We start from the raw sequence: 57671 nt of genomic DNA on the forward strand, positions 1-57671 counted from the left end.
GCTTTGGCAGCGTCACGCAGCTGGACCATGATCCGGCCGTCAGAAATGTAGCTGCCGTTGTCACCCAGGGTAATGCTGGTGGACAGAGCTTTTTCTTCAGGAGCAGGGGTGCCAACTTTAGCGTTGACTACTACTGCTGCTTCGTCTTGTTTCGGGAATACTTTGTAGTAATCATCATCACTTGTAGAGGTTTCTATGTCGAAGGCTTCATAAGTTTCAATTTCTATATAACCATTAGCATTAGCTGTGCCTAATTCAGCCTTAACCGCTACGTCATCGTTTACTTCGTTAATAGCGTCGCCACGGACTACTACTTCGATGTCTCCTTCAGGCACAGTGCGGTCGAGTACATACTCAATACCGCTGATTTCGATGGTGCTTGCTTCATTGCTGTCGTCTTTGATGGAAATTACGAGCAGGTTGTCTTCGTCATCAGTGTCGTCTTTTACATCATAATCGTCAATTTCCAGGTCCCCTTCAGTTACCTGAACATCAGGCACACCAACAAACCGTACGCCTCTCGGCAGGTCGATAATCAGGTCTTTACCGTCGATGACCAGACCAGCGTCAGCTTCAGTAATAGTGATGGTACCAGCAGCTTGCGCGCTACGACCAATTACCAAACCGTCTGCTACCTCAGCGGTCACCTTTACTGCGGGCACTACTTTAGCCACAGTCAATTCGCCGCTCAAACCAGCAGATCCGCTTACCTCGACTACCAGGTCGCCTTCAAAGCCAGGCTCAACCATTACTTCCATGTCTTTCAGTTCCAGTTCGGCCGCATCTGATGAAGAGCCACCAGTAAATTTAAACTTGGCCGTTTTGCCGTCTCTGCCAGGGAAGCCAACGGGTTCAATATAAAGACCATGATCGTTATCGTCATCTACTACGGCCCACTTAGCACCTTCAGGCAGAGTGAGCAGCAGGGTACGGTTAGCAATCATACTGCCAGCAATGGCTTCTTCAATCTTGATCTTAGCGATTTCCTGTTCTAATTGACCAGCGTAAATGGTCGGAGCATCGCCAGCGCTGATGGTTGCATCATAATCACCATATCTTGCTACAACCAGCTCGCTTACGGATGTTGTGCTTTCACCTTTAACTTTTACTACTACATCGCCATATTCAGCGTCAGTTTCGTCAACACACTCAATGTTCGCGGTTAATTCGATCAAAGTGGCATTGTTAGTTCCGTCGTAATTTGTTGTATCAATTTTCAGTTCGTCTTTTGCAGTATTAAATTTAATTTCTGCATTGTCGCCAGCTGCGTCGCCTACGCCGGCAAAGAGATCGTCACCCCAAATGATTTTATAGGTGGGAGTTCCAGTCCACTCAAAACCATCCGGCAGGACAAACTTGATAGCACTGCTTTCACCATCAGCAATTGCGCCGGCACGGTCTTCTTTAATCCTTATCTTGATCGGGTCGGATGTTGTATCATTATTGAAGTTAGGTGCATTGGTTACTTCAAGGTCTACTTCCCCGCCACTTACACGACCGACAAGAATTTTACCACTTGAAAATCCACTGCTAGTGGGTGCAGTAGCTGACAACTCAATATCTCCTTCAAATCCTTCGTCAACCCAGATGGAACCCAGATTGAATGTGAAGTAAGCATAGTTGCCAGATTCGCTTATATTATTAACAATAAGCTTAATTTCATCAGAGTCTAACTTCTCTACGGTAACATCAGTAGCTTTTAAAGCGTTAACTTCGCCAAGATAGCTACCAGGGAATTCAAAGTAGTTACCAGGCTTCTGGCCATATACGTTTCCAGAAACTGTCCAGTCACCGGCTACCATTTCATCACTTTCCTGGGTAGCATTGGCTTTTAGAAACTTAAAATCATTCGGCAGACGGAATGTTACACTGTCACCAGGCTGTAATTGTCCAGGGGCAAATACTGCTTCAAAACGCCCCAGCTCATAAGCACCATTGTCATCCACGGTGGGTGCTGCCAAAGTATCAAACCCTGTAGCCGCCCCCGCGATTCCCGCAAACGGGAACACCATGGTGAACGCAAATACGAGAGCCATCAATAATGAAAATCTCTTGTTACGTAACTTACGCAAAACTAATTTCCCTCCTTGAAATAAATATTTTGGCCTTTCGGCCTGGTTAAGTATGAAACCTTACTTTAGTTTCACATCCCCCCTTGAACAGGTATCAGTTAATTTATTAACTTGTTGCTATAGAGAAGCGGCCCGGCCGCTTGCTCACTTTGTGAACAGGCTATCTAACTGACTGACATGGATTATTATATCTCCGCTGCATGAATCGTGCAAGGGTGTTATGTATTTCTTCGTTTGCCATGTCTTTGGCCTGTCGCTCGTTTCTTTAGACACATGGTTTCAGCCAAAAGTTCCACCCGGCTGGATTTTTTCTTTTCATTTTATTATTTGCATTTGTTTGGTCATTTTGGCATCTTTGTTTGCACCCGTTTTTTTAGACACGCGGGTTACGCCAAAAGTTCCAGGTGAGGGAAAAAATTATTAAAAACTTTTTTTCTGCCATTCTTCCACAGTATAATTACATGGAAGATTAATATATGCAGGCGCAAACATGTGCCGCTCACCGCCTGTGGCTTTATAAACAAAGATGAAACCAGCGCCTTTAGGATGGTTTGAAGCAGATGCGCGAAGAAATATCAGGACGAGCAGGCAGCAGCAACCTTTGCTATATTATACGATATGCAGTAAATTATTTATGAGATTAACTATCTTATCTATTGTTTTTGTTGAAAATTTTTGGCCGGCTTCGGAACTTTTCCATATACATAGGTGTCTAAAAAGTGTCCGAAAGCTTACAGGCCCGAGGGGGATCGTCCCTTTGGACAACGTAAAGTTCCTGGTAAAAAGGTCCCAAAAAGGCGACACCGGGGCCTTTGAACAACTGGTGACCATGTACCAGGACAGGATTTACGCCTTAAGTTACCAACTCACCGGCAATTATGCCGACGCGCAGGATCTGGCGCAGAACGTGTTCATAAGAGCTTACCGGGCCCTGCCGGGTTTCCGCAACGAGGCGGATTTCGGCACCTGGCTGCACCGGATAGCGGTGAACCTTTCCATTAACGAAAAGCGCAGGAAAAAACCCGATGTTTCCCTCGACAACCCGGTGCAAACAGATGAGGGCGAGATGCCCCGCCTGGTGGCCTCGAACGGAGACAGCCCCGAGGAGGCCTACGAAAAGAAGGAATTCAGCAATATGGTGCGGGAGGCCCTATGGGAATTGTCCGAGGAACACAGGGCGGTGCTGGTATTGAGGGAGATGCAGGGCTATTCGTACGATGAAATCGCACAAATGTTGGACTGCACCCTGGGCACCGTAAAGTCCAGGATCAACCGGGCGCGCCAGGCGCTTAAAAAACAAATCGTCCGGATTGCCGCGAACAACGGAAGAAACCTTCCTTATTATAATGGGCACCGGGGAGGTGGAAAAAAGTGAATTGCAGCCAAGTTAAAAAATTAATACCGGAATGGTTGGACGGTGAGCTTGAGCATGTCCAATCAATGACCGTAAAAGATCACGTCGCCGCCTGCCGGGACTGCCGGGCGGAAGCCGATTTCTGGCGGGAACTGGGCGCCACTCTCCGGGGAGGTATGGAGGACATCAAGGCTCCGCCCGGGTTTGCCGCCGGGGTGATGGCCCAATTGCCCAAGCAGCACGGCAGTACCGCCCGGCACAGCCTGTTTGACCGGTGGAAGCGCAGCGTGGCCGTGGCAGCTACCTTTCTGCTGGTGGCGGTGGGTTCCGCCGGCGCATACATGAACTGGGGAGGCAACATCGTTACGCGGGTGGCCGACAATAACCCGAGACAGGTCATCAAACCCCCTGTCGAACAGCCCGGCGACATTAATATACCGAATACCGGCCCGCAGCAGAGCGGTGAAGCCGGCAGTCCGGTGGAACAGTCAGGCAGCGGCGGTACTGAGCAAGGCGCAGCTCCGGGCCCTGACGGTAATAACGCTCGTGGCACGGGCGGCAACTCTGAAAGCACACAGCATACTCCCTCCGGGAACGGCACAGCACAGCCCGCCGCGCCGGACGGAGCGGGCGGCAGTACGCCCGATGCGGCAGTTAACGCGGGGCAGTACGCGCTGCTGAACATTGAGAAGGACCGGGTTGTTGAACGCACCCTGCTGAAGATAAATGTCGGCGATTTGGATGCGGCCCACGGGCAAGCGCTGGCTCTTATCAACGAAACCGGTGCCGCTTATGAAGTGCTGGGCACGGAAAATGCTCCCACGGGCAGCCGGGAAACATTGAAGATAACCGTCAGCAGCAGCCTGTCCGGCAAGTTGATGGCCGGTCTCAAAACCCTGGGACAGGTGGTAACCGCCGATACCCAGCGGGAAGACATTAATGCCCGCTACAATGAAAAGGTGGAGCAGTACCTCTCCTTAAAGGCACAGCTACAGGGGGCAAGCGCGGTTGAAAGAGAGCAGTTGCAGGTGAAGATGGCTGGCATTGAAGCGCAGCTCCGGAGTTGGGACAGGGAAGCCGATACGGATACGATTATTTTGTGGTTGGAGGGTTAGGGTGTAAGATGGTGCCAGGTGTTGAAAGTTGAAAATCTGCGATTTTCAACTTTCAACACCTGGCACCAAAGGAAAAGGCTAAAAAAAGGGACAGGCAACTTTTTCAAAATACGAAAAAGTAGCCTGTCCCTTTTTATTTAGCTGTTACCTTTTTTGAGCAACTATTTCTTATTAATAAGTTCTTCAATACTCAAATCAGCCTGTCGCAGGATTGAAGTCAAAGTTCCAGGGGCCAATTCTTTATGAAATGGTACGATAACGATTCTTTTCTTTCCGTTACGTATACCTCTTAGTTTTACATGGCTACCTTTCTGAGCTGCTTTAATAAAACCTAAATGAGATAACAGTTGAATAACCTGGGCACCCGATAATACCGGTAGTTTAGCCATTGGAAAAATTGACCTCAAGCGGTGCAATAATAGGAGCTTGGATGTTTTCCGGGATTTCCTCATCTTCAAAATATAGTTCTAATGCTTCTTTTAGATTAGTTAAGGCTTCTTCTACTGTTTTCCCCTGGGAAGTTACCTCTACTTCAAGACTTCGGGCTACATACCATTCGCCTTCTTTGGCGATAGCAGCAGTGAAACGCTTGCTAACCATATACTAGCCTCCTAAAAAGTGGTTCTTCTTGGTTCAAATTATATCATATTATGGACTTACGGGCAGTAGTGTTATACCGTGAACGGGGTTAAAATAAAAAGGCTAAATAAAAGGGGACAGGCAACTTTTTCAAAAAGCGAAAAAGTAGCCTGTCCCCTTTTTTAGCTGGTTTTTTGGGTTAGGAGGTCGAGCAGGCGGTTGAGGGCGGCGGCGGTTTCGGCCCGGGTGATGTATGCACCGGGGGCGAACAGGTTGCCGGGTCTGCCTGACAGCAACCCGAGGGCGTGGGATTTGCTCACGTCTTCCCGCGCCCAGGCGGCAACGATTTGCCAATCTTTATAGTCCGGTTTTTCCGGGGGTTCTTCCGGCAAGCCCCTGAGCAGGCCCCAGGCCCGCACCAGCAGCGCCGCGGCCTCTTCCCGGGTTATGCGCTCCAGGGGACGGAAGGTGTTATCGTCATACCCCACGGCCAGGCCCCTGCCGTAAGCCAGGGCCACGGCGTTTTCAGCCCAGTGCGGGATGGTATCCGCGTCCTTATATGGCAGGTTGGCGGGTGCGCCGCCGGTGCCCAGCAGCCTGGCCAGCATTACGGTGAATTCCACCCGGGTAACGGCGCTGTCGGGCCGGAATGTGCCGTCCGGGTACCCGCTGAGCATGCCCCGGGATACCAGGTGCCGGATGTCGGTTTCCGCCCAGTGGCCGTCAATGTCGGAAAAACCCTTTTGCCGGCGGGGTAAACTGAGCTGCAAGGAGGCAACCCCGCCCGTTGCGCCGTCTACCGCCACCAATTGTATTGCCTCGGCCTCACCCACACTGACGGGATAGTAAAACTCCCCGTTGTCCGTAAGTTCCACCGCCTGTCCGTCGCCCCCCGGGAGCCGGGCATACAGGCGGGATGCGCCGGTTTTGCCGGTAACCAGGGAGAAGTCCTCGAAGGGTATAGTGGACCTGATCTCCAAAAGGGGCGGTTCCACTCCGTCACGGGTTTCGGCCTCCAGCGCAGCTACAATTTGCTCGCCGCCGGGCCCGTACAGGGCGGACACTGTGACCGGCTCTCCCGGCACCAGATCCCGAAACCTGACGGGCAACCCGTTTTTGGTGACCACAGCGACAGAACTGAGCCGGTATGTGCTTCCGTCAGACAGTTTTATCCCCTGGCCCGGGCTGTAGGATTCCAAAACACCTTTCACTTTACCGGCAGCCTCGGCGATATCCACCCGCCATACCTCACCGGAAACGGGGTCCGAAATGACCCGCACCCACTGTCCCGGGCTTAAGATGGATGTGCCGGCGGCCATTCCCCACCTGAATACCTGCGTTTGGGGGCTGAAACTCAAGTACCGAAAACCTTTACGGCTATCCATCATGTAAAAAGTATCCTTCTCCGCAAAAATCACGCGCCCGTAGCTTGCATCGGAATAAACCGTAATACCCAACGCTTCGGTGGAGTTGGGAATCAGGTTTAACATAACCAAATCCCCCGCCCGGATATTGCCCATCTCGACAGGCCGGCGGTCCCTGACAATCTTTATCCCGGCCATGACATGGTATCTGCCGCCGGATGAGAGGGTAATCGTATCAGTGCCGGTTTCCACACCGGTTACCTGCCCCACCACCATATCCCGCTTCACCGCCAGGTGATATATTTTTCCGTCCGAGCCCAGTATAATGTGCACGGGCATGCCGGGCAGCAGTTTTTCCAGGCCTGCGTCTGTGGAGGCGCCAAAGGGCAGGTCGGCCGGGTCACCGTCCAACAGGATGTCGGAAAAGGAAACGGAGGCTTCTTCGGCCAGATTATAAACCAACTGGTGATCCAGCAGTTTCAGTTGCCGGTTGGTCATATCAATATTGGTAAGTATTCCTTTTATTTCCACGCTGGCCAAATTAGCCTGCCAGATGGTCTGGGTATGCGGATTAATGTTGGCTGTCACATCGGCCCCCGGGGGGATTGCCTGCCCGTTGTCAACCGGTTTCCCGTTGATGGTCAGAGCGTTTTCAATGCTGCCCTCAATGGCGTAACCGCCCTCCCGGTAATCCCGGTTCATACGTACCAGCACCATACTTTCGCCCTCCGCCAGCGATTTGACGCCGCCGGCCCGCCAGGTTCGGCCCACCGCATAAGCCCGCCGGGGTTGGCCGGGCGGTCCCACCAGGTAAAGTTCAGCCCCCGCCGGGGGCAGGTCGCCGGCGGGCAGCAGCCGGTCATCCACGGCCAGCAGGGTATCCGGCGGCAGGGCCGGGCGCTCCCCCCCGGCCAGGGTAATTTTGCCGTCACTGCTGCTTTGCACCGGCTTTCGGGCCGGCATCTGGCCGAAGACCAGGGCAAAGTCCTGGGTCAAGCCCCTCTCCGGGGAGGCGTCCTCCGGTACGGACCGGCCGTGTACCACTATTGTATAGGTGCCGGGCTGCGGATCGGGTATGTACACCTGCTCCACATTGTTAAGAACGTCCCGCTCCCCCCGGCGGGCAAAGTCGTTGCCGAAATACTTGGCGCCATCCGGGGCGATCACTTCCAGGTCCAGGTTGTTTACCAGGGCCGGGGCCGCGCCCGGCGCAGCCGCCGGGTCCGACCAGGCCAGGGTGGCTTTGAAGGGCGCGCCGCTGTGTTCAACGTTCTTTTTTACTGTAAAACTTTCGCCGGTGGCCAGGCCCTTGGGTTCGTCCACCAGATCAAACAACCGGTTTTCCAGGGCCAGGATTGTGCTGCCAATATCCAGCAGGCCGAAACCGGCCGCTTCGGGCTCCGCGTCCAGTCGCCCGGCCCCGTTGATCAAGGCGGCTTTCAACAGGGCCGCCGAAGGTTCCTCAAAACCCGTGTTTTCCGTCATGTACTGGCGCAGCAATGCCGCCGCCCCGCCGGTCACCGCCGTGGCCATGCTGGTGCCCTGCATGACGGTGTATTCCGGCCGCCCCGGGAGGTCTCCCCCCAGCAGCCGGGAGGCGGTGGATATTATGGATGTGCCGGGGGCCACCAGCTCGGGCTTGATGCGCCCGTCCTGGGCCGGCCCCCGGCTCGAGAATGCGGCTATCTCTTCCGTACTGCCGGTATCGTTTTCAAAGGCTGGGCGGGGACTGAGCGAGGCCCCCACCACCAGGGCGTTTTTACTGTTGGCCTCGGCGGTTAGGGTGCCTCCCCGGGGCCCGGAATTGCCCGCCCCGAATATGGCCAGAAAATCGGGGTGTTCGCGCACAAAGGCATCTATTTGGGAGGCCGCTGAGTCGTATGTATTTTGCTTTTTGCCCCAGCCGTTAACGTGGATGCGGGCATCGGCGTTGTAGGCCGGCTCGAACAGTTCCCGCAGGTCCAGGGGCGGGGCGGGATTATCATCCTTGTCCACGATGCCCTGGAAATACAGGCTGGCCCCCGGGGCCAGGCCGGCGTACTTGCCGTCCGACGCCTTACCGCTCCCCACCAGGGTTCCGGCCATGTGAGTACCGTGGCCGACGGTGTCCGCCGGCGTTTCCACCCCGGCCCAAGATTTGATCATGATCACCCGGGGTTTCCTGCCCGGCGGGCTTTCCAGGTCCGGGTGCAGGTTGCCGGGGGAGCCGGTGTCCAGCCCGCTGTCCGCCAGGGCGATGGTCTGGCCCGCGCCGTTCAGCCCGTCCACTGTGACAAAGCCGGGGATGGCCAGCGGCCTGGCGCCCACAATATCCCTGGCCCGGTCATTTAAAAGCTCGGGCCGGGTGTATTCTTCCACGTACAGCACCCGGGGGGAACCGGCCAGTTCGTTTACCGCCGCGCCGGGCAATTCCACCCGCAGGTAGCGCCCTTCCCCGGCGGCGCCTTCCAGCACCCGGCCGCCCAGGCGTTTCACCAGCTGTATCACCGCGGGCTTGTCGCCGTCCCCCGCCAGGGTGATCGTCAGCACCACCGGTTCGGCTGTCTTTCCGCCCGTACTGCTCTGTTTTTCCAGTTCAGCCCGCCCGGTTTGCAGTTCTGCGGGCAGCTTTTGCTCGGGCCGGTATTCGGTGAGGCTTTTTACATAAGGTAAATCCACCAGCGCCTGTTTTTGTTGTTTCCCGGCCCGCACCAGCAGGGTTTCACCGTTAAGCCCCCCCATCCAGTCCACCTGTTCGGCCAGCTTCGCTTTTTCCGCGCTGCTGGGGGGCCTTTGCAGTTCCAGGGCGTAAACCGCCAGGTTTTGTTCATCCTGCGCCGCGCCGGAGTCGTTCGGGTTTCCGGCTTTGTCGTTTTTCCGGCTTTCGCCCCCGGTGGGGCTGTTCATGCCCAGCCAGGCCGCCAGGCCCAGCGCAAGCAAAACTATAGTCAAAACCAGTGCCCAACGCTTGCTGTTTATCGTGTTGCACACCTCCTTCCCGCAGCCAAAAGAAAACCTCCTTGCCATACGTTGTTTTTTTTGGCGCATGTGCAGGAGCTGTCTTGCACTGTTTTTTCCCATTAATGACTTTGTCTAGCATTTTTTTCGACAGCAGGCAGTTGATTTCCTTTTGGTTCAGGGAATAAATAGTTAACAATATTAACTATTAATGATTATTTTTGTTTTGTGGTTATTGACGTTTGGGAAGAATATTTGGTTCCCATGGGAAGGGTAAAAAGGGGGACTGGCTCCGATTGGTTTTGCGGCAAAAAAGGGGACAGGCAACTTTTTTAAAAGCCAAAAAAGTAGCCTGTCCCCTTTTTTGCCAGTCCCCTTTTACCCGGCGGTTATTTTGTGGCGCAGGGCCTTGCGGATCATGCGGCGCTTGGCTTGCGCGTTGAGCACGTTGAGCATGGTGAGGGCACGGCCGGTGCCCATGGCCACGCAGGAGAGGGGGTCTTCGGCCAGGAACACGTTGAGACCGGTTTCGCCAGCCAGCAGCTTGTCCAACCCGTGCAGCAACGCCCCGCCGCCCGTGAGCACGATGCCCTTGTCCACTATATCTGCGGCCAGTTCCGGGGGGGTTTCCTCCAGCACTTCCTTGACGGTGTCCACCACCAAAGTCAGGTTTTCCCTGATAGCTTCGTAAACGTGGTGACTGGTAACAGTTATTTGCTTGGGTAGCCCGTCCACCAGGTCCCGGCCCCGCACCTGCATTCCCATTGGCGCGCTGCCGTTGGGGCAGGCATTGGCGATTTCCATTTTAATTTCTTCACCTGTGCGCTCACCGATGGCCAGGTTGAATTCCCGGCGGATGTACTTGACGATGGCCTCATCGAATTTGTCGCCACCCAGTCGCAGGGACCGGCTGATCACGATACCGCCCAGGGAAAGCACGGCCACGTCGGTTGTGCCGCCGCCGATGTCGACCACCATGGTACCGCCGGGCTCGGAGATGTCCAGTCCTGCGCCCAGTGCGGCGGCCAGCGGTTCTTCAATAACATGGGCCTGCCGCGCGCCGGCCTGGATAGCGGCCTGTTTCACTGCCCTTTCCTCCACCCCGGTAACCCCCGAGGGGATGCAGACCATAACCCGCGGCTTGAAAAGAAACTTTCGGCCGTTAGCCTTTTCAATGAAATAACGCAACATTTTTTCCGTAACGTCGTAATCGGCGATGACGCCGTTACGCAGCGGGCGGATGGCCACAATATTGCCCGGGGTGCGCCCCAGCATCCGCCGCGCCTTTGCTCCCACCGCAATTACCTTGCCCGAGGTTTTATCTATGGCCACTACCGATGGCTCTCTTAACACGATGCCCTTGCCTTTAACAAATACTATAACATTGGCTGTGCCCAGGTCGATACCGATATCGGTGCTCATAACTTGTCCCCTTTCTTTCCGGACGGGTGCCTGTCCGTTTTGGTGGTCGGTCGTTAGTCGTCGGTCTTCGGCAATTGGAAAAAGTTAATTTATGCCAGATATTGGACAGGTTATTTGTATTCGGTATATTTTTCTACTTTCGGGGACAAATTCCTCCAGGTTCTACTAAATTTTATTGTTCCTGGCGGCGGTATTTATTTCTGGTGGCTTCCCCGCCCCGCAGGTGCCGTTCCGCTTTATTATAGTCCAGCACTTTTTTTACTTGTTGGGCCAGTTCTTTATTCAATGAAGGCAGCCTTTCCGTCATGTCTTTATGTACGGTGCTTTTACTGACACCAAATACCTGCGCGGCCTGGCGGACGGTGGCCTGGGTTTCCAGGATATAGGTGCAAATTTCGAGCACCCGCTTTTGGATGTACTCCTGCATTGCTTTACCTCCCCGGGCATTTGTAACATTATATGCAGGGGACAGGTAGAAATGCTTTTTTCCCATGTAACAAGATTACAAAAGGCCGGCTGGTAAAATAGGGCAGGTGCGGGACAAAAAGGGGGGGAAAAGGGGATAGGCACCGTAAAAGGGGACTGGCTCCGATTCGTTCTATGAATCGGTGCCAGTCCCCTTTTACGGAGGAGGCACGGGCCCCCAAAAGGCAAAAAAGGGGACAGGCACCATTTTCAAAAAGCGAAAATGGTGCCAGTCCCCTTTTTTGCTGTCCCTCTTTTACGGTGCACTTTTTGCAAGGACATCCGGTATTTGAACCAACCTTTACTTAGCCAGAAGAAGGTCTGGCCGGTGCTTTGACAGCCGCTTTTTTCAATTTGAACCCAACCTTTACTCAGCCAGAAGGCCGTTGAAAACCAGGTTTTCAATGTGGCTCTGTACCTGTACGGAACGGACCCGACCGTGCTTGTTGATGGAGCGGATGGCGGTGGCGGAAACCGCGCCGAATACGGCCGTGGCACAGGTATCCACGTCCTTTACCGTAAAAATGCCCTGCTCTTTACCCTCGGCCAGAATTTCCCCGATAATTTGAATTATTCTCTGCACCAGGCCGCTTAAAACATCCCGGCGAATGTTGTTGCCGTAAAGCTCGCGTAAAAAAATAAAGGCAATGTTTGAGTACAGGTCAAAAAAGTTTAACACTTCCCGGATCAATTCTTTTAACTTGAGCGCGGGGTCGGTTTGGTTTTGCAGGGCCTGCCTGACAGACCGTTCCAGGATATGCACGCCGTACTCGATAACGCTGTAGTATAGATCTTCCTTGTTCTTATAGTGGTAGTAAAGCGTGCCCTTGGCCACGCCCGTGGCCCGGGCGATTTCATCCATGGTGGCCGGGTGGTATCCCTTAACGGCAAATATTTCAATGATGTTTTTAAATTTTTCGGTATCCTTGAACAGCGAACTGACGGTCATCATTTCTTCACCCACTTTACACTGACTGGTCGGTATATATTTTCCCCTGACTGTATACGTTTTTACCCCCCCGGGTCAAGGGACATATTCAGGCAAACAGGGCCGTAATCAATGGTTCTTCAGTAATTTTTTACTGTTTTATCTGATTGCCCGGATTTGTGTTTTTTTCTATTATATCTAATTTATTGCACGAACCCTCTTTTCAAGTGCAGTTTTTGAGAGTACAATTACACTGACTGGTCAGTTCAATAAGGAGGTGGCATGTATTATATGACCAACAAAAAATATTTGCTGGTATTTACTTTAACCGTTACTTTTTTGCTGGCTTTTACCTTCATGGCCGGCGGGTGGAAAGATACCGTGCAAACCCGGCGGGAGCACAGCGGCACCATAGAAGCCACCGAAGTGGACGTGCGGGCGCAAATTCCGGGGCAGGTGCTCAAGGTGTCGGTGGAAGAGGGCCGGCAGGTTAAAAAGGGGCAATTGCTGGCTGAAATAGACGCCGCTGAAATACGGGCCCGCAAGCTCCAGGCCGAGGCCAAGCTGCTGCAGGCCCGGTCAGCCCTGGAAAAGGCGCTGGCCGGTGCCAGGGAAGAGGAAATTGCCGCGGCACAAGCCCGAGCAGACAAGGCCGAGGCGGCGCTGGACCTGGCCCGGGATACATACGATAAGATCAAGGCGCTTTACGAGGCCGGGGCCGTGGCGGAACAAAAGTTTATTGAAGCCGGGACTTCTCTGGCCGCGGCGGAGGCTGACTATAAAGCGGCGCAGCAGAACCTGGCGCTTTACCGGTCCGGCACCAGGCAAGAAGATATTGCCGCCGCCCGGGGACTGGTAAAGGAAGCGGAGGCGGCCGTAAAGGAAGCGGAAGCCTACCTGGACAAGGCCACCGTTGCTTCGCCCTTGAACGGTGCAGTCACCATGCGCACGGTCGACGCGGGGGACCTGGTTTCGCCCGGCTATGCCATGTTTACGGTTACCGATATGACTAAAATGTGGCTGACGGTATATGTGCCCGAAGATGAAATCGGCGGCATCGCCGCGGGAACGCCGGCCGCGATAACCTTCCCGGCTTTCCCCGACCGGCGTTTTAGCGGCGAGGTGGCCCGGGTTCAAAAAGCCCCCAGTTTCGCCACCCGGCGTTCCACCGATGAGCAGGGAGAAAAGGATATTGTTTCCTTCGAGGTGAAAATCAAGGTTGACAGCGGTGACACGCAGCTGCTGCCGGGCATGACGGGTTACGTAACCTTTAAGGCCGGTGATGCGTAATGTGGCAAGTTTTTCTCAATGAAATTGCCTGTATCTTTCGGGACCGGCGCACGCTGGCGTTGCTGTTCGGATTACCGCTGGTGGTGACGCTTTTTTTCGGTTACCTGTACATCAACCACAAGGTAACGGAAATACCCACCGTGGTGCTGGACCGGGACAACTCGCCCCTGAGCCGCGAAACAGTGACCGCTTTTGACCAATCCGAGAAATTTGCCGTTACAGGACACGTCTTCACCCGTGCTGAAGTTGACGAATATTTCCGGCGGGGGCGGGCGGCCGCAGCCATTGTGATCCCCCCGGATTTCGCCCGGGACATTAAAACCGGGCAGGGCACCGAGGTATTGATAGTTTCCGACGGTTCCAACATGATCATCAGTAACACCATTGCCACTGGGGCAGCAGAGGTGATCGGCACCATATCCGCCGGCATTGAACTGAAATCCCTGGAGGGCTTGGGGATATCGGGGGACCGGGCCGAAGATATTGTATCGGCGGTAAGTTTCCGGTCCCGCGTATGGTATAATCCCACATATAATTACCTCAAGTTTTTGCTGCCCGGCCTGATCGTGATGGGTATGCAGCAGGCATTGTTAATTGCGGCGGCTATAGCGTTGTACCGCCGGCGGCGTATGGCTGAGGGGAATGCCGGTACAGTGATAGCGGCCAAAATTTTGCCCTACTTCCTGATTGGCACGCCGGTGCTGCTTTCCTGTCTTACTGTGGCGCACCTGCTGTTCCAGGTGCCCCTGGGCGGCGACCGGCCCCTGCTTTTGTTGCTGACGGCGGCCTTTTGCCTGGGCACCGTCGAACTCGGGGTGCTGGCGGCGCTGTTGTCCAGCAGCCTGGATAAGGCCATTCAGGTGGCCATGGTGGTCGCTGCACCGGCTTTTTTGATATCGGGTTTTACCTGGCCCATGCTGGTAATCCCCCCGCCCGTCCGGGCGCTGGCATACATGCTGCCGTTGACCCATTACCTGGACGCACTGCGGGCCGTCGCTATGAAGGGTGCAGGTTTTGGGGACGTAACCACGCAATTGCTGTACATGGTCACCATCGCCTGCGCGCTGGTGCCGGTGTGTGCGGCGGTTTTATACTTCAAACGCAGGCGCCGGCAGGGGTTTGAGGACGGATGCGGCCAATTGCTCCCCGCCGGTGAAATGCCGGAACACCGGTAATAGGATTTGCTGCTAGCGAAAAACAGAACGGTCTTTAACCCCGTGGTAATGGTTAAAGACCGTTTATTTCTTAAACCCAATCCCTCGCGCCAACTGGTAATTGATAAACTGATTCAGGCTTACGTTTTCCTCTTTAGCCCGCCGCGCTAAGGCACTATGCAGCGATTTGGGCATTCTAACCACTAATTTACCCGAGTAATCAGTGTCTTTTGTTGGCTCAGGTATTTCCACTCCGTCTTCAAGTGCTGATTCTATCCAACACTTTTTTGCATCTTCTATATTACTTAACGCTTCTTCTATAGTCATTCCCTGTGATATACATCCGGGAAGTTCAGGAATACTTACTGCATACCCTCCATCTGGACTGGGATGTAGTTGTATATTGTAAAGCAGATTGAGATAATAACTTAACCCTTTTTTCATAACTTGCACCTCTTAAATCTCTTCAACCTCCAATAATTCTATGACTTTTTTAATATAGGTTTCCAAAACATATGGTTGCTTTCGGGGTATTGTGATTCTTTTGCCACCTTTCGTAAAAGTATAATGTGAAGATCCACCACGAGGCTGGCGGATTGAAAAACCGGCTCTAAGCAACAGTTTTTCTATTTCTTGAAATTTAACTGAGCCGGGATTATTCTTTATTTTGATATATAGTTTCTCTAATTTGCTCATTAGCTACAGCTAAAGTTATAGTATCATTTTTAGTACTAGTATTCAAATATTTTTTACAAAATTTTAGGGGCTGCTTTTGCGACAGCCCCCAGTAACCAGCGTTTCAGCCAGCGGCGGTATTTTTCCAGCGCGTCTTGATCCCTTAATCTTTTATCAAAGGGCCACATGCTATTCCCTCCCTTGTTGGTGCCGGGTGTTGAAATGTTGAAATTTGATAACCAGCTTATAAGTATTGTGAGCCTGTAAATTTTTTTTATGCAGTTGTTTTTTTGCATAAAAAAGCAAAAAGGGGACAGGCACCGGTAAAAGAGGGATAGGCACCGATTCATAAAACGAATCGGAGCCAGTCCCCTTTTACCGGTGCCTGTCCTATTACTTATGAAATAATAAGGAGCCGGAACTTACAACAGACTCGATATTCAACCTTTCAACAAATTTATCTTTCAACACCCGGCACCGTTTGGTGGATTTGCACACCCGTGTAATAGTGTTTCAATATGCGCCGGTAATCGTAACCGTATTCGGCCAGTCCCCGGGCGCCGTATTGGCACATGCCCACCCCGTGGCCGTAACCTACCGTTTTAAAGGTGATTTTATCGCCGGTCATTTGCCATGTGAAGTTTGTGGAGCGCAGGCCCAGCTTTTGGCGGATTTCCGAGGCCGACATGCGGCGATCACCCACCAGCAGCGTTTTGGGCCGCCCGGTGGAGGTGCTTTCCAGCACCTGCAGTATTTTGCCCCGGCCCGTGGATGCCGGCACAGCCTGCAGATCCACACCCAGGGCCTTTTCTACCCGGCTCAAGGACACAGCCACCTGGCGCACCGGTTCGGGGTCGGCGTCATACGGGCAGGCCACGCTGCGCAGATAGGGCACTTTAAACTTCCACACATCTTCGGAGTTTTCCGTTTTCCCGCCGCAGGATGCGTGAAATACAGGGTCTATGGGCTGTCCGTTATATGTTATGATTTCTCCCGCCGTATCGTCCACGGCCATCCGGATTTTATAGTAGTAGCGGTAATAATTGACCGTACCCCAGCGTTTTTTCATTTCCTCCCTGGACAACCAGGCCTGCGCATGGCTGGGGTCGTCGCAGGTATCGGCACCGGGATGACAGTTGTTGACCACGCCGCCGGCCACCATGCGTTTGACCACGTAGGTACGGGCCGCCACCGCCTGGGCTTTTAACGCCTCGGCCGGGAATTCCGCGGGCATTTCGGCGGCCACCACTCCGGTGACGTAGTCTTCCAGGGAAACCAGTTCCACTTTATCCGTTTCATGCCGGTACAGGCGCACAATGGTGCCCTCTTGACGCACCTGCGGCTGCAGTATCTTCTGCACCACCCAGGGTACCCCCAGCGCCAGCAGCAGCACCAGTATCAAGGTTATGATAAAAATTTTTCGCACGCGCAATCACCCTTTTGGCCTGCCTGTCCGCTTCGTCTTACAAGCAATATATGATGGAATTCAAGCAATTATTACCTATTATTGCCAAAAGGGGTCGGACTTAAACTACCTTTGAGCCTACTTTGGGACAAGCCCGAAAGGGAAAAAGGGGACAAGAACCGTAAAAGGGGATTGGCTCCGATTCGGCAAAAAGGGGACTGGCTCTTTTTTCACAATACGAAAAAAGTGCCAGTCCCCTTTTTGCCTGTCCCCCTTTTTCCATGTTACTTGATTCCGACCAGGCGTTTTAGGCGATATGTGTCTTCTTCCTGGCGCAATAGCCGTTCCGACAGGTAGTCGAACCGCTCGTTAAGTTGGGCAATATCATCTTTAGTCGCCATAGCCGCTTTAATTATTTCAATGTCTTTACCCTGATCAGCCACTTTGACCTTCAACTCGTTCACGTCTTCGCGAAGGCTTCTAACTTCAACCTTCAAGCCGTCCACATCTTCGCGAAGGCTTCTAACTTCAACCTTTAACTCGTCCACATCTTCGCGAAGGCTTCTAACTTCAACCTTTAACTCGTCCACATCTTCGCGAAGGCTTCTAACTTCAACCTTTAAGCCGTCCACATCTTCCTTAATTTCCTCCACTAAGCTGTTAGTGTTACCCACGATGCGGATCAAGTCGCCAATCATGGCTTCCATCCGCGCCATTCGCTCTTCGCTCATCCCCCGGATCACCCCGTTACGTGTTTTCGTATATTATACGGGTATTCTCTTGAGGCTTGCAACAAATTTTTGGTGCGACACAGGTGCGGCACAGGAACGGTTCTTGAATGTCGCACAAATTTGCAAATACGGAATTCACATTTAAGCACCGTCTCCGTGTGAATAGATGTCCACCCCCAGGTTGCGCAGTTTTTCCACCAGGTGTTCGTAGCCCCGCTCAATGTGATATACGTTGCTGATCTCAGTTTCTCCCTCGGCGCGCAGGCCGGCCAGCACCAGGGCGGCCCCGGCCCGCAGGTCGGTGGCATTGACCGGGGCGCCGCTCAAGTCGACGGGCCCCTGCACCACTGCGTTGCGGCCCACGGTCTTGATCCGCGCCCCCATGCGGCGCAATTCGTTGACATGCATAAACCGGTTTTCAAACACGGTTTCGGTAACTATGGCGGTGCCCCGGGCCACAGCCAGCAGCGCCATCATCTGGGCCTGCATGTCGGTGGGGAAACCGGGATAGGGCATCGTCTTAACATCTACGGCATGAAATTCCTCCCGGCCGGTAACCCGCACTCCGCCGTTTTCCTCGCAGACAGCAATACCCATTTCCTGCAGCTTGGCCATCACGGGTTTGACATGGTCCACTATTACATTATCCACTAAAATATCGCCGCCGGTAATGGACGCGGCCACCATGAAGGTACCCGCCTCGATGCGGTCCGGTATGACGGTGTGAGTAGCGCCCTGCAGTTCATTTACTCCGGTGATGCGAATGACCTTGGTCCCGGCGCCCTTGATCCTGGCACCCATGGCGTTTAAAAAGTTGGCCAGGTCCACCACCTCGGGTTCCTCGGCGGCGTTTTCAATAACGGTCTGTCCGTTGGCCAGGACGGCGGCCATAATAATGTTTTCCGTGGCGCCCACGCTGGGAAAATCCAGGTAGATGCGGTTGCCCCGCAGCCCGCCCCGGGCTGTTACGGCCTGGATGCACCCGTATCCGTGCTCAACGCGGGCCCCCAGCATGTGGAAACCTTTCAGGTGCAAATCTATGGGCCTGCTGCCGATGGCGCAACCGCCGGGCAGCGATATTGCCGCCCGGCCCGCCCGGGCCAGCAACGGCCCCATAACCAGAAAAGAAGCCCGCATCCGGCGGACAAGTTCATATGGCGCCTCGGTGGCAGGTTTTTCCGGCGGGTGTATCACCAGGGTGGAGCCGGAGCGCTTCACCCTGGCGCCCAGGTGTTCCAGTACCAGGCATATTGTATTCACATCAGCAAGGTCGGGTATATCCTCCAGGGTACACGGTGATGACGGCAGCAGGCAGGCGGCAATAATGGGTAGAACGGCGTTTTTGGCACCGCTTACCCGCACTTTGCCGCGCAGGGGCCTGCCGCCCCTGATAATCAACCTTTTCACCGTACCACCCCCGATTTTGACCTGGATATCGCTATTGCCTATTGTTACCAGTTTACTCACCTTGCATACAAAAAAAGGGGACAGGCTACTTTACCTGGAATTTTATACCTTGCAAAGTAAAAAGGGACAGGCATCTTTTTTCAAAAAGCGAAAAAAGCAGCCTGTCCCTTTTTACCATGGATTTAATTTACTTATTATTTTTCAGTTTCTATTCAACAGATTCTTCATCATCTGTTAATTCGCCATCACTGCCTGTTGCACTTGTATCGGCAGTTCCGTCGTCACTGGACGTTTCATTTTCAATAGAATTTTCATCAGAATTTTCATCTTCGGTGTTTTGCTCTTCTTCACCGGCTTGCCCCGCAATAATCCGCTCCATAATTACCGCCATCTCGGCCCGGGTAATGGCGCTGTTGGGGTTGAACCTGCCGTCCGTCGACCCTTTGATTATTCCCTCCTGCTGCAAGGCCAGGATGTAGCCCATGTCCTCCGGAGAAAGCAATATTCCGTCGCTGAAAGACTCTTCGCCTGTATCCACCGGTTCCAGTCCCATGGTTTTGGCTATCCAAACGGCTGCTTCCGCCCGGCTGGCCTGAACATGGGAATGAAAACGATTCATGTTTATAATGCCTTCCATGGCGGCTTCCCGGGTTGCTTCTCTGGCCCACTCGGGCACATCCGTGAGCTCTTCTTCCATGTTTTCTTCAGCATTGTCCGGGGCAGACTCTTCCTCCGCATTTTCGACCGCATTGCCGGAGTCAGTCTCCTCCTCCGGATTTTCCTCCGCAGTTTCGAGCGTACTGTCGGATTCCGTAGTAACATCTTCTTCACCCAATAGCCTGTTGATTAAAACGATGGTTTCCGCCTGGGTTATAGTTTCTTCGGGCTGGAACGTCCCATCCTCGTAGCCGCTAAACAGACCGATGGCTGACATTTTTTTGATTGAGGCTTCCGCCCAATGACGTGCGATGTCAGAGAATTCACTGGTTACTTTTTCGCCATGCCCGGCTAAACTCTTATAAGCCGCAACTTTTTGTTTCAACCCCCGGTTGACTTTGCCTTTGGCTTCATTTTCGACGGGCTTGTTTTTAGCAGCTTTCAGGTACGCTTGTCCCATTTTTGCGGTGTCTGTATCATTTGCGCCCCCGTTAACATCGCCGCTGTTGCCCCTGCCATGGTTGTTGGATCTGTCATTTTTACCCGGGCCATGGCTGGCGGAAGATTTGCCGCCTGAAGAATTGCCGTGCCCGCTGCCCGGCTTGGCCAGAGCAACCCCTGTTGTAAGCGCTGCAACCATTGCCAGGGCCAAAATAATGGATAATAGCCTTTTCATTGTTGGACCTCCTTATGTTTTTTCTACTTTATGTTACGTTAAATTACTTTCTTTTGGCAGGAGGTATTTGGTACTGTTTTATTGGGACAAAAGTCCCATAATTTAAGCAGGCAGGGGAAAAGGGGACAGACGCCCATGCCGCCAGCGCGGCACCATCAGAGGATGAAAATTGTGCTGGGCGGGTTGTTCCCCACTGCGTTCAAAATCTCCGCATCTACGGGACTAAGGTGCGGCTCTGGGCCGAATTTGGCGGTCCTGCATAATGCGCAGACGGGTAGTTATACTTGGTTATTTATTAACAGTACATCACTTGCGGGGAACAACCCGCCCTGCGTCGGATATGCTTTTTTCAGGACAGGCACCGTAAAAGGGGACTGGCTCCGATTCGTTTTGTGAATCGGTGCCTGTCCCCCTTTTACCGGAGCCAGTCCCTGTTTTACCTGCCTGCCTACTTTTCCCCGGGCGCAAAAAAGCCGCGGGTTTTGCTCCGCGGCTTTTTTCTTTCAAGTTATTACAGTTGTTCAGGGCCTGACCCCTAGCTGACGGTTTTGATACGGTTTATGGCACGTTTGAGGGCGGCTTCCGCCCGGGCCGTGTCAATGTCGGAACCGCCGGAGGCCAGGCGCTGCTCGGCCCGCTCCTTGGCAGCCTGGGCACGTTCCAGGTTGATCTGGTCCTCCCGCTCGGCCGCGTTGGCCAGAACGGTAACCCTGTTGTTGCGTACTTCGGCAAAACCGCCGCTGACAGCGATTTTCAGGGTTTTGCCTTCGTGCTGCACGCGCACCTGACCAATTTTCAGGGCGCTCACCAGCGGGGCGTGCTCGGGCAAAATACCCAGTTCACCCTCGCTGCCGGGCAGCACTACAAATCTTATATCTTCACTGTACACTTTGCGCTCGGGGGTAACAACTTCCAGGCGTTGCAGTTTTTCTTCTGCCATAGTTTATGCACTTCCTTCTGACAGACGTTTCGCCTTGGCCACTGCCTCCTCGATAGTACCCACCATGTAGAAAGCGTCCTCAGGCAGGTCGTCGTGCTTGCCGTCCAGGATTTCCTGGAAGCCGCGGATACTGTCCTTCAGTGAAACATACGCACCGGGATAACCTGTGAACGTTTCCGCTACGTGGAAGGGCTGGGAGAGGAAGCGCTGCAGTTTCCGGGCCCGGGCCACGATCAGTTTGTCTTCGTCTGATAGTTCTTCCATACCCAGAATGGCGATGATGTCCTGCAGTTCTTTGTAACGCTGCAGAACTGTCTGCACTCCCCGGGCTGTTTCATAGTGTTCCTGCCCGATTACGTTGGGGTCCAAAATCCGGGATGTGGAGTCCAGCGGGTCCACAGCCGGGTAAATGCCCAATTCCGCGATCTGACGGGACAGAACGACGGTGGCGTCCAAGTGGGCGAATGTGGTCGCCGGGGCGGGGTCGGTCAAGTCGTCAGCGGGCACGTAAACGGCCTGCACGGATGTAACCGAACCTTGCTTGGTGGATGTAATCCGCTCCTGCATCTGGCCCATCTCAGTGGCCAGGGTGGGCTGGTAACCCACGGCGGAGGGCATCCGGCCCAGCAGAGCCGAAACCTCGGAACCGGCCTGGGTGAAACGGAAGATGTTATCGATGAACAGCAGAGTATCGGCGCCCTGCTCATCCCTGAAGAACTCGGCCATGCACAGACCTGTCAGGGCCACGCGCAGACGCACTCCGGGCGGTTCGTTCATTTGGCCGAACACCATGGTGGTTTTATCCAAAACACCGGATTCAGTCATTTCATGATACAGGTCGTTACCTTCACGGGTACGTTCGCCCACGCCGGCGAACACGGATATACCGCCGTGCTGCTTGGCGATGTTGTTGATGAGCTCCATAACGATAACGGTTTTACCCACACCGGCGCCGCCGAACATACCGACCTTACCACCCTTGAGGAAAGGCACCATCAGGTCGATAACCTTGATGCCGGTTTCCAGCTGCTCCGCCTGGGTGGACTGGTCCACCAGTTTCGGAGCGGGCCGGTGAATGGGGTATTCATTGTCACTCACAATGGGGCCTTTGCCGTCAATGGGCTGGCCCAGCACGTCCACCATGCGACCGAGCACCGGTTTGCCCACGGGCACGCTGATGGGCTTGCCCAGGTCGACTGCTTTCATGCCCCGCACCAGACCGTCCGTTGTGGACATGGCCACGGTACGTACTATATTATTGCCCAAGTGCTGGGCAACTTCCAGGGTGAGGTCGATTTTTTTGCCGAAAACGTCCTCTTTTTCACTGGTAATTTTGACAGCGTTATAAATATCAGGTACCTGGCCCGGTGGGAAACGGATGTCCACCACCACGCCAATGACCTGTACTACTTCACCTACGTTAGCCATTAGCTTTTCCGTACCTCCTTTGCCTCTAATCGGGGACATTATGCGTTGGGGACATTTATTCGTTGGGGACATTCCCCGAAGGGGTGTGTCCCCTTTCCAAATTTGGTATGTCCCCTTTCCGCATTAGGTGTGTCCCCTTTCCGCATTAGGTGTGTCCCCTTTCCGTATTCCTGGCTAACCGTACGGAACCCCCGCCCCTTTACTCAAGGGCGGCAGCGCCGCCGACAATTTCGGAGATTTCCTTGGTGATGGCGGCCTGACGGGCACGGTTCATGGACAGCGTCAGCCTGTCGATCATGTCCGCAGCGTTGCTTGTGGCGTTATCCATGGCTGTCATGCGGGCGCTGTGCTCCCCGGCCTTGGATTCCAACAATGCCTGGAACAAAGCATTTTCCACATACATAGGCAATAATTTGCCCATAATCTGTTCCGCATCCGGCTCGAAAATGTAATCCACCTTCTTGCCGTCACTGTCTCCTTCCGGGGGTTCGACGGGCAGCAGTTTCTGCACTGCGGGTTTTTGCACCAGCACGTTAACAAACTGGCTGTACACAAGGTATACTTCGTCATATTCTTCCGCCGCGTACTTATCCATTACATACTTGGCTATTTCACCGGTCAGCCCCATATCGGCGTTTTCACCGATGCCGACATATTGCTGGGCTATGTTGTAGCCCCGGCGGCGGAAATAGTCCCGGCCTTTACGGCCGATGTTTATAATCTCCACGTTCGGGCGATCCTTGATCTCCTGAACGGCTCTTTTGATAACGTTGGCGTTAAAGCCTCCGCACAGGCCGCGGTCCGCGGTCACTATAATATAAGCCACCTTCTGCGGCTCGCGTACGGCAAGCAATGGGTGCTTCAGTCCCACGGAAGCGGACCCAACCCTGCCCAGTACGTCCCGCACCCGTCGTGCGAAGGGCCTGGCAGCCAGCACATTTTCCTGCGCGCGCCGCATTTTGGCCGCAGAAACCGCCTTCATGGCCTTGGTGATCTGCTGAGTGCTCTTAATACTTTTAATACGGCGCCGGAGGTCGCGCAAACTTGCCATCTGTTATTTCACCACCTCGCTGTATACTTTGCCGGGTGCATTACTTAACAAAGCTGTCCTTGAATTCCTTGATGGCAGCCTTGAATTTATCCTTCAGGTCATCGGTAAGCTCTTTCTTCTCGCTCAATTCCTTGCGCAATTCAGGCTTGTTGCTCTTGATGAACTTGAGCAGCCCTTCCTCAAAAGGCAGCACCTTTTCCACCGGCAGGTCATCAAGGAATCCGGCGGTTGCTGAGAAGATGGAGATAACCTGATCTTCCACGTCCATGGGCACATACTGGCCCTGCTTGAGCAGTTCCACCATGCGCTCACCCCTGGTCAGACGGGCCTGGGTGGCTTTATCCAGGTCGGAACCGAACTGGGCGAAGGCGGCCAGTTCACGGTACTGGGCCAGGTCCAGACGCAGGGTACCGGCAACCTGTTTCATAGCCTTGATCTGGGCCGCGCCACCCACGCGGGATACCGAAATACCCACGTTAACAGCGGGACGTACGCCGGCATAGAACAGGTCGGGCTCCAGGTAAATCTGACCGTCGGTAATGGAAATAACGTTCGTGGGAATGTAGGCCGAAACGTCACCGGCCTGGGTTTCGATAATCGGCAGGGCGGTCATGGAACCGGCTCCCCGCTCGTCACTAAGCTTACAGGCGCGCTCCAGCAAGCGGGAGTGCAGGTTGAACACGTCACCCGGGTAAGCCTCACGGCCGGGCGGGCGGCGCAGCAGCAGGGACAGTTCGCGGTAGGCCGCAGCCTGCTTGGTCAGATCGTCGTATACAATCAGCACGTGTTTGCCGTTTTCCATGAACTCCTCGCCGATAGCGGCGCCGGCGAAGGGGGCAATAAACAGAAGCGGCGCGGGGTCGGAAGCGGTGGCGGAAACTACGATGCTGTAGTCCATGGCACCGGTGTCTTTCAACTTCTGCACCACGTTGGCCACGGTAGAGTTCTTTTGACCCACGGCTACGTAAATACAAATAACGTCTTTGCCCTTCTGGTTGATAATGGCGTCCACCGCAACGGCTGTTTTACCGGTCTGGCGGTCGCCCAGGATCAATTCCCGCTGGCCGCGGCCGATGGGAATCATGGAGTCAATGGCTTTTAAACCGGTCTGCAGCGGCTCGTGCACTGATTTACGTTCAATAACACCGGGAGCGATACGCTCTACCGGACGGAACTTGTCGGTGTTAATGGGGCCCATTCCGTCAATGGGCTGGCCCAGGGGGTTGACCACCCGGCCGATCATGGCGTCACCCACGGGAACAGAGATAATCCGACCGGTACGCTTGACTGTGTCGCCCTCTTTAATGTGGGTGTAGGGCCCCATAAGCACGCAACCGATGTTGTCCTCTTCCAGGTTCAGCGCCATGCCCATGGTGCCGCCGGGGAACTCCAGCAGCTCACTGGCCATACATTCTTCCAGGCCATAGACCCTGGCAATACCGTCACCCACCTGGATGACCGTGCCAACGTCGCTTACTTCAATTTCGGCTTTATATTTTTCAATTTGCTGCCGAATGATCGAGCTGATCTCTTCAGGTCGCAAATTCATCTACTGTTTCACCCCTATCTACTTAACTTATTTGCCTGAGGTGCTCGCGCAGGGTTTGCAGGCGGGCACGCACGCTGCCGTCGATAACCTTATCGCCGACGCGGACCACTACGCCGCCCAGCAATCCCGGGTCAACGTTAAAGGTGAGCTTGACCCTTTTGCCGGTGCATTTGGCCATGGCGGAGGCCAGCGCTTTTTTCTCCTCTTTGGTCATTTCCACCGCCGAGGTAACCTTAACGTCGGTAATATTGCGGGCCTTGTTGGCCAGCCCTACAAAATAGCTAGTAATATCTTCCAGATACATTTCACGCTGGCGGTCCACTACAAAACCGATAAAATTCATGGTTATTTCTGATACGTGGTCTTTGAGCAGGCTCGCCAGTACTTCCTTTTTGTCCGCAGCGGTAATGCGGGGGTGAAAAAGAATTTTTTTCAGCTGTTCCGATTGATTGATCACGCCAACCACAGTCTGCAACTCTTTTTCCAACCCATCAACAAGGTTTTCCTTGACCGCAATTTCATAAAGGGCCTCGGCGTATCGCCCGGCCACGGCCCCCCTTAGCATGGCAGATCCCCTGCCTCTTTGATGAATTCATCAATCATGCCGCGCTGTACATCGGCGGTGATTTTTTCACTGACAACTTTGCTGGCAACCAAAATGGACAACGTGGCCACCTGGTCACGCAATTCTGCAACAGCCTTCTCCTTCTCCCTGGTAATATCCTGCAAAGCAGCTTCTTTAACACGGGCCGCCTCGGCCTTGGCTGCCTCGATAATCTCATGAGCTTGATCTTCGCCGGCTTTGGTGGCTTTCTGGATGATTTCCTGGGCTTCGTTCTTGGCCTTTTGCAGTTCATCCAGATACTGCTGGCGCAAAGCCTCGGCCTGTTTTCTTTCTTCCTCGGCGGCGGCCACATTGTTTTCAATGAAATTCTGCCGCTCTTCCAAAATTCTGACGATGTGCGGATATACTACAACGCGAAGGAAGATGAGTAGCATAATAAAGTTAAAAACTTGCGCCACCAGTGTATTATTTAGGCCCAGGGCCTGAATTACAGCATCCACAAACTTACCCTCCTTCCTTTGGTCTGTGGACAAAAGGAAGGCGATAGCAGGTTTTGCGCCTTGCACCTGCAAAACCCGCTATACCGCCTTTCGCCACAACATTCCTGACACAACAGGGTTAACCGATTTTACCCATCAAAATAAACGCGATAACAACGGCGATAATGGGCAGCGCCTCGATCAGACCTACGGAAATGAACATCATGGTCATCAGGTTACCCCGAAGTTCGGGCTGGCGGGCAATAGATTCTACAGTTTTACCGGTTACGAGACCGTCACCGATACCGGCGCCGATGGAAGCCAGACCCACGGCCAGAGCAGTACCGATTGCAGCAGCGCCTGCTAATTCCATGCTTTTCCCCTCCTTTCCCCCAAAATTTTAATACATAAATTATGGTGGCATATCTCTATTTTTAATTGAGATATCAGCTGGTTGATTATGTTTACGAAAAAGGTTAATGGTGTTCGGCGGTTACCTGTCCAATATAAGCAATGGTGAGCATGGTAAAGATAAATGCTTGAATAAAGCCGACAAAGATACTGAATGACAGCCACACCACCGAAGCAATGAACCCGCCGAAGAAGTTGATTGTAAGGGGAATCAACCCCAGCAGCACAGCAATAAGCACCTCGCCGGCGTAGATGTTACCATAAAGACGGAAGGCCAGCGTCAAAGGCTTGGACAGTTCTTCAACGATAACCAGCGGCAGGAAAAATACGAAAGGTTCGACGAAGTGTTTGAAAAACTTGGCACCACGGTAATAGAGACCCAGAACCTGTACCAGTATGAATACAGATATGGCCATCCCCAAAGTGGTGTTGACGTCCGCCGTGGGGGACATCATGGTGGGTACCAGGCCCCAGAGGTTACAGAACAAAAGGTAAATAAACAGGCTGAAAAGCAGGCACATTAACGCTGCGCCCTTCTTGGGGTCCAGGTTTTCATACGCCAAACCCTTTAAAAATTGGTACATCTCCTCTACCATCAACTGCAATTTGCCTGGTCGCTTCAACTTCATGTTACGGGTGGCGGCAACGGTGAACAGTATTACCAGACCCATAACAATCCAGGTCATGACCAGTGTCTTCAGGTTCATGGGACCCAAACCGAAATCCACCGGCCCGTGGGGAAACCCCCAGATGTTCAAATTATCGTGCACAATGGTTAGCATGTCTTTACTTGCTTCATGACTTCCGGCTGCGGACAACTCTCTCTCACCCCTTTCCCTAGTAAATTATATTCTTTATATTTTATCAACGGCATCGCGCGCCGTATAATACCGGTACAGGGCTATATTGGCATCCACCACCGTGATCACGGTGGGCACCAGCAAGCCGGCCCCCACGCCGTAAACGCTGATAAAGTCAACACGGCTGGCCAGGGCGATAATGCCGATGATCATGCCCATACGCGGGTAAAAGCCCGCCCGCATGAAGGCCTTGGCTTTATTCCGGTCGATTGACTCCTTCCGGCTCATCAGGTCCACCAGGGAGTTCATTCTTTTAACCAAAAAGTAACCGTTGATAATGCCAAAAATACCGCCCACGATAAAGCCCAGTATCAGCGTATCGCCGGGGTTTATTATCAATCCCGGCAAGGTCAGGATAAGTACCATGACCATGATCCTGGTCGTGCGCGTCAGTTGTTGTTCGATATTTCGTATGGGTGCCGGTTTGTACAACCCCATCGCTCCTCGCTATAGTGTGGCGCTCCGACAAATCACTTGCGAGGCCTGCCGGTCCCACGGATTCAATGCTAGCTTTTGAAAAACCGCTGCATGGTTTGGATGATGCCAAAGATGCCCACACCCACTCCCGTTAAAACGCCCGCCACCAGCAGCCACGGTTCGGTGCCCAGCCGTTCGTCCAGCAGGCGACCGCCGTAAAAGCCCAGGAGAGTGGTGACGGCCAGTTCGGTGCCAATGGTGGTGGTCACTGCGATGGCTGTAAGGGCGCCGTTTTTTCGGGTTTTGGGTTTTTCCACGGTTACCCCGCCTTATGTTCCACCTGTCGGAATTTGTCGTATAGCTTACATTTGTGTTTACAGAATACATTTCTACAAAGATGATATTATTCCTTCAGATGTAAATACTTTTTACTCATTTATTTTAAGCAATTTGGTGGATAAATATGTTTTTGTGACAATATGTACTTTTAACGACATATCAATTATCTCTTACCAAAAAATGTATGAAGGCAGAGGTTTATTTATGAGTTGATTTATTAATGACAAATTCTCCGCCGAGCGTTTTTTTCCTTCCCGCTGCAGCGAGAATAAAAGCATTTTTTAATTTAAATATTTTGGTAAAAAACAGAGGGGGCTTATATAAGGGTGCGGACAAAAAAGGGGACAGGCTACTTTTCATGCCAATTTTTCCCATGAAAAGTAGCCTGTCCTGAAATATAAAATCTTCCTTTTAGGGCCGGTGGCCCCCGCTGCGTTCCGAACTTCCGCTTTTATTGGCGGGAGGAGTGGGATTTTCCTCCGGGGCCCGGTTTGCGCCTGGGCATGGCCAGGTACTTTTTCATTTTTCTAACCACTGTAGACTGGTTAACCCCCAGGGCCTCGGCCATCAGATAGGTGTTGCCGTATAAGTTGTAGGCTTTGGTGATCAACTGTTTTTCCACCTGCTGCACAGCCTCTTCCAGATAGCACAGGTCGGGCACAAAAATGGTGTTGTTGCTTTTGCTGATTTGGTTGAGCACGTAATCCGGCAGGTGAACCGGCTTGAGTTCCACCGAATCCGAGGTAACGGCCATTCTTTCCACTATATTTTCCACTTCCCGCACGTTACCCGGCCAATTGTAGCGTTTTAAAATATCCCTGGTTTCCGGGGCCAGTTTCTTGGACATCCCGTACTTTTGGTTGATTACGCCCAGGTAATATTCCACCAAGGGGATGATGTCCTGGCGTCGCTGTCGCAGGGGCGGAATCTCCAGGGGAATGACATTGAGCCGGTAAAAAAGGTCCTCCCGGAAATCTCCGTTTTTTACCATTTCTTTGATATTGCGGTTGGTGGCGGCAATAAACCTGACGTCCACCTCAATCGGAGCAGTTCCGCCGACGGGCATGACGCTTTTTTGCTGAATCGCATGCAGCAGTTTGACCTGCAGGTTCAGAGGCAGTTCCGCCACCTCGTCCAAAAAGACCGTACCGCCTTCCCCCATCTGGATCAGGCCTTTTTTGCCGCCCTTTTGCGCGCCGGTAAAAGCGCCCGGAGCATAGCCGAACAGTTCGGATTCCAGCAAATTTTCGGGTATGGCACCGCAGTTGATGGATACAAAGGGCCCCTCGCTCCGGCTGCTCAATTTGTGGATGCGGTTGGCGATGACCCCTTTACCCACACCGGATTCACCGGTGATTAACACGGTGCTGTCCACCCGGGCCACCTTATCCACCATTTCCAGTATCTGTTTCATATCGTGACTGTCGGCAATAAACTCTTTTTTAACATTACTGTCGCTTTCCAGCTTCATTACCTGTTTGCGATAAGTTTCGGCCAGCTGCTCTGCCTCCATCAGGCGTTTGCGCAGAATGGAAAGCTCGGATACATCCCGCGAATTGACTACAATGCGAATAATATTTCCATGCTTATCAAATACAGGGTTGCCCGTGACTATAAGCTTCTTGCCGGTGCGGGTTTTCTGGGTAATGGTTACCCGCTCCTTTTTTTCCAAGACCTGGCGGGTTACCGAAGGTTCAAAAAAACCCTGGTTTTCCAGTTCCAGCACATTGCGTCCGATCATTTCTTTTGTATCCACACCGTAATAGGTATTGCCCGCTTTATTGATCTTCAATGCAATCCCGCTTCCGTCAATAACGAATATTTCATCGTAGGAAGAATTAAAAATGGCTTCCAGCTCAGTTTTATCATCTTGCAAACTCTGTATTTCCTTCTTCAAGGCTTCATATTCAGACACATCCTGCAGGACAAAAATGGACCCTGCAACGGACGCGGTTTCGCTGACGGGAGTCCGGCTGATCAACAGGGGCCGCCCGTGGACAGTCAACCTTTCCTTCTTGCTGACCCTTTCCGTCCAAAGCATATCGGTAAGCCTGCTGTCGGGTATGATGTCTTTAATAATTTTACCGGTGAGATGATTATTCTCCAGGCCCAACAACGCCTTGGCCGCCTCATTCACCATAGTGATCCTGCCCACACTGTCCGTAATGATTACCCCGTAATGTCCGGCTTTATATTGCATCTCTATCCCCCTTCCAGCCGAGCGTCGTTCGACATTTTTTTTCTTTCATAACATTATAACAGACCGTTTAACCGATCAACAAATATCCGCGCTGGCAATTTAATCTTTTGATGCCGACAAAAAGGGGACAGGCTACTTTTTGTGCTAATTTTTTCCACAAAAAGTAGCCTGTCCCCTTTTTCTTTTTTGAGAAAAAAAGCGGCCCGGTTGAACGGGCCTTGCTAATAGGAGGATAGATATATATTCAAACCGGTTGGGTCCGGTATGCTAAATAGGCGAATTAACTGATCTTGCAATAACGCTGCTCGCTTTTGCGGTCAAGCAATTGCTTTAATTCCTTAACCTGCTTTTCGAGTTCTTCCAGCTTACGCACCGCCTGGCTGGGCGCGCAAGTGCCGTATTTAGCGCAGTTGCTGCATGGATCAGTATAAGCCATCGGGCATCCGGTCATTTAAATCACTCCCCGTAGTAATTTATGCAAGGGGCTGCCGTTTTAAACCTGTTCTTGACCAAACGATGACTTTAAGCCTTGTTACCCAGCCAACCCCTGATCTTCATGGCTTCGTAAATGCGCTTGATAGCCACCATGTATGCGGCGCCCCGCATATTGATATCGCCGTGCTCTTTGTACAGCGAGTATACGCTGTCAAAGGCTTCAACCATCTTTCTTTCCAGGCGCTCATTGACTTCTTCTTCGGTCCAGTAGTAGCCGTACTGGTTCTGCACCCACTCAAAGTAGGACACGGTCACGCCGCCGGCGTTGGCCAGCACGTCGGGCAGCACCAGGATATTTCTCTTGGCCAGAATATTGTCGGCTTCGGGAGTGGTGGGACCGTTGGCTCCTTCGGCTACGATCTTGGCATTGATCTTGTCGGCGTTTTCCCCGGTGATCTGGTTTTCCAGAGCGGCCGGCACCAGGATGTCGCATTCAAGCTGCAGCAGTTCTTCGGTGGTGATGTTCTTGCTGCCCGGGAAGCCCACTACGCTGCCGGTTTCGAGCTTGAACTTTTCCAGGGCGGCGATGTCCAGACCGTTGGGGTCATATGCGGCACCGGTGGAGTCGCTGACCGCCAGCACTTTGCAGCCGTCCTCCCGGGACAGCAGCCTGGCCGCAATGCTGCCCACGTTGCCGAAGCCCTGTACTACAACAGTGGCGTCTTTAAGTTCCAGGCCGGTAGCTTTGGCAGCCTGGCGAATGGTAAATACGCAGCCCCGGGAGGTGGCTTCCACACGACCGAGGGAGCCGCCCACGATGATGGGCTTGCCGGTGATTACGCCGAATTCATTATATCCGCGGTAGCGGGCAAATTCGTCCATCATCCAGCCCATGGTCTGGCCGTTGGTTCCCACGTCGGGAGCCGGTACATCCATGTCGGCGCCCAAAACGGGAGCGATGGCGCGAATGTAGCCGCGGCAGAGCTGCTCCAGCTCATTGGGGGAAAGCTCTTTGTGGTTGACGATGACCCCGCCTTTGCCGCCGCCGTAGGGCAGGTTTACCACGGCGCACTTGAGGCTCATCCAGGTGGACAGGGCCTTCACTTCATCCATGGAAACGTCCGGGTGGAACCGGATGCCGCCCTTGCAGGGCCCGCAGGCATTGTTGTGCTGGGAGCGGAATCCCTTAAATACCTTGATGGAACCGTCGTCCATCTGCACCGGGATGGATACTGACAATACACGCTGCGGCTCACGCAATATTTCGGCAACTGTTCTATCCAAACCTAATTTTTCTACGCAATCGTCAATCAGGTTTTGTACAATTTCAAAGCAGTTAATTTCTTGACTCATGTAAGCACACTCCCTTTTGCTTTATTTTTGCAATTTATTTTTGCAATAATCAATGTGCAAAAGGGATGCCAGTTCAATAGTCTTTTGGGATTTTTCTAAAAACGCTTTATTTTTGAGGTATTTTAACAAATAGTAATATGTTTTTCACATAACAAATAATGCTATATCGCATTTTTAATTTTAGAAAATTCATTGTATACAAAGTGCAAGCCCTTGTAAAGCTTAACAAAAATTTTTCATGCATCAAAATATTAAGTTAATTACGTTTTGCATTAATTGACGAGGACTGCCGGCAGTGAATAAAAAAAGGGCCGGCTATTTCATGTGGCAGAAATTGCTAATAAAAGGGGACAGGCTACTTTTCATGGTATATATTACCATATAAAGCAGCCTGCCCCCCCTTTTTTTTGCGGTGCCCGCCCCCTTCTTGTCTCACGCGTGTTTCGATAGTGAAACATTTTAATCATCATTGATACACCAGTGCTACACCCAAGAAGGATTTTGCTTTTTAGAAGTCGAAAAATTCAAATATTAATAATAAGCCCGGAGGTGAACGAATGTCATTACTGATGTCCATTTCCCATACCGCGCAGCAGGTGGCCGAAGCCATATCGGCAGTGCTGGATGTGGAAACCGAAATAATTGACGCTGAATATACCATTGTGGCCGGAACCGGAAAATACAGGGGACTGGTAGGCACCAAAGATGACGAAGCCTGGGATACCGACGGCGATTTTATTTATACCCGGGTGCTCAAAACAGGCAGGACATTTGTGATTGACGACCCGGAAAACAATATTTACGGCCCCATTCTGATGGGTGAAATGGGTGAAATTTGCTGCCCGATAAAATTGCGCGACTCCGTTATCGGCGTGCTGGCCCTGGTTGCCTTTGACGAAATGCAAAAAAACAAGCTCTTGAAGAAAAAGGAGCAGCTCTTGAATTTTTTACACCGCATGGCTTTTTTACTGGCCTCCAGGGTATCGGAAGTGGAAGCCTACAACCGCCTTGAAGTTACCTCCAACAAGCTTAAGATTATTGTGGAGTCCATCCACCAGGGAATTCTGGCCATCAACCAACAGGGCATTATTACACACTGCAACAGCTATGCCGAATCAATCATCGGCATCCAAAGAGATTTTATCCTCGGGCGCCACATTAACCAAATTTGGCCCAATTCGCCGGTATCGGAGGCGTTGAAAACCGGAACCGGGTACAAAGAAAAAGAAGAACTTTACGGCACCCTCCCACACCAGCTGCACCTTTTAGTGACAGCCACCCCGATTAAAGTCGAGAACCAGACCAGGGGAGTGGTCGTTTCTTTCAGAAACATGTCCGACGCCCGGCAATTGGCCTACGACCTTACCGATAACAAAATCGCCCTGGAGCTGGATCAAATCATAGGCAACAGCCGAAAGATCATGGAAGTCAAGTACCAGGCCCTGCGCGTGGCCCGCGGCAATTCCACAATCTTGATCACCGGCGAAAGCGGTACCGGCAAAGAACTTTTTTCCCGGGCCATCCATTATGCCAGCCCCAGGAGGGACAAACCACTGGTTATCGTCAATTGCGGCGCCATTCCGGAAACACTGCTGGAAAGTGAACTGTTCGGTTACGCGGAAGGAGCTTTTACCGGCGCACGTAAAGGAGGCCGGGCGGGAAAATTTGAACTGGCCAACGGCGGCACCGTATTTTTGGACGAAATCGGCGATTTGCCCCTGCACCTGCAGGTAAAATTACTGCATGTCCTCCAGCGCCGGGAAGTGGAAAGGGTGGGCAGCAACAAACCGATACCCGTGGATGTAAGGATCATTGCCGCAACCAATAAAAACCTGGAGTCCATGTGTACCACCGGGGAATTCAGAGAAGACCTTTTTTACCGGCTCAATGTTATCCCATTTTACATTCCGCCCTTGCGGGAACGCAAAGAAGACATTATAACGCTGATGGAACATTTTTTGGTAAAATATTGCAACTTACTGGGCAAAAATATTACCGATTTCAGCGACAATGTGCACCAGGCTTTCACAGTGTACGACTGGCCCGGAAATGTCCGGGAGTTGGAAAACGCCATTGAATATGCCGTTAACATGGAACCCGGTAAAATAATCACCCTGGAAAGTATTCCCAAAAAGATACGCAACCAATGGCTTGCCGGCGACCAATTACCCGAAGAAAACAACCTGAAAGACCACCTGGACAATCTGGAAAAGGATCTGCTAATAAACAAAATATTGGAATTATCCAAGTATAATTTAAGCAAAAAAGAACTTGCCGGGGCGCTGGGCATCAGCAGAGCAACCCTTTACCGGAAAATTAAGCAGTACGGCATAAAATTATAGCGACGCGAAAAAAGTCTTGGCTACCACCGCGACAATCCTCTTTTGTCCCGTCAGCGTTACAAAGGGACTACCACAGATTCCCAAATCCGAATCAGTGGCAGTCCTGAAAATAGATCTTCCTTATTAGGGCCGGTGCTTCCCGCTGCGTTCCGGGTAAAAAGGGGACAGGCTACTTTTCCTGGCAATAATTGCCAGGAAAAGTAGCCTGTCCCCTTTTTTATTTATGCAACAAACCCCGCGATCAAGAAAGCTACAGCCGCGAACCCGGCAGCCAGCAATCCATAGGGCAGCTGGGTTATGGCGTGCTGAAAGTTATCGCAGCCGGCTGCAGATGAACTGAGAATTGTAGCATCCGAGTAAAAGCAAATATGGCTTCCCCAGACACCCGCGGAAACTACGGCCCCAACCACCACAAAGGGGTTGGCGCCCACGGCCAGCGACAAAGGAATAACTATCGGCAATGCAATTACATACATCCCCCAGCTGGTTCCGCTGATAAATTCCGTAACGCCCAGCACCAAAAAAACTACCAAAGGCAGCAGTTCCGGAGTCATCAAAGGCTTGGCGGAATTAATGACATATTCAACAAAACCTATTTGTTCGTTGGCCTCGGCGAATAAAAACGCCAGCACTACAAGCAGCAACGGGAACAGCATATTTTTTATCCCTTTAACGCTGACATCCGCAAAGTCCAACGGGCTCATCAACTTTTGCGGCACATAGAGCAGGAACATAAACGCCATTGTACTGATCACACCCATCATCATATCAATCTCAAAGTAGATGGTAGACGCAACCAAAAAGGCAATTGGCAAAAAGAAGTTCATAATTTTGGGGTTGGCGGGCACTTCAATTTGCTCGCCTGCCTTGATATCAATTTTTTCCGATCCAGGGGGCGCAAGCACCCCGGTTTCCAGTGCTCTCTGATCTGCTTTTTTCATTGGACCCAGAGCCGGTATAATGCCCAAAATAACCAGCGGCACTATGAGAGCTGCAAACCACCCGTAAAAATTGAAGGGAATAGTTTTGATAAAGTATTGCATTCCCTGCCCGTCCGGCGCCAATCCGTTTGACTCGAGCAATGCGGCGATAAATACCGCCCAGGTGGATATGGGAATCATGACGCATACCGGAGCCGCGGTGGAGTCGACGATATAGGCCAGCTTTTCCCTGGAAATCTTATGCCGGTCCGTAACAGGAGCCATACAAGAGCCAACCGTCAAAGGTGCCTTGCTGAAAGTTTTTGGTGGGCAAGATACCGGTAGTATGGGAGAGTTCCACCAACATGGGTGTACCGTCGGTATAAGCCCACAGATTGGTATCCGTCAGCAGGTCGTTTTTAAAGGCATCGTGGGCAACGTCCATGAGCTTTTGCGCATCCGCAGCCCGCACTCCGCCAGTTCCCTTGACCACCAGCGCTTTAAGCATTTTGCTGCCCATTACCGACCCGACCCCGCCCCGGCCGGCCTGCCTGTAGAGATCAGACGTAATACAGGCAAAGGGCACAAGGTTCTCCCCGGCCGGTCCTATGGAAAGAACACTGAAATCATCGCCGCATTCTACCTTTAATTTATTTTCGGTTTCATGACAGCCCAATCCCCAGTAGTTTTGGGCGGACTTGATTTCCACTTTGCCGTCTTCAATCAGCAGATATACCGGCCGGCTCGCCTTGCCTTCAATAATTACGGCGTCGTAACCGGCGCGCTTAATCTCCACCGCCGCCGAGCCGCCTATGGAGCAGTCCAAAACTGTGCCTGTGGCAGGCGATTTGGTTACAATAGAGAGCTTGCCGGAACAAGGCACCACCGTTCCGGTAAACGGACCGGTCATAAAAATCAACTTGTTCTCAGCAGACAGGGCACCAACACCGGGGCCCACTTCCTCATACAAGTATTTAATACCCAGCCCCTTGCCGCCCAGGTAATCATTCGCCCATTTTTGATTCAATTCCTCGGTGTACACCTTTTTGTATGTCAGGTCAACCCTGAGCACCAATCCCTGATAACCGGCCATTTAATTCACCTCCTCCGACACCAGCGCTCCCTGCGGGCACCATTTGGCACAATACGGATCCCCCTGACAGCCGTCGCAAAGCAATGGGAAACCCTGCCCGTCCGGTCGCAATACGCCGGTTGGACATTCCTCGATACAAACATTGCAGTTTACGCAGTCATCCCGCGACAGGTCGAGCCGACCGCCGGTAAATCTTATCGCCTCCGCCGAACAGGCCTCGACACATTTAAGACACAGGTCGCAGAGTTTTGCTTCATTGATCAAATTATTAGATTTATATTTAGATGTTATTTGCAGCCGGGCCAAAGCGGGGTTAAACAAACCCTCCTTGCATCCGGAACAGGCCAACTCACAAAGGTGACAGCCAATACATTTTTCCGGCCGGTACGTTAATTTCACCCTTAAACCCCCTTTTTGACAACTTATTGTCACATCATCCCGACAGCGCTACTTCCCCAAACCACCCGCCATTTTGTCAACTTCAGCCAGGGTGTTGTCAAGCCGTTCAATAACCTGATCCTGCTGTTCCCGGGATATCGTCAAAGGCGGCTCGATGCGAATGGATTTGGCATTAATCAATGTGCCGGCCACCAACACGCCCCTGGCAAACAGTCCCTTGGCCACTTCATACCCCAGTTCGTCATTAAAGAATTCAATGCCGATCATCAAACCCTTGCCCCTGACTTCCTGTACCACGGCGGGGTATTTTTCAGCCAGTTCCCGAAGCTTGCCCAGCATATAGACACCGGATTCGGCCGAACGCTGCGGCAGGTTCTCTTCCAGCAGGACGTTTATGTTGGCTATGGCAGCGGCACAGCAGACCGGATTGCCACCGAAAGTGGTGGTATGCAAGAAGGGATTTTCAACCAGTTTTTCCCACATCGGTTTCCTGGCCACCGTGGCCCCAATAGGCATTATGCCGCCGCCGAAGGCTTTGGCCAGGCAAAGGATATCCGGCACCACATTACTATGTTCGCAAGCAAACATTTTTCCGGTGCGCCCCATGCCGGTCTGGACTTCGTCCAGAATCAGGAGCGCTCCGTATTTGTCACAAAGTTCCCGCAGCTTTGGCAGGTAATCTTCCGGCGGTATGATCACGCCACCCTCGCCCTGAACAGGCTCCACTATTACAGCAGCTACGTCCTCTCCGACAAAGGCGCAGCTTTCCAACATCATTTCCACTGCTTCGGCGTTTCCGTAAGGCACATGGTGAAAGCCCGGAATTAAAGGCAGAAACGGTTTCCGGAAAACTCCCTTGGCGGTTGCGCTCAACGAGCCCAGCGACTTACCATGGAACGCCCGGGTAGTGGATATGAAACTGCGCCTGCCGGTATACATTTTGGCGAATTTAATGCCGGCTTCCACGGATTCGGTGCCGCTGTTGACAAAAAATGCGTATTGCAGGTCCCCGGGGGTTATGCTGCCCAAAAGCTTGGCCAGAAAAGCGCGCAGGGGATCGAGCAGCTCTTGGCTGTGCAAAGCCTGGCGCTGCAATTGATCCATGACGGCCTTCAACACTTTGGGATGACGGTGGCCCACATTATAGATGCCGTAACCACCCAAGCAGTCGATAAATTCCTTGCCCCAGATATCCGTAAAGGTGGACCCGGAGTCTTTCCACTCCACCGAGGTATAATCCGTGGAAACCGATTTTCTGTACTCCAGAAAACCGGGGTTGACATTCTCCCGGAATCCCTCCACAACCTCTTTGACAACCCATTCCTTCTCTTCCTGAGTCAGCTCACTTTGAGATATTATTTCAAGATACCTTTGAGACCGGGCGATTAAATCGCCGTAATTTTCGCTCATTTCTTACCTCCTGAAATTTTTAGATATTTAGCTGGCTGGGTAGGGTTGAGCAAAACAAAGCCAGCATTGAACCCCCTCACCTACTCACTCCCCAAACAAAAATTTTCATTAAGGTTTTGCAAACACAATGCCATTTGATACCATGCCCGGAAATACCGGGTTTTCGGCAAAAATCAAGCACTTTTTGACCAGTTAAACAAAAAAAATTGTCTCACTGATAAGACAATTCATTGCGCGGATAAAGCTATTTAATTGTGTTTAGTTTTAAAATTTGATTTTGCTGCAAAACCCTATTTTCTATTAATCAACTACAATATATAACCATCAAAAGTTTACTCATAACTATATATAGACAACAATCGCTTAAATTTAGACTTTTCGCAGTGAAATCATATTTAAAATTTACAATCTTTTATTTTGGCGCAAATATTACAGGGAGGTTTATTTCCCTTAAACCAAAACCATCTCAATTGCTGAACACGAGTCTCAAACTTGACACATTGATATAATGTATACGTTATGCATTAAAAGGGAACAGGCTCCGTAAAAGGGGACTGGCTCCGGTTCGTTTTGCAAGAAAGGCGCGCTTTTATTCAGTTCCCTTATTGCGCGCCTTTCAGTACTTCATTCCTTTGTCCCGGCCATGTGAATCGGTGCCTGTCCCCCTTTTTCCGTGGTAATTATTACCATGAAAAGTAGCCTGTCCCCTTTTTTGTTTACCAGCCGCGCAGGCGGTAGTAGTCGTCCACCATTTTGTTTAGTTCCTCAGGCGTGATGCCGTCCTGGCCGTCGTTGATTTTCTCTTTGAAGAACCTTGGCGGCAGTGTGTCGTATTCCCGACCGATGCCCTGCTGCAGGTTGAATTCGCGGGTGGCGGTGATGATCCGGTTGGCTATGGCCTCCAGGTCTTGTTGTGTGTATTCAAGGCCGGTGACGGCTTTGTTCAGGTCCACCAGGGTCTCCCAGGGAATGAGGTCCCGGAAGAAGACGCAGAGTATCTGGGTGTTGAAGATGGTCAGCCGATTCTCGAAGTCGATGAATAGTTCGGCTTTGCCCTCAGTGGTAGATTTGTCTATCATGCCGGCCAGTTCGGGCTTGTAGAAGGTGGCCCGCAGGTGGCAGGCACCCCGGGCGGAGGTGGCGTAGGCCAGGCCCATCCCTTTCAGCACGCGGGGATCATACCCGGGGGGTTCCATACCTTTGACGTGGATGGCTATGTCTTCCAGCTTGAGCTGTTTGGCTGCTTCTTTGATGCCCAGGGACAGTGTTTCGCCCAGGCCTTTGCGCTCGGCCATTTGTTTGAGCAGTTCGGCAACGGCGGCTGCATCGCCGTATTTTACCGGCGCGTCGATGAGGCCGCGCTCTGCGCCTTCCATGACCAGGGCTACCAGGTTGCCGGCGGTGATGGTGTCCATGCCCAGGCGGTCGCACAGGTCGTTCATGTAGGCGACCTGGTCCAGGCTGTTTAGCGAGCATAGACCTCCAAAGGCGTAAATGGTTTCGTATTCGGGGCCTTCCACTTCCAGGCCGGCGTATTCTCCGGCGGGCACGGTAACGTGCTTGCCGCAGGCCATGAAGCAGTTGGGGCAGGCGCTGGATTTTACCTGCAATTGTTCGCGCAGGGTGTCGCCGCTGAGGTTTTCCCAGTTGGGGTCGAAGCCCCGGTTCCAGTAGCGGTTGGGGAAGGCTTTGGCGCCGTTCATGATTTTTACCATGACGGTGGTGCCGTAGGTGCGGTAGTTTTCGACTCCGGGGTTGTCTTTGCCCAGGTTGCGGATGCGTTTGGCGACGTCTTTTAAGAGTTCGGGGTCGGCCAGCTCGGCTTTGGCGTTGCCGTGGAATACTACGGCTTTGAGTTTCTTGGCGCCCATGACGGCGCCCATGCCGGTGCGCCCGGCGGAACGCCATTTGTTGTTTTCTATGCAGGCGAACCGTACGAGGTTTTCTCCCGCCGGACCGATGACCAGGGCCTGGGAGCCGGGTTCGTTGATTTTTTCGAGAACTGCCGCTTCGGTGGCGTAGGTATCTTGGCCCCAGAGGTCGGCTGCGTCGTGGAAGGTGACGCCCCGGTCGCTGATTTCTACAAATACGGGCCGGTCGGCGGCGCCGTCGAAGATGATGGCGTCGTAGCCGGTGCGGCGCATTACGGGCGCTACCCGGCCGCCGGAGTATGATTCGGCGTAGCCGCCGGTGAGCGGTGATTTGGCAAACACGCCGTAGCGACTGTTGCCTACCATTACGGTGTCGGTGGCGGCACCGGTGGTGAAGATGAGTTTGTTGTCCGCGGAGAGAGGGTCGGTGCCGGGCTTGACGTTTTGCAGTAAGAGGTAGGTGCCCAGTCCTTTGCCGCCCAGGTATTGTTTTAGCGTTTCTTCGGGGATGGTTTCTACAGTGTGGCTTTTGTCGGTAAGGTTTATTCTGAGCAGTTTTCCGTAAAATCCTTTCATTTTGTTTTTGTTACCTCCTTTGTGTCAGAATGCTTGTGCCGGTTGTGAGATGCGTGCCTTGCGGGCGCTCCGATACATCATTTGCGTTGGCCATCTGACCCACACGTTTCTATTTTGTCTTCGGCTTATTAAAGCACTTGTATTTTTGCACCATTATAGAATGGGCCGGCGCTCTGCAATTTTTTGCGGGAGCCACCGGCCCACTTAAAGCTAGATTAGTTTTGTTTTCGGGGTTGGCAGTCACCGTTGCGTTCAGAATCTACGCGCCGACGGGACTATGTCTTGCTTCGGGCCGGATTTGGCGGTCCTGCATATTGCGCGCTTCGTGATAACTATCTTGGTCTGTGGTTAACAGCTGCATCCATAATATACTGCCAAGAAAGTTTTGCCTGCGCGATTCGTCCCGCCAATCCGGCAACCTCAGCTTCGCCAAGTCCCGTTACCGGCGCTCCGATACATCACTTGCGGTGACTACCAACCCCGCACTAATTCTCCCTCCGGTGCAGCGTACACCATAGGTTTTTAATGGTTAATTAATTACTTGGATACGCTGGCGACGGCTTGTTCGAGTACGTCCAAGCCTTTTTCCAACTGCTCGTCGGTGATGACCAGCGGGATGAGGGTACGAACTACGTTGCTGAAGATGCCGGCGCCGATTACGATTACGCCGTTGTCCACACAGTGCTTGATTACGGCGGCTGTTTCTTCTTTGGCCGGTTCTTTGGTGTTGCGGTCTTTGACCAGTTCCATGGCGTTCATGGCGCCCAGGCCGCGCACGTCCCCGATGATGGGGTACTTTTCTTGCATGGCCAGCATGCGCTGTTTGGTTTTGTCGCCGATTACGTTGGCGCGCTCCACCAGGTTTTGTTGCTGCATGAAGTCGATGGTGGCCAGGCCGGCGGCGCAGGATACCGGGTTGCCACTGTAAGTGCCGCCTATTTCGCCGGGGTTGGGGGCGTTCATTATGTCTGCTTTGCCCACTACGGCGCTCAGGGGCATGCCGGCGGCGATGGATTTGGCCATGGTCATGAGGTCGGGTTCCAGGCCGAAGTGTTCGCAGGCGAACATTTTGCCGGTGCGTCCAAAGCCGGTTTGTACTTCGTCGGCTATCAGTATTATACCATGTTTGTCGCAGATCTTACGCAGACCGGGCAGGAATTCCGGCGGCGGGACGATGAATCCGCCTTCGCCCTGTACCGGTTCGATGATCATGGCGGCTATGTTTTCCGGCGGTACTTCGGCGGCGAACATTCTGTCAAATTGTTCAAGACAGTGTAAGCCGCATTCCGGGTAGGTGGAACGGTAGGTGCAGCGATAGCAGTAGGCGGACGGTATTTTGTATACTTCCGGCGCGAAGGGGCCGAAGCCGAACTTGTAGGGCTTGACTTTGCTGGTCAGGCTCATGGTCATCAGGGTCCGGCCATGGAAGGCGCATTCAAATGATATAATACCGGTGCGCTTGGCGTAGGAACGGGCGATCTTGACGGCATTTTCCACGCATTCGGCGCCGCTGTTGACGAACATGACCCGCTTGTCGAAGTTGCCGGGGGTCAGTTCGATTAGCTTTTCCGCAAGGTCGAGGTAAGGTTCGTACATGGTAACCATAAAGCAGGTGTGCAATAGTTTTTCCGCCTGGTTTTTTATGGCTTCCACTACGGGCGCGGGACAGTGGCCCGCGTTCAGGGTGCCGATGCCGCCGTAAAAGTCGATGTATTCTTTGCCTTCGACGTCTACGATGGTGGCGCCTTGCGCTTTCTCTACAAATACTTCGGTGGAGTTTGATATACCCCGAGCGATGAGCTGGTGTTTCCTGGCTACCAACTCGGCATTGGTTTTGGCCATTTTCACTTACCTCCATTCTTAATATTAACATTAATTGACAGCCACTACATAATTGAAACAGGGTAACCTTTTTACCGGGCTCCAGCATGGCGGCCCATTCTTTGTTTGCCCTATTTATGGTTATGAAACTTTTCTGTAAAGTAACATGCAAAATTGTTACCTGCGCATTTAAAAAAACTCTGCAATTTTATCCGAAACAATGTTCCACATAGCGTCACTTCGATAGAGCCTCTTCCCGTTTTTTTTTGCGGCTTCGGCTAATGTGCCGGCTACATAACCGAAAATTACCCTCAATAAACATTCCTTACCTATAAAAATGATAAAACGGCGATTTAATGCATGTGCAAATCTTTACAATTCTCATATGCATTAACCATACATGCTCGGCTCCGTTGGCCTGCAAGCGATTTATCGGCTTAAAATATGATAATTTCAATGGCTTGTTGCATTAAATATGATTTTTATTTTTCAAAATTGACAGTATTTTCGCCGGTTTATAATTTTTTAAATATGGCATGTTTTTTGTAATAAAGTAATTTAGAAAATTTATTTGATTAAATTTTATTCACTATTCAATAACAGGAGGTGAAAATATAGAAAATCAAAATTAAGCAACTTTAAGCCCCACTGAAATCAACTGCCATTATCCTAATTTTATTGTACTAATTTTTTTAACATCTTAATAAGGGGTGATTTTTTTGTCACAAGATTCCGGTTTTGCAAGAGTATTATCAAGACGCGACGTTCTGGCCCTGGCCTTCGGAGCCATGATCGGTTGGGGTTGGGTGGTACTGGCCGGGTCATGGATCCGTTCCGCCGGGTCGTTTGGCGCTATGCTGGCCTTTCTTATCGGCGGAATCTTGGTTGTTTTTGTAGGATTAACTTATGCCGAACTTGCCTCCGCCATGCCCAAAGCGGGGGGAGAATTGCTTTATAGTTATCGGGGTTTGGGAGTAACACCATCTTTCATTTGTGCCTGGACCATCGTTTTGGGGTATATTTCAGTGGTATCTTTTGAGGCCGTGGCGCTGCCCACGGTGGTTGAATACCTTTTCCCCAATTACAAGCAGGGTTACCTCTGGACCATTGCAGGCTGGGATGTATACGCCAGCTGGGCGTTGGTGGGAATAATCGGTTCCATCATTATCTGCATTGTCAATTATGTGGGCATTAAAATGGCGGCCTTTATGCAGACGGTATTTACTATTATAATTGCAGCCGGCGGCATAATGCTTATCACCGGCAGTCTTTTCAACGGAAGCACGGCGGATATGGAGCCGTTGTTCACCGGCGGCATGGCCGGACTTTTCTCGGTAGTTATCATGACTCCCTTCATGTTTGTCGGATTCGACGTCATTCCGCAGGCAGCGGAAGAGATGGACATACCTTATAAAACTATCGGGAGAATATTGATCATTTCGGTTTTAATGGCTGCGGCATGGTACATTTTAATTATCTTCGGGGTATCCCGGGCTCTCAGCCCGGCTGAACTGGAGAATTCCGGCCTGGCCACGGCAGATGCCATGGCGGCGCTGTTTGGCGGCGCGTGGGCGGGCAAAATTTTGGTTTTGGCCGGCATTGCGGGAATCATCACCAGTTGGAACGGTTTTTATATCGGGGCCAGCCGCTTGATCTACGCCATGGCCCAGGCCAAAATGCTGCCCGACTTTTTGGGTAAGCTGCACCCCAAGTATAAAACTCCCCATAATGCCGTTATCCTGGTAGGGATTTTATCCACGCTGGCACCCCTTTTCGGCAGAAAGATGCTGGTCTGGCTGGTGGACGCCGGCGGCATGGGCGTTGTAGTAGCTTACATGGCAGTGGCATTGTCCTTTCTGGTACTCAGGTACAAAGAACCCGATATGCCCAGGCCTTTCACGGTTTCCAACGGCAAGCTGGTAGGTTTTATAGCTGTTCTGCTCAGCCTGGGGATGGCCATAATGTATCTGCCCGGAAGCCCTTCGGCGCTGGTATGGCCGTACGAGTGGGCCATAATCCTTGGCTGGCTCGCGTTGGGCGTGGTATTTTATATTGTGGCCAGGTCGCGACATGGCAACGCGGCAGATGTATTGCTGAACGAGAAAGTTCGGGAAAATATGTAGTTTTAGTAGTAATGCAAAAAGGGGACAGGCTACTTTTCATGGTAATTATTGCCAGGTAAAGTAGCCTGTCCCTTTTTTATCCTCCGGTAATATAAGGATAGATGATAATATGTGCGTTGGGCGTAATTGTAGCATCCCAGCCACACATTTCACCGTTGATGGTAAAAAAGCTGATATATTTTGCCGGTATGCCCAACCGGTTCACCAGCTGCCGCAAAGTTATTTGCTCCTGCAACTGTAATGTAAGCTTTGGTTTCTGATAACCTTCATCGGCTACCTGGCGGGCCAGCGCAATACCCAGATCCACGGTAATAGTGAAGTTTATGGCAATACCCCCCTTCAGTTGATTTTCGGTCTGGTAATAAGTACAGCAAGATGCGAGCCACTCTGTTAGTTTCAAATACCTACTTGCAAAAATTTTGCCGAAAAAAGAGAGCCGGTACCGATTCGTTTTATGAATCGGTACCGGCCCCCTTTTTTTCGGATCAGCCGGCGGAAAAATCTACCACAGTTTTAGTGCCTGTGGCGCCAACAGAGCCGAATTGTTCCGAGCCGGTTTTGCCCACCGGCTTTTTACCGGTCATGATGTTGGAAGCCAGGGCGACAACTATCATGCCCAGCCCGATGGTATCAGTTATTACAACCGGATGCAGGGACAACAGCGCACCGCATATCAGCAAGGTTCTTTCCCACCACAGGGCTTTGCGCACCACAAAACCGATACACCCGCCGGCCAGCGCCATTACGCCGATGAGCGCCGTAAAAGTGGACCAGGCGATATGCCAGCCGTCACCGACTCCGATAAGGGCCGGCTGCCCGGCAAACAAAAAGGGCACAATAAACGCGGCCAGGCCGATCTTACAGGCCGTAATGCCGATTTTCATGGGTTCATCCTTGGCAATGCCGGCAGCGGCATAGGCCGCTAGCGCCACGGGCGGCGTAATGGCCGAAATAATGGCGAAGTAAAATACGAACAGGTGAGCGGCCAGGGGCAGAACCCCCATATCTATCAAGGCGGGGGCCGCCATGGTGCCGGCTACGATATAGGCCGCCGTTGTCGGCAAACCCATACCCATAATCAACGCCACCAGGGCCGTCAACAGCAGCGCCAGCCACAGCGTCCCCCCGGACGCGGCGACAATCACCGAAGAAATCTTCAAGCCCGCACCGGTGAGATTGATACTGCCGATAACCAGACCGGCTGCGGCACAGGCCAGTGCCACAGTGATGGTATTGCGCGCCGCCATTATCGCACCGTCCCGGAAACGCTCCCAGGATATGCGGCTTTCACGGGTGGCAAAGGAGACTATGAACATGCTGATGATGGCGTAGAAGCCGGATCTGATGGGCGTATATTGCAAAACAGCCAGGAAAAACACCAGAACACCCAGGGGCACCAGAAAGTACCAACCTTCTTTCAAGACTTTCCTGGCCGAAGGCAGTTCTGATTTGGGCAAACCGGTCAGCCCCAACCGGCAGGCCTCAAAATGCACCCCGAAAAGCACGCACAGGTAATACAGCGCCGCCGGTATAATGGCCGCCACCACGACTTCAATGTAGGGGATGCTCAAAAATTCCGCAATGATAAAAGCGGCTGCGCCCATGATCGGAGGCATCAACTGCCCTCCGGATGAGGCGCACGCCTCCACCGCGCCGGCAAAGTGAGGTTTGTATCCATTTCTCTTCATCAGCGGTATGGTGAAGGTACCGGTGCCCACCACGTTAGCCACCGCGCTGCCGTTGAGGGAACCCATGAACCCGCTGGCCAGCACGGCGGTCTTGGCGGGCCCGCCGGTAAACCTGCCCATAAGGGCCATGGCCAAACGCAATAAAAAGTCGCCCATACCCAGCCTTTCCAACATAGAAGTTAAGAATATGAACAGGAAAATGTAATTGGCCGAAACCCCCAGGGGCACGCCGAAAATACCCTCGGTGGTCAGGTACATCTGGGAAATTACCCGGCCGATGGAATAACCTTTGTGCCCCAGCAGCCCCGGTATATATGGTCCCAAGAAGTTGTAGAGCAAAAAGGCACCGGCTATGATAACCAGCACCCAGCCCGTAGCCCGCCGGGTGGCTTCCAGGATAAGCAGCACCATAATAATGCCAAAAATCAGGTCCGGAGTATTGGGAGCCCCGGCCCGCATAACTATATCCTGGTAAAATAACAAAATATAAACGCCGGAAGCGACAGCCAGAGCCACAAACACCATTTTCTGATAATTAATCGGGCAATAAATTGACCATATCAGCCCCCCTTAAAGACATCCGGAGAAGCCCCCAGTTTGACAGATGCAGTTTCCGCACATTTTTTCAGTAAATCAAGGTAACCCATGAGCACCTCTTCATTTAACCGCGCATAAGGCCCCAGCAGGTTAAGCGAAGCTACCACCTTCCCGTGGCGGCCCCACACCGGCACCGAAAGGCTGGAACCCCCCTTGATCCTCTCCCCGAAGCTGCTGGCCCACCCCCTTTCCCTTATCTCGCGCAGTTCCTGCAACAGCAGGCCCCGCTCAGCAGTTTTACTGGTCAGGCCGGCCTGTTCACACTGGGTCAGTACCGCCACCACTTCCTCATCGCTCATGTAAGCCAGCAGCAGCTTGCCCGGCGAGCCGGTATGGGCGTTGAGGGGTACCACCGTGCCGACCCCCACGGAAAATTTCAGGGGGTGCTGGCTGACGATTTCCGCCACGCAAACCCGGACATATCCTTTCCGGACATACAGCGTAACCGTTTCTCCGGTAAGCCGCCACAACTTTTCCATGTACGGGTCAACGCACTGAATCAAGCTGCGGTCACGGTCAATGCCGGCCGTTAAAAGGCCCATCAAACTCCAGTGCAAAAAGTACCTGCCGCTCTCCTCATCCCGGGCCACAAAATTTTTCTTCTGCAACGCCCCCAGGATACGGTAAGCGGTGGCCTTACTCAGGCCCACTTCCAGGCTGATTTCCGTCAACGTTTTCTCGCTGTTCCCCAGGCACAATAAAATATCCGCCGCCCGCTCCACTGACCGGACACTGCCCGGCACCTTTTCCGCACCATTATCCTCACCGCTTATTACCCCACCGCACAACTCCCTCCTGTTTCACTAGATGAAACAAGTTGTTTTACTCATAAAACCGTATTATACATAAAAATTAAAAATCCTCTTTATTGTTTTATTTTTCATAATTTTTTTTTTAAGTTGAAAAAAGGGGGCAAAAAAAGGGGACTGGCTCCGATTCGTTTTGTGAATCGGTGCCTGTCCCCTTTTCTTTACAAAATGCCGGAGTATTTTTTGGTTATTGCAATATACTCGTCCAGCCCGGCCAGGCTGTTCCTGGCGGCGGCGCCGCCCATGATCAGGTTGGCGGGGTCGGCGGACCGCACTGCGGCCAATTCTTCTGGGGTCGGTTCAGGGGCTGTTTTAAGGTCGGCGGCCACTTTCAGATCCCAACCCACCAGCGATTTAACTTCTTCCACGTCCACGCCGGGAAAAATGGTATCCAGGTACATCTCATGGGTTTCGGGGTCAAACCGGAACAAGGCCTTGTTGGTTACCACCGCCACAGGGCCGTTGCCCTGCAGCCCGGCTTTTTTGCGGGCGTCGGGACTGCCGTCCAAATAGCCCGGCGTGGTCAGGTAATCCACCTTTTCCACGAAACGCAACGGCTCCAGCCGCAGCATCACCACCACCCGGCCGATGTTGGAGCCGATATCGTTGCCGCCGCCGCTACCCGGCAGGCGCACTTTCGGGGATTGGTAATCCCGGTCGCCGAAGATGGCCGTAGTGTTGAGGTTCCCGTACTTGTCAACCTGGGCGGCTCCCAAAACCCCCACGTCATAGTAACCGGCCTGCATGTCGCTGAATACACGCCACTCCGAAGTGAGGCAGAGGGCACCGTCCGCGGCCGAGGAATCGCCCACGTTGAAATCCACCCGGTACTTCTGGGGCCCGATACAGCCGGACTCATATACAATATTCAAATTGGGAGCGTGAAATTTCTTGGCCGTGATACCGGCAACCAGGGGGATGCCGATGCCGACAAAGGCCACCTCCCAGTCCTTGAATTCCTTGGCGGTCATGATAGCCATCAGTTCAGATGCGGTATATCCGTTTTCGCTCATATTAATCCTCCTCCCTAAAGTGAATTACCGTTAACCCGGAATGCGGTTGAAATGACGTTCCATGCCCATTAATTTATGTAACCGTTCCCAACCCACTTTTTCGCAGTAATCCATGTGGTCCCGGGCACTGAGCACATAACGGTCCAGCCACTTCAGGAATTTATCCCGGTCCTTGGCGGCCTCGTGATAATCGCCACAAAACAGCACGTCATAAGCATAGTAGCCGTAACATGACTGGGGATGGCAACCAAAGGGCACCTGCACCACCGCGTCGACGCAGTAAAACGGGATCAGGGTGAGATTGCCCCGGTGCCTGATTTCTTCCGTGGGCACTATTTCCTCACAGGTTATGATGGTGTGCCTGGCCGCACGGGCCTTGTTTTCGTCATTGCCGGTAAATCCGAACACCTGGGCGTTGCCCATGGCGTCCGCACGCTGCACGTGTATTATGGCCACGTCCGGGTGGGCCGCCGGCACCAGAGCGATGGGCTCGCCCTCATAAGGGTCGTTCATTAATTTAATGCGCCGGTTGTATTTCATTATGTCCGAACCCAGCATAGACCTGGTGGCCATAAAGGGTACGTTTAAACTGCCGGCCAAAAAACGCATGCTGATACCGGCGTTGGACCAGTCTTCCAGCTCGATTTTACGGGGAATACCTTTTTCCACCGAACGGCGGATATTTGGCGCCAGGCCGATGGCGCCATACCCCAGGTAAGCCCCTTCCCATCTGTTCACGGCACCGGCGCCGACCAACAGGTCCATCATGTCGGTCTTGCTGTCATCGATCACCGTCAGGTCTTTGATGCCCTGCCTGATGATTTCGTGCACCGCCGCCACACAGTCCCGGCCGATAAAACCGCCAAAGGTCAGGCTGCAGCCGTCCTTGACATATTTTTTTATCGCCTCTTGAAGAGTCATTTGTTTATTTGCACAATTTGTCTCTGTCATGACGAATTCACCCCCAAGTTAATCATTATGACCTGGTTATTAGTTATGACCTTGCCCCCGGGCCGCAACCGCACGGCATTTGGAGGCCCCCCGGTGAAAAATGCCGGCCTGTGCCGCTTAAGAACCGCTACTCCTCACCTCCTTTAATAACGGCGGGAGAAGCACCCAGACGTATGGAAGCGGTTTCTGCACACTGCTTTAAAATATCGAGGTAACTCATCAATATCTCTTCGGTTAGCCTGGCGCACGGGCCGAGGATATTTAAAGAAGCACTCACATTGCCGCTCCGGTCCCAGACCGGTACGGACAAACTGGCCCCGCCGTGAATTCTTTCACCGAAACTGCTGGCCCAGCCCTGTTTATATATTTGCTGCAATTCTTGAAAAAGTAACCCCCTGTCCGCGGGATTGCTGTTCAGCCCGGCCTGTTCGCACTGGGTCAAAACATCAGCCACTTCATCCTTCGCCATGTAGGCCAGCAGTAATTTGCCAGGCGAACCGGTATGGGCGTTAAGCGGCACCACGGTACCAACGCCCACCGAATATTTCAGGGGATGCTGGCTGACAATCTCCGCCACACAAACCCGGTTGTAACCTTTGCGCACATACAGGGTGACGGTTTCCCCGGTGTAACGCCACAGCTTTTTCATAAAAGGGTAAACGCAATGCACCAGTTGCTGTTCCCGGGACAAACTTTTCGTCAGCAGGCCCACCAACCCCCAGTGCAAAAAATATTTACCCGTTTCTTCGTCCCGGGCTACAAAATCTTTTTTCTGCAGAGCCGCCAGCAGGCGGTGCACGGTGGCCTTACTCAGACCCACATCCTGGCTGATTTCAGTCAATGTTTTTTCTCCCATGCCCAGGCAGGATAAAATATCGGCGGCCCGCTCCACGGACCGCACGCTGCCGGAACCCTTATCCGCTGCTTCTTCCCTTGCTTTCACCACGCAGCCTGCCTCACCCCTTTGTTTCATTCTGTAAAACTTTGTTTTATTAAACATGATTTAGACACCCCTGAAGAAAATCCTCCTAATAATTTTAATTTTGTAAAAAATTTTTTTATATTTAATCAGCTCAAAGCATAGACGGTTAATTGATTTTACAAATAAAAAAGGTTAAAGTTATTCTATAGGCTGCGCGTCACTGTTATTTTGAACAGTTATTTCACAGGGCAACACAAAGGCGGTGATATAAATGCTGGTGCAAGAAATCATGACCGAAAGTACTGTTACGCTGAAACCGGAACAAAACGCCCTGGAAGCCTGGAAAATTCTAAAAGATACCGGGCTTGCCGGCATTCCCGTAGTCAGTGACGGGGGAGCAATTATGGGCATTGTTTCCCGGGAAGAAATAGTGCAAGCCGGCCCGGAAATTCTGACCGGCGGCGCCATGGTGCAATCCATCATGCAGGAAGAAGTATATACGCTGAATGAAGATTCGCCGGTTTCCGATGCCTGGACCATGCCGGCCAACGTATTCCTGGTGGTAAACGCCAACGGGCGGGTCACCGGCATCCTTGACAGATCGGAAGTTGGTCATGCCCTTTTTAAAAAGGCCAGTCAAATGTTCCAGCAAATCGAAACCATTATGGACTCCGCCCACAATGGCATTGTAGCCATTGACGCCAACGGCATAATAACCATCTTCAACCAGGCGGCTGAAAAGATTACCCGCAGGAAAAAAAGTGAAGCGCTGGGCAGGCACCTGTCGGAGGTTATCATTCCTCACGGCCTGCTGGATATACTGGAAAAAGGCAATTACCAGTCCCATTACAAGTTCACCGTGGAATATTCTTCGGGCAATACACACACCTACCTCACCAACCGCAGCCCAATCATAGAAAACGGCAAGGTGGTGGGCGCCATTGGTGTTTTCCAGGATATTTCAGAGTTTGAGTTTATTTCCGAGGAGTTAAGCACCGTCAAGCAGCTGAATAAGGAACTGGAAACTATTATTGAATCCTCTTACGACGGGATACTGGTCACCGACCAGGACGGCAGGATCATCAGGGCCAACCGGGCCATTAAAAGAATTACCGGCATCCCCGCGGAGACATTGCAAAATATGACCATAGAAGACCTTATTGAACAGGGCTCCTACTCCCGTTCCGTGGTGGAAGCGGTAATCGAGAAGAACGAGGCGGTTACCCTTTCGGAGCAAACAGCCGATAAAAATCACCTACTGATCACAGGCAACCCCGTGCACAACCAGTCGGGCGAAATAGCCCGGGTGGTCATAAACATCCGGGATATGACCGACTTGAACAAATTGAAAAACCAACTGGAACAGAGCATTGCTTTAAGCGAGCGTTATCATGGCGAGCTGACCGAACTGCGCAGTAAACTGATTGCACAGGAAGGCATGATCATCAAATCAACCAAAATGAAAAAAGTCATGGAAGTGGCCCTGCGGCTGGCCCACGTTGATTCCACGGTGCTGCTGCTGGGCGAATCGGGCGTGGGCAAGGAAGTGGTGGCCAAGACCATCCACAAAAACAGCAAAAGAAGCGACGGGCCGTTTATCACCGTCAACTGCGGGGCCATTCCGGAAAACCTGCTGGAATCCGAGCTTTTCGGTTATGAAAAGGGGGCCTTCACCGGTGCCAACCGGGAAGGCAAAGCCGGCATGTTCGAGCTGGCCGACAACGGCACGTTGTTTCTGGACGAAATTGGTGACCTGCCGCTGCCTTTCCAGGTGAAATTGCTGCGCGCTATTCAGGAAAAGGAGATCACCCGGGTGGGAGGCACCAAGCCGCGCCCGGTAAACGTGCGCATTATCGCCGCCACCAATCAATTGTTGGAGAAACTGGTGCAGGAGGGGCAGTTCCGGGAGGACCTGTATTTTCGCCTGAACGTGGTGCCCATTAATATACCGCCCCTGAGGGATAGAAAAGACGATATTGTTCCCCTCATTTACAGCTTTAAAAAACACTTTGAAAAGGTTTACGGCATTGAAAAGGACTTTGCGCCCCGAGTTTTCAAGGATTTGATTGATTACCAGTGGCCGGGGAACGTGCGGGAACTTAAGAACGTTGTAGAGCGCCTGCTGGTAACCTCCCCGGAAAGGGTGATCAAATCGGTGGACATACCTTTGAATATAACGCCACAGCCACAGCTTGACCGGCAGGAAGTAACGGTGCGGGGCATCATCCCCCTGAAAAAAGCCCAACTGGAACTGGAGCGCCAGCTCATCGGCGCCGCTCTGAAAGAACTGGGCAGCACATACAAGGCAGCCAGAGCGCTGCGGGTGGACCAGTCAACCATTGTAAGAAAGGTAAACCGGCTCAAAGAAAACGGTCTTTCACTTTAACTTCGGCAAACTTCGGTAAACTTTGGTGCCGGGTGTTGAATTGTTGCAATTCAGCACCCGGCACCCTTGTCAAAAAAAAAGACTTTCCCAGGAAGATTTGTCCCTGGCAAAGTCTTTTTGTAAAACTGTTTTACCTTTTAAGCTCTTTTAAACTATCGATACCCCGGCTAACAAATTGATTACAAAATAGCTGTTATAAACGCGCCGGCAGCCACTGCGGTGCCGATAACGCCGGCCACGTTCGGGCCCATGGCATGCATGAGCAAGTAATTCTGCGGGTTGGCCTCGGTACCCATATTGTGTACCACCCGGGCGGCCATGGGGACGGCCGAAACACCGGCGGCGCCGATAAGCGGGTTAACCTTGTTTTTGGTAAACAGATTCATCAGCTTGGCCAGCAGCACGCCTCCCGCCGTGGCGAAGGCAAAGGCCACGACGCCCATGATAAACACGCCGATAGTTTTAGAGTTTAAGAAAGAATCCGCCGTCATAGTGGAGCCGACGCCCAGACCCAGCAATATGGTCACAATGTTCATCAACGCATTGCGGGCCACATCGGTAAGACGATCCACCACTGCGCTTTCCATGAACAGGTTGCCCACCATGAACATGGCGATCAACGGAGCAGATTTGGGAACCAGCAGAATAATAACAATGGAAGCCAAAACAGGAAATACAATCTTTTCCGTTTTGCTGGGCATCCTCATCATACCCATGGGCATGGCCCGTTCCTGTTTGGTGGTCAGCGCCTTGGCAATGGGCGGAATAATAATGGGCACCAGTGCCATGTAAGAGTAGGCCGCCACCGACACCGCTCCCATCATGTGCGGGGCCAGGTTGGCCGACAGGAAAATGGAAGTGGGGCCGTCGGCACCGCCGATAATACCGATACAGGCCGCTTCCTTAACATTGAACAAACCTGTAAACAGGGCACCGAAAAATGCCGCGTACACGCCCAACTGCGCCGCCGCCCCCAGCAGCAATGTCTTGGGGTTGGCGATAACCGGACCGAAATCGGTCATGGCACCCAGCCCCAGGAAAATAAGCGGCGGGATTAACTCGTTTTCAATGCCGTAATGATAAAAGATATAAAACAGTCCACCCTCTTCTAAAAGGCCGGTGAGGGGGAAGTTTGCCGCAAACACCCCGAACCCGATGGGCAGCAGGAGCAGCGGCTCGACCCCCTTCTTGATGGCCAGGTAAAAGAGGACAAAGGCAATCAGCCACATTGCGACATTGCCGGGGGTTAGATGCATTACCCCTAAACCATCAATAATTTCAGTCATCAGCTGATTCATTGCCTTTCCCCCTATTTAATGATATCTACTTCAAAGCAACCACAACGGTGTCGGTGCTTACCACATCACCGGCGTTGCAATTCACTTCCGCCACTTCTCCGTCAGCCGGAGCGTATACTTTGATCTGCATCTTCATGGCTTCCAGGGTTACCAGCACATCGTTCTTTTTCACCTGGTCGCCCACTTTGACATCCACGGACAGCACTTTACCCACCATGGGAGCATTAACTTGGGTCATGATATTGCCTCCTAATCTAAATTTTACTGAAATATTTAAGATTTTTGTTTTTCGGCCTGGCTTTTGGCCATGCCTTCTATGACCTTGCCGGACACGGTGACGGCAATCTGCAGCACCGCCAGCACCGCGAAGACAGAAATAATACCCGATAAGGCCACGGAAGTGGCATTACCCCAGTCGACCATTTTTTTACCTCCCTTGTCTTGAGGGATTTTAACCATGATATAATTTCGCTGTGCGGAACAAAGTCCCTGCTGGGGTCGACAATTTTTTCAGAAATTTTTATACTACATGTTGATGTTGGAGAACTTCCGCCAGGGTCTGGCCACCGACTTGTTCTCCAGGAGATCCAGGGAAGCACATATTTTCTTCCTGGTTTCCGAGGGCAGGATGACATCGTCCACATAGCCGCGGGCCGCAGCGTGATACGGGTTCTCGTACAGGTCGCGGTACTCCTGAATCCGCTTGGCCCTGACCTCCGCCGGATTCTCAGCGTTCTTGATTTCCTTGGCAAAGATAACGCTGGCTGCGGTTTCCGCCCCCACAATGGTAATGGTGGCTTCAGGCCAGGCAAAGACGATGTCCGCGCCGGTATCCTTGCAGCACATGCCCAAGTAGGCGCCGGCAAAGGATTTGCGCATGATGACGGTAATTTTGGGCACCGTGGCGTCAATATAAGCAAACAGCATTTTGGCGCCGTGCCGCAGGATGCCCTTCCATTCCTGCTCAGGCCCGATCATGTAGGCCGGGGTGTCATGCAGGTTGACCAGCGGGATATTGAACAGGTCGCAGAACCTGACGAACCTGGCCACTTTGTCTGCAGCGTCGCAGTCGATTACGCCGCCCATCCAGTTGGGCTGGCTGGCCACGATACCGGTGCTCCGGCCGTTGAACCGGGCAAAACCGATGATTACGTTTTTGGCGAAGTCGGGCATAATTTCGTAGAAAACGCCGTTATCCACCAGTTTAAAGATAACTTCGTGCATATCATAGGGTACCATGGTCTGCTCGGGGATGAAGCCGTCCAAATCGGATACCAACCGCATGGCTTCGTCACCGGTATCGATGCGGGCCGGTTTTTCCTTGTTGTTTTGCGGCAGGTAGGTGAGCAGTTCCTTGGCCTTGTCAATGCAGTCCTTGTCGTCGCCGCCGACAATATGGGTGCAGCCGGATTTTACGGCGTGGGCCTGAATACCGCAGAGGGTTTCCAGGTCAATGTCAACGCCCAGCTGGGTCTTCACAAAGGCCGGACCGGCAATGCCCATGTAGCCGTGGTTGCGGCTCTGGATGACAAAGTCCTGCATGACCGGGTGGTAAGCCTGCCCGCCAAGGCACGGCCCCAGCAGCAGAGCAATCTGGGGAATGACGCCGGAAGCCAGGTTTTGGGCTTTAAACAGCCAGGCGTAGGCTTCCAGGGTGTCCATACCCTCCTGGAGCCTGGCGCCGCCGGAGTCGTTCAGGCCGATGAAGGGAATGCCCATTTCTTTGGCCATATCAATGGCGGCGGCGAATTTTTTACCGTGGTATTCGCCGAAGGTGCCGGCCATGGAAGTGTAGTCTTCGGCGCCGACCATGGCCATTCTGCCGTTTATTTTACCGTAACCGCATACAACGCCTTCCGCCGCAACGTCCTTTTTGTCCATACCAAAGGCGGTGATGCGGTGCTTTACAAAGGTGCCTACTTCCGTGAAGGTGCCTTCGTCAAACAAATACTCGACCCTTTCCCGGGCGGTTAATTTGCCGGATTTGTGGTGCTTTTCGACGGCCTTCTCGCCGCCCATCTGCATAATTTGAGCTTTCCTGCGCTGAAACTCTTCGTATTTTTGACTCATTTGCGAACCTCCCTGCAAGGTTAGTTTACCTTAGTACTGTTTAATGGTGATAGTTATCCCGGACACCCCGGCAGTTTGCAAGCAAACTGCCGGAGCGATAGAGAGCCATACCTTTTCGCATTTACCGGTCTGCCAGCCAATCTTACCGACGACCGACTACCGACGACTGACGACTATTACCGGTTTGCTTTGCGATAACCGAGGGCGTCCTGGGCGATGATGAACTTCTGGATGTTGCTGGTGCCTTCAACGATCTGGTAGGACTTGGCGTCGCGGTAGTAGCGGGCCACCGGATACTCTTCGGAATAGCCGTAGGAACCGTAAATCTTCATGGCGCAGTCGGCACAGAAGTTGGCTGCTTCGCCGCACCAGTACTTGGCCATGGAAGTTTCCAGGGTGTGGGGCTTACCTTCGTCTTTCAACCAGGCAGCTTTGTAAAGCAGCAGGCGGGCGGCTTCGGTTTTAACAATCATCTGAGCGATCATATCCTGGTTCATCTGGAATTTGCCGATGGGCTGGCCGAACTGCTCGCGCTCGTTGGCATACTGCAGCACGGCATCAATGCAGGCCTGGGCGACACCGAGACCGCCGGCGGCGCAACCAAGGCGGGTGTCGTTCAGCTGTTCCATACAAATCTTGAATCCCTGGCCTTCTTTACCCAACAGAGCTTCCTTGGGTACAGGGGTATTTTCAAAGGTGATAACACCGACAGGAGCGGACCAGGTGCCCAGTTTTTCGGTGATGGGCTCGACAGTGATACCGGGGGACTTCATATCCACGGCAAATGCGGACATACCCTTAACTTTAACGCTGGGATCTGTATAAGCATATACCAGTGCGACGTCGGCAACAGTGGCATTGGAAATCCACATTTTGTCGCCGTTCAGGATATAATTCTCACCGTCCCAGATGGCCCTGGTCTTCATGCTGGCCACATCGGAACCGGCATTGGCTTCGGTAATGGCAAAGCAGCCCAGCTTACTTGCATCACAAAGACCGGGCAGCCATTTTTTCTTGGTTTCTTCATTGCCATATCTCAAAATAGTTTGAGCAGGACCAAGGGCGTTCATGTTAAACGGCAGGCGCATGGAGCTGTGCACCCGGGCCATTTGCTCGGCAATCAG

The 57671-nt window shown here is 52.5% G+C and carries 51 protein-coding genes (1 of these 51 running past the window's edge); 7 read left to right on the plus strand and 44 right to left on the minus strand.

Annotation, left to right across the window (positions count from 1 at the left end):
* Positions 1-2072 (minus strand): hypothetical protein (locus tag BM299_RS02345; RefSeq protein ID WP_092481862.1); only part of this gene is annotated, 2072 nt, incomplete at its 3' end.
* Between the two features lie 757 nt (positions 2073-2829).
* Here BM299_RS02345 and BM299_RS02350 point away from each other — a divergent pair.
* Both BM299_RS02350 and BM299_RS02355 read left to right on the plus strand, forming a co-directional pair.
* Positions 2830-3447 (plus strand): sigma-70 family RNA polymerase sigma factor, encoded by a 618-nt coding sequence (locus BM299_RS02350; protein WP_092481863.1) that lies wholly within the window; start codon positions 2830-2832, stop codon positions 3445-3447.
* On the plus strand, positions 3444-4541 hold the full coding sequence (locus BM299_RS02355) for a zf-HC2 domain-containing protein (RefSeq protein WP_092481864.1): 1098 nt from the start codon (positions 3444-3446) through the stop codon (positions 4539-4541). Before BM299_RS02350 ends, BM299_RS02355 begins: the two co-directional genes overlap by 4 nt.
* 161 nt (positions 4542-4702) lie before the next feature.
* Here BM299_RS02355 and BM299_RS02360 read toward each other — a convergent pair whose 3' ends face one another.
* The 6 genes from BM299_RS02360 to BM299_RS02385 form a co-directional block, all read right to left on the minus strand.
* Positions 4703-4930, minus strand: coding sequence for a type II toxin-antitoxin system HicA family toxin (locus BM299_RS02360; protein WP_092481865.1), 228 nt, complete (start codon positions 4928-4930; stop codon positions 4703-4705).
* Positions 4923-5141 (minus strand): type II toxin-antitoxin system HicB family antitoxin, encoded by a 219-nt coding sequence (locus tag BM299_RS02365; RefSeq protein WP_092481866.1) that lies wholly within the window; start codon positions 5139-5141, stop codon positions 4923-4925. Before BM299_RS02365 ends, BM299_RS02360 begins: the two co-directional genes overlap by 8 nt.
* A 161-nt stretch (positions 5142-5302) precedes the next feature.
* Positions 5303-9454: a S8 family serine peptidase gene (locus BM299_RS02370; protein ID WP_165608141.1), complete on the minus strand. Its 4152-nt coding sequence runs from the start codon at positions 9452-9454 to the stop codon at positions 5303-5305.
* Between the two features lie 345 nt (positions 9455-9799).
* Positions 9800-10843, minus strand: coding sequence for a rod shape-determining protein (mreB, locus tag BM299_RS02375; RefSeq protein WP_092481868.1), 1044 nt, complete (start codon positions 10841-10843; stop codon positions 9800-9802).
* 172 nt (positions 10844-11015) lie between these two features.
* On the minus strand, positions 11016-11270 hold the full coding sequence (gene spoIIID / locus BM299_RS02380) for a sporulation transcriptional regulator SpoIIID (RefSeq protein ID WP_092481869.1): 255 nt from the start codon (positions 11268-11270) through the stop codon (positions 11016-11018).
* Between the two features lie 405 nt (positions 11271-11675).
* Entirely contained in the window at positions 11676-12260 is a 585-nt protein-coding gene (locus BM299_RS02385) for a TetR/AcrR family transcriptional regulator (RefSeq protein WP_092481870.1), read from the minus strand.
* 267 nt (positions 12261-12527) lie between these two features.
* Here BM299_RS02385 and BM299_RS02390 point away from each other — a divergent pair, with 267 nt between their 5' ends.
* Positions 12528-13526, plus strand: a complete 999-nt coding sequence (locus BM299_RS02390) for an HlyD family secretion protein (protein WP_165608142.1) — start codon at positions 12528-12530, stop codon at positions 13524-13526.
* Positions 13526-14701 carry an ABC transporter permease gene (locus BM299_RS02395; protein WP_092481872.1) on the plus strand — a complete coding sequence of 392 codons (1176 nt, stop codon included), beginning with the start codon at positions 13526-13528 and terminating at the stop codon, positions 14699-14701. The genes BM299_RS02390 and BM299_RS02395 overlap by 1 nt, the downstream gene beginning before the upstream one ends.
* A 63-nt stretch (positions 14702-14764) precedes the next feature.
* Here the strand turns inward: BM299_RS02395 and BM299_RS02400 are convergent, their stop codons facing one another.
* The 19 genes from BM299_RS02400 to BM299_RS02490 form a co-directional block, all read right to left on the minus strand.
* Positions 14765-15124: a type II toxin-antitoxin system HicB family antitoxin gene (locus BM299_RS02400; protein WP_092481873.1), complete on the minus strand. Its 360-nt coding sequence runs from the start codon at positions 15122-15124 to the stop codon at positions 14765-14767.
* Between the two features lie 12 nt (positions 15125-15136).
* Positions 15137-15376 carry a type II toxin-antitoxin system HicA family toxin gene (locus BM299_RS02405; RefSeq protein ID WP_092481874.1) on the minus strand — a complete coding sequence of 80 codons (240 nt, stop codon included), beginning with the start codon at positions 15374-15376 and terminating at the stop codon, positions 15137-15139.
* Between the two features lie 436 nt (positions 15377-15812).
* A complete protein-coding gene (gene spoIID, locus BM299_RS02410) occupies positions 15813-16781 on the minus strand; it encodes a stage II sporulation protein D (protein ID WP_092481875.1) in 969 nt (322 codons plus the stop codon).
* Between the two features lie 263 nt (positions 16782-17044).
* The gene (locus tag BM299_RS02415) at positions 17045-17491 is read right to left on the minus strand and encodes a hypothetical protein (RefSeq protein ID WP_092481876.1); all 447 of its coding nucleotides are present in this window, start codon (positions 17489-17491) and stop codon (positions 17045-17047) included.
* Positions 17492-17632: 141 nt separating this feature from the next.
* Positions 17633-18898, minus strand: a complete 1266-nt coding sequence (murA, locus tag BM299_RS02420; protein WP_092481877.1) for a UDP-N-acetylglucosamine 1-carboxyvinyltransferase — start codon at positions 18896-18898, stop codon at positions 17633-17635.
* Between the two features lie 208 nt (positions 18899-19106).
* Entirely contained in the window at positions 19107-20231 is a 1125-nt protein-coding gene (locus BM299_RS02425; protein WP_092481878.1) for an S-layer homology domain-containing protein, read from the minus strand.
* Positions 20232-20766: 535 nt separating this feature from the next.
* Positions 20767-21171, minus strand: a complete 405-nt coding sequence (locus BM299_RS02435; protein WP_092481880.1) for a F0F1 ATP synthase subunit epsilon — start codon at positions 21169-21171, stop codon at positions 20767-20769.
* Positions 21172-21174: 3 nt separating this feature from the next.
* Positions 21175-22599 (minus strand): F0F1 ATP synthase subunit beta, encoded by a 1425-nt coding sequence (gene atpD / locus BM299_RS02440; protein WP_092481881.1) that lies wholly within the window; start codon positions 22597-22599, stop codon positions 21175-21177.
* A 199-nt stretch (positions 22600-22798) separates the two neighbouring features.
* Entirely contained in the window at positions 22799-23650 is an 852-nt protein-coding gene (gene atpG, locus BM299_RS02445) for an ATP synthase F1 subunit gamma (protein ID WP_092481882.1), read from the minus strand.
* Positions 23651-23690: 40 nt separating this feature from the next.
* The gene (gene atpA / locus BM299_RS02450; protein WP_092481883.1) at positions 23691-25199 is read right to left on the minus strand and encodes a F0F1 ATP synthase subunit alpha; all 1509 of its coding nucleotides are present in this window, start codon (positions 25197-25199) and stop codon (positions 23691-23693) included.
* A gap of 22 nt (positions 25200-25221) precedes the next feature.
* Positions 25222-25764 carry an ATP synthase F1 subunit delta gene (gene atpH, locus BM299_RS02455; RefSeq protein WP_092481884.1) on the minus strand — a complete coding sequence of 181 codons (543 nt, stop codon included), beginning with the start codon at positions 25762-25764 and terminating at the stop codon, positions 25222-25224.
* Positions 25758-26264, minus strand: coding sequence for a F0F1 ATP synthase subunit B (gene atpF, locus BM299_RS02460; protein ID WP_245779611.1), 507 nt, complete (start codon positions 26262-26264; stop codon positions 25758-25760). The genes atpH and atpF overlap by 7 nt, the downstream gene beginning before the upstream one ends.
* Positions 26265-26382: 118 nt before the next feature.
* A complete protein-coding gene (atpE, locus tag BM299_RS02465) occupies positions 26383-26616 on the minus strand; it encodes a F0F1 ATP synthase subunit C (protein ID WP_092481885.1) in 234 nt (77 codons plus the stop codon).
* 103 nt (positions 26617-26719) lie between these two features.
* Positions 26720-27472 (minus strand): F0F1 ATP synthase subunit A, encoded by a 753-nt coding sequence (gene atpB / locus BM299_RS02470; RefSeq protein WP_245779612.1) that lies wholly within the window; start codon positions 27470-27472, stop codon positions 26720-26722.
* A gap of 36 nt (positions 27473-27508) precedes the next feature.
* Positions 27509-27946 (minus strand): ATP synthase subunit I, encoded by a 438-nt coding sequence (locus BM299_RS02475; RefSeq protein ID WP_165608143.1) that lies wholly within the window; start codon positions 27944-27946, stop codon positions 27509-27511.
* Positions 27947-28020: 74 nt separating this feature from the next.
* Positions 28021-28248, minus strand: coding sequence for an AtpZ/AtpI family protein (locus tag BM299_RS02480; RefSeq protein ID WP_092481887.1), 228 nt, complete (start codon positions 28246-28248; stop codon positions 28021-28023).
* 473 nt (positions 28249-28721) lie between these two features.
* Positions 28722-30470, minus strand: coding sequence for a sigma 54-interacting transcriptional regulator (locus BM299_RS02485; RefSeq protein WP_092481888.1), 1749 nt, complete (start codon positions 30468-30470; stop codon positions 28722-28724).
* Positions 30471-30750: 280 nt separating this feature from the next.
* A complete protein-coding gene (locus tag BM299_RS19180; protein WP_165608144.1) occupies positions 30751-30921 on the minus strand; it encodes a hypothetical protein in 171 nt (56 codons plus the stop codon).
* Between the two features lie 71 nt (positions 30922-30992).
* Positions 30993-32258, minus strand: a complete 1266-nt coding sequence (locus tag BM299_RS02490) for a Glu/Leu/Phe/Val family dehydrogenase (protein WP_092481889.1) — start codon at positions 32256-32258, stop codon at positions 30993-30995.
* 557 nt (positions 32259-32815) lie between these two features.
* Between BM299_RS02490 and BM299_RS02495 the strand changes: the two genes are divergently transcribed.
* Positions 32816-34600, plus strand: a complete 1785-nt coding sequence (locus BM299_RS02495; RefSeq protein ID WP_092481890.1) for a sigma-54 interaction domain-containing protein — start codon at positions 32816-32818, stop codon at positions 34598-34600.
* A gap of 221 nt (positions 34601-34821) precedes the next feature.
* Here the strand turns inward: BM299_RS02495 and BM299_RS02500 are convergent, their stop codons facing one another.
* From BM299_RS02500 to gabT, 7 genes are all read right to left on the minus strand, one after another.
* Positions 34822-35805, minus strand: a complete 984-nt coding sequence (locus tag BM299_RS02500) for a Na+/H+ antiporter NhaC family protein (protein ID WP_092481891.1) — start codon at positions 35803-35805, stop codon at positions 34822-34824.
* On the minus strand, positions 35780-36613 hold the full coding sequence (locus BM299_RS02505) for an aldehyde ferredoxin oxidoreductase N-terminal domain-containing protein (RefSeq protein ID WP_092481892.1): 834 nt from the start codon (positions 36611-36613) through the stop codon (positions 35780-35782). The genes BM299_RS02500 and BM299_RS02505 overlap by 26 nt, the downstream gene beginning before the upstream one ends.
* The gene (locus BM299_RS02510) at positions 36614-37012 is read right to left on the minus strand and encodes a 4Fe-4S binding protein (RefSeq protein ID WP_165608145.1); all 399 of its coding nucleotides are present in this window, start codon (positions 37010-37012) and stop codon (positions 36614-36616) included.
* Positions 37013-37060: 48 nt separating this feature from the next.
* The gene (locus BM299_RS02515) at positions 37061-38422 is read right to left on the minus strand and encodes a putrescine aminotransferase (RefSeq protein WP_092481894.1); all 1362 of its coding nucleotides are present in this window, start codon (positions 38420-38422) and stop codon (positions 37061-37063) included.
* 716 nt (positions 38423-39138) lie between these two features.
* Positions 39139-40869 carry an aldehyde ferredoxin oxidoreductase family protein gene (locus tag BM299_RS02520; RefSeq protein ID WP_092481895.1) on the minus strand — a complete coding sequence of 577 codons (1731 nt, stop codon included), beginning with the start codon at positions 40867-40869 and terminating at the stop codon, positions 39139-39141.
* 259 nt (positions 40870-41128) lie between these two features.
* Entirely contained in the window at positions 41129-41302 is a 174-nt protein-coding gene (locus BM299_RS19185; protein WP_165608146.1) for a hypothetical protein, read from the minus strand.
* 104 nt (positions 41303-41406) lie between these two features.
* Positions 41407-42711: a 4-aminobutyrate--2-oxoglutarate transaminase gene (gene gabT, locus BM299_RS02525; protein ID WP_207545101.1), complete on the minus strand. Its 1305-nt coding sequence runs from the start codon at positions 42709-42711 to the stop codon at positions 41407-41409.
* Between the two features lie 692 nt (positions 42712-43403).
* Between gabT and BM299_RS02530 the strand changes: the two genes are divergently transcribed.
* Entirely contained in the window at positions 43404-44813 is a 1410-nt protein-coding gene (locus BM299_RS02530; protein WP_425429462.1) for an APC family permease, read from the plus strand.
* A gap of 76 nt (positions 44814-44889) precedes the next feature.
* Here the strand turns inward: BM299_RS02530 and BM299_RS02535 are convergent, their stop codons facing one another.
* The 6 genes from BM299_RS02535 to BM299_RS02560 form a co-directional block, all read right to left on the minus strand.
* On the minus strand, positions 44890-45213 hold the full coding sequence (locus BM299_RS02535) for a MoaD/ThiS family protein (protein WP_131820595.1): 324 nt from the start codon (positions 45211-45213) through the stop codon (positions 44890-44892).
* A gap of 85 nt (positions 45214-45298) precedes the next feature.
* Complete coding sequence (locus tag BM299_RS02540; protein WP_245779613.1) at positions 45299-47017, minus strand: TRAP transporter permease; 1719 nt, start codon at positions 47015-47017, stop codon at positions 45299-45301.
* A 44-nt stretch (positions 47018-47061) separates the two neighbouring features.
* Complete coding sequence (locus BM299_RS02545) at positions 47062-47886, minus strand: IclR family transcriptional regulator (RefSeq protein ID WP_092481899.1); 825 nt, start codon at positions 47884-47886, stop codon at positions 47062-47064.
* A 182-nt stretch (positions 47887-48068) separates the two neighbouring features.
* Positions 48069-48920: a CoA-transferase subunit beta gene (locus tag BM299_RS02550; RefSeq protein WP_092481900.1), complete on the minus strand. Its 852-nt coding sequence runs from the start codon at positions 48918-48920 to the stop codon at positions 48069-48071.
* A 30-nt stretch (positions 48921-48950) separates the two neighbouring features.
* Positions 48951-49871, minus strand: coding sequence for a CoA transferase subunit A (locus BM299_RS02555; protein WP_092481901.1), 921 nt, complete (start codon positions 49869-49871; stop codon positions 48951-48953).
* 127 nt (positions 49872-49998) lie between these two features.
* Positions 49999-50871: an IclR family transcriptional regulator gene (locus BM299_RS02560; RefSeq protein WP_092481902.1), complete on the minus strand. Its 873-nt coding sequence runs from the start codon at positions 50869-50871 to the stop codon at positions 49999-50001.
* A 193-nt stretch (positions 50872-51064) separates the two neighbouring features.
* On the opposite strand from BM299_RS02560, the gene BM299_RS02565 reads away from it, so the two are divergent.
* Positions 51065-53179 (plus strand): sigma 54-interacting transcriptional regulator, encoded by a 2115-nt coding sequence (locus BM299_RS02565; RefSeq protein ID WP_092481903.1) that lies wholly within the window; start codon positions 51065-51067, stop codon positions 53177-53179.
* A 179-nt stretch (positions 53180-53358) separates the two neighbouring features.
* Here BM299_RS02565 and BM299_RS02570 read toward each other — a convergent pair whose 3' ends face one another.
* The 5 genes from BM299_RS02570 to acd all read right to left on the minus strand — a co-directional run.
* On the minus strand, positions 53359-54477 hold the full coding sequence (locus BM299_RS02570; RefSeq protein WP_092481904.1) for a sodium ion-translocating decarboxylase subunit beta: 1119 nt from the start codon (positions 54475-54477) through the stop codon (positions 53359-53361).
* Between the two features lie 25 nt (positions 54478-54502).
* Entirely contained in the window at positions 54503-54715 is a 213-nt protein-coding gene (locus BM299_RS02575) for a biotin/lipoyl-containing protein (RefSeq protein ID WP_092481905.1), read from the minus strand.
* Between the two features lie 35 nt (positions 54716-54750).
* Positions 54751-54900 (minus strand): hypothetical protein, encoded by a 150-nt coding sequence (locus BM299_RS19190; protein ID WP_165608147.1) that lies wholly within the window; start codon positions 54898-54900, stop codon positions 54751-54753.
* A gap of 102 nt (positions 54901-55002) precedes the next feature.
* The gene (locus tag BM299_RS02580) at positions 55003-56547 is read right to left on the minus strand and encodes an acyl-CoA carboxylase subunit beta (protein ID WP_092481906.1); all 1545 of its coding nucleotides are present in this window, start codon (positions 56545-56547) and stop codon (positions 55003-55005) included.
* Positions 56548-56723: 176 nt separating this feature from the next.
* A protein-coding gene (acd, locus tag BM299_RS02585; protein ID WP_092481907.1) for a glutaryl-CoA dehydrogenase Acd crosses the window boundary here: on the minus strand, positions 56724-57671 show its 3' portion. Its footprint extends 210 nt past the window's final position; 948 of the gene's 1158 nt are visible here — the last part of the coding sequence; its start codon lies beyond the right edge, outside the window; its stop codon occupies positions 56724-56726.

The organism is Desulfoscipio geothermicus DSM 3669 (assembly GCF_900115975.1).
In the GTDB taxonomy this organism is placed as follows: domain Bacteria; phylum Bacillota; class Desulfotomaculia; order Desulfotomaculales; family Desulfallaceae; genus Desulfoscipio; species Desulfoscipio geothermicus.

Coding starts and splice junctions, on each gene's coding strand:
- BM299_RS02565 (WP_092481903.1), top strand. CDS start 51,065: ATGCTGGTGCAAGAAATCATGACCGAAAGTACTGTTACGCTGAAACCG.
- gabT (WP_207545101.1), bottom strand. CDS start 42,711: ATGGCCAAAACCAATGCCGAGTTGGTAGCCAGGAAACACCAGCTCATC.
- atpD (WP_092481881.1), bottom strand. CDS start 22,599: ATGGCTAACGTAGGTGAAGTAGTACAGGTCATTGGCGTGGTGGTGGAC.
- BM299_RS02390 (WP_165608142.1), top strand. CDS start 12,528: ATGACCAACAAAAAATATTTGCTGGTATTTACTTTAACCGTTACTTTT.
- BM299_RS02395 (WP_092481872.1), top strand. CDS start 13,526: ATGTGGCAAGTTTTTCTCAATGAAATTGCCTGTATCTTTCGGGACCGG.
- BM299_RS19190 (WP_165608147.1), bottom strand. CDS start 54,900: ATGGTCGACTGGGGTAATGCCACTTCCGTGGCCTTATCGGGTATTATT.
- BM299_RS02505 (WP_092481892.1), bottom strand. CDS start 36,613: ATGGCCGGTTATCAGGGATTGGTGCTCAGGGTTGACCTGACATACAAA.
- atpH (WP_092481884.1), bottom strand. CDS start 25,764: ATGCTAAGGGGGGCCGTGGCCGGGCGATACGCCGAGGCCCTTTATGAA.
- BM299_RS02580 (WP_092481906.1), bottom strand. CDS start 56,547: ATGAGTCAAAAATACGAAGAGTTTCAGCGCAGGAAAGCTCAAATTATG.
- atpE (WP_092481885.1), bottom strand. CDS start 26,616: ATGGAATTAGCAGGCGCTGCTGCAATCGGTACTGCTCTGGCCGTGGGT.
- BM299_RS02560 (WP_092481902.1), bottom strand. CDS start 50,871: ATGTTTAATAAAACAAAGTTTTACAGAATGAAACAAAGGGGTGAGGCA.
- atpA (WP_092481883.1), bottom strand. CDS start 25,199: ATGAATTTGCGACCTGAAGAGATCAGCTCGATCATTCGGCAGCAAATT.
- BM299_RS02515 (WP_092481894.1), bottom strand. CDS start 38,422: ATGAGCGAAAATTACGGCGATTTAATCGCCCGGTCTCAAAGGTATCTT.
- spoIIID (WP_092481869.1), bottom strand. CDS start 11,270: ATGCAGGAGTACATCCAAAAGCGGGTGCTCGAAATTTGCACCTATATC.
- BM299_RS02400 (WP_092481873.1), bottom strand. CDS start 15,124: ATGAAAAAAGGGTTAAGTTATTATCTCAATCTGCTTTACAATATACAA.
- BM299_RS19180 (WP_165608144.1), bottom strand. CDS start 30,921: ATGACCGGATGCCCGATGGCTTATACTGATCCATGCAGCAACTGCGCT.
- BM299_RS02365 (WP_092481866.1), bottom strand. CDS start 5,141: ATGGTTAGCAAGCGTTTCACTGCTGCTATCGCCAAAGAAGGCGAATGG.
- mreB (WP_092481868.1), bottom strand. CDS start 10,843: ATGAGCACCGATATCGGTATCGACCTGGGCACAGCCAATGTTATAGTA.
- BM299_RS02435 (WP_092481880.1), bottom strand. CDS start 21,171: ATGGCAGAAGAAAAACTGCAACGCCTGGAAGTTGTTACCCCCGAGCGC.
- BM299_RS02550 (WP_092481900.1), bottom strand. CDS start 48,920: ATGAGCGAAAACGGATATACCGCATCTGAACTGATGGCTATCATGACC.
- BM299_RS02570 (WP_092481904.1), bottom strand. CDS start 54,477: ATGAATCAGCTGATGACTGAAATTATTGATGGTTTAGGGGTAATGCAT.
- BM299_RS02555 (WP_092481901.1), bottom strand. CDS start 49,871: ATGACAGAGACAAATTGTGCAAATAAACAAATGACTCTTCAAGAGGCG.
- BM299_RS02520 (WP_092481895.1), bottom strand. CDS start 40,869: ATGAAAGGATTTTACGGAAAACTGCTCAGAATAAACCTTACCGACAAA.
- BM299_RS02495 (WP_092481890.1), top strand. CDS start 32,816: ATGTCATTACTGATGTCCATTTCCCATACCGCGCAGCAGGTGGCCGAA.
- atpG (WP_092481882.1), bottom strand. CDS start 23,650: ATGGCAAGTTTGCGCGACCTCCGGCGCCGTATTAAAAGTATTAAGAGC.
- BM299_RS02575 (WP_092481905.1), bottom strand. CDS start 54,715: ATGACCCAAGTTAATGCTCCCATGGTGGGTAAAGTGCTGTCCGTGGAT.
- BM299_RS02425 (WP_092481878.1), bottom strand. CDS start 20,231: ATGAAAAGGCTATTATCCATTATTTTGGCCCTGGCAATGGTTGCAGCG.
- BM299_RS02405 (WP_092481874.1), bottom strand. CDS start 15,376: ATGAGCAAATTAGAGAAACTATATATCAAAATAAAGAATAATCCCGGC.
- BM299_RS02385 (WP_092481870.1), bottom strand. CDS start 12,260: ATGATGACCGTCAGTTCGCTGTTCAAGGATACCGAAAAATTTAAAAAC.
- BM299_RS02360 (WP_092481865.1), bottom strand. CDS start 4,930: ATGGCTAAACTACCGGTATTATCGGGTGCCCAGGTTATTCAACTGTTA.
- BM299_RS02500 (WP_092481891.1), bottom strand. CDS start 35,805: ATGGCTCCTGTTACGGACCGGCATAAGATTTCCAGGGAAAAGCTGGCC.
- BM299_RS02485 (WP_092481888.1), bottom strand. CDS start 30,470: ATGCAATATAAAGCCGGACATTACGGGGTAATCATTACGGACAGTGTG.
- BM299_RS02490 (WP_092481889.1), bottom strand. CDS start 32,258: ATGAGTCAAGAAATTAACTGCTTTGAAATTGTACAAAACCTGATTGAC.
- BM299_RS02415 (WP_092481876.1), bottom strand. CDS start 17,491: ATGAGCGAAGAGCGAATGGCGCGGATGGAAGCCATGATTGGCGACTTG.